We start from the raw sequence: 57,169 nt of genomic DNA, 5'->3' as shown, positions 1-57,169 counted from the left end.
TAATATTTATATTTAAAATAAATATTGTAAAAATATGTGTTATAATTTTATTATTAAAATGGTTAGAAGGAGAGAATAAAAACTTATGATATTATCCTTACTAGTAGGAATAATTGCAATACCGATTTTTTTTATTAATTTTGTTGTCATATTGAAAAGAATTAAAGAAGAAAAACCTATATTTAATAATACGTTTGTATGTTGTATATGTTTAATATATATTTGGGTTTTCAGTATTATGGTATGTTCTAATTAAAATGCAAACAATAAAGAAAATTTCGACAAAATACTTTACAAAAGTATAATTTGTGATAAAATATAATTAAACCAAAGCACAATATTAAATTAGTAATTTTAGATTAATCAAAAGAAAAATATAAAGGATTAATATCTTTTATTAGAGAAGTAAAGATACTTTAATACCATAGAACCTCAAAATATAACTATATTGCACAAAAATAGGAAAGATATTTTTTATCTTTCCTATTTTTACATATAAAAGTATTGAGATTTTAATTAAGGATAAAAGGTTATTGTTTAGTTATTTATATTAAAAGGCTTAAATATTATTGTAATAAAAGATACATTAAAAAATATATTTCAAGTATGTTTTTTAGGATTTTAAGATAATTTATTTTATATTAAGATACTAAAATTAAAAATGTTGTCTTTTTTTGAAAATGTCACTAAAGTGTCATTAACAAGACATATATTTGACACATTAGAGTATTATTATATAAATATAAAGTTAATACCAATAACTAAATAAAAGTTTTTAAATTGAGTCCCCCTTAGTTTAAAAACAAGAAAATCCTTAACTTAGTAGAAAATATATTAAACTTAACATCGCACATGAAAACAAGGTAGTAAATGCTATCTTGTTTTCTATTTTTATAAGAATAAAATAGAAAGCTTAGATAATAATAAGATATGTAAAGAAAATATATAGCTACTAAGGAGGAATTTTTATGTCACCAAAAGAATTATTGTACATTGAAGATACTTTAGGTCATCTAAAATTTATGGAATCAAAATGTAATGAGGCTTCAAATAGCTTACAAGATGCAGAACTTAAAAAATATGCAACAGAATTAGCACAGAAGCATAAGGAACTATTTGATAAAATCTATGGATTATTAAATCAATAGGAGGGACTTTAATAATGAATGATAGAGATTTAATGGAATGTTTATTAATAATATCTAAAGCACAAGCTGGATTGTGTTTGCATGGAACTATAGAATCTGCAACTTCAGATGTACATTCTACATTTAATGATGTATTATGTGAAGTATTAAAAGTACAAAATGAAATATATAATAAAATGTCATCTAAAGGATGGTATCCAACAGAACAAGCTGAACAAGAAAAAATATCAAAAGTAAAACAAAAGTTTTTAGCTCAACAGTAGATTATATTAAGCTGTACTTTAAAAAAAAGTACAGCTTTGAATTTTTTATATAATAATATATACTAATGTATAATGAGAATAAAAGTATGGAAAGGAAGTGAAAATTAGCTTTTTTATAGGGAAATAATTAAAGTTTAAACTTTAGGTTATTCATGTTTTAGTTTAGAAAAAGTATAGAATAATTATTATTGTTATTAAGCAATAAACGTATAAATTAGAAACTTGGTTTGAAACCCTATATAGGCTAAATTTATATGAGTATAAAAAATGTTCATCATGTATGTATTCAAACAGAGTGCTATAAAGAGTCTTTAGAATTTTATACAAAAATATTAGGATTTGAAATAGTTAAGGAAACTAAAAATTTCCATAATAGGGAATATAACACATGGCTTAAACTTGGAGATTTTATGATTGAACTTCAAACTAATAAGTTAGGAGATAAGCTTAATAATTGGAATTCTTTAAATGCAGGAATAGTACATATGTGTTTTATGAGTTCTGATGTAAAAGAAGAATATTTAAGAATAAAAGGAATGGGATATAATAATTTTAAAAATAAAAATGGTGAAGATGTGTACAAAGTAGAGGATGGATACTTATTTAAAGTTAAAGCTCCAGAAGGTACAGAAATTGAAATAAGAGATTTACAAATATAAGTTATTAGATTTTGATTGAAACATGAGCAACTTTGAAATTAACTTTTTAAATATGTGGAAATTCAATACGAAAATTAAATTACTCTTATTTCAAATTAATTAACAACTAAATTTATGATTAATATAAATATTACAATGGGGAATGTGTTCTCAAAATACAACTTTTATGGATAAAAAGTTGTATTGATCTTATTTGAAGTACAAATAAAATGTTGTAGTGGGGATTTCAATCCCCGGTGATATTTAACATTATTATTAATCATTAATTAGTTCAAAATATTATTTTAGGAGTGAAATAAATAATATTAATTATAAATTCATAAATAGTATTGACACATATATCGTAAAAACGTAATATATAAATATAGAGTAAAAATTTTTAAATATTATTTTAAGTTTTAATAAAAATCAAAATAATATTTTTCTTTGGAGGGGTTAATTATGATAAATAAAGTTAATAAAGAAGAATTTACAAATAAAGTTATTGAAAATGAAGGAGTAGTATTAGTCGATTTTTTTGCTACATGGTGTGGACCTTGTAAAATGATTGCGCCAGTATTAGATGAATTAAGTGTTGAGATGAAAGAGAATGTTCATATGGTAAAAGTTGATATAAATGAAAGTATGGAACTTGCAAAAGAATTTAAGGTTATGAGTGTACCAACAATGGCCATATTTAAAAATGGAGAGATGGTTGATAGAATAATTGGTTTTACAGATAAAAGTGATATTAAGAGTAAGTTAGAGTCATATATTTAAGTGAATTATAAACAATTAACAATGAAGGATAAAAGTAAATTTCTATATATTTAATTCTTAAATATTAGTAACAGTATAAGTAATATAACCATCATTGTTAATTGGTTTAAAAAGAAGTTTATATATTGAATGTGAATTTAGGATTATGAATTAATTAGATGTATAAACTAAGAAATGGCTTACAATTCTATAATTTGACAGAAGTTTTGTAAAAATATAATATATATATGATTAAATTTTTAACTAATAAAAATATTATTGTAAAGGAAGAGATTAAAATGTTAAGAGCATCAGAATATCATAAACAAGGATATAATTGTGCAGAATCAATGATAAAAGCATATAATGAAGAACATAATACTAATATACCAGTATCTTTAGGAAGTGGAATGGGTACAGGTCTTGGAGTAGGAAGTCTTTGTGGGGCAGTAAATGCTGCAGCTCTTATAGTGGGATACTTAAGAGGCAGAGAAGATTCAAATGAAGCAAATGAAGCTAGAAAAATAGCAAAAGAGCTGATGCAAGAAATTAATGGTAAGTATGGTACTAGCATATGTAAGGAATTAAAGCAAAATAAAGTTAGCTGTGCTGAAATTATAGATAATTCCTATGAGGCTTTAAATAAAGTTTTAGAGATAAAATAAGGTGGGTAGCAATACCTACCTTATTTTTTTCTAAAATGACTTTAAACTGTAACTTAAAATTAATATAATTATAATATATAACTAATGAATAAAGAAATATATAACTAATGAATAAATTTTTAGAAGCAAAGAGGAAAAAAGAATGAAAAAAAAGATAGGTATTACTTTAATAGTAATTGTAATTTTAATTATTTCAACATTTTTAGGTATTAGACATTTAAAGTTAAAAGACATAAATTTAAATAGCTTTGATGTTATAAATTATGTCAAGTACGTAGATGAAATAGGTGAAGATAAGTTTCAATTAAATTGGAAAAATATAACTAGTATATTGGCAGTTATGAATAATAACAACTTAAGTAATGTAGGAGAAAATGACATAAAGGAAATTGGAAAAAAGTTTATAAATAAAGATACTGAAAAACTTTTCAAAGTAGAACATGTTTTAGAAGAATTAGATTTTAGTAATACTGAAAAGAAAAGATTTTATAATTATATGAATCAGTTAGAATATTATGGAATAGTACCTGAAAGTTTAAGTGAGGGTTCAGAACAAATGAACTTTATAAATGATGTAAAAGAAGGTGCAATAGAGAATTATAAAAAATATGGGATTTTGCCATCTATAACAATAGGACAAGCTATTTTAGAGTCAGAATGGGGAAGATCTAAGTTGGCAACAGATGGAAACAATTTATTTGGAATAAAAGCTTCTGAGAATTATAAAGGAGATGTTATAAATTTAAAAACTAAAGAATTTTATGATGTTACTATAAATGATAACTTTAGAAAATATAAAACTAAGGAAGAGTCAATAATAGATCATGGAGAGTTTTTAAAGAATAATAAAAGATACGAAGAAAATGGAGTTTTCATTGCAAAAACATATATAAATCAGGCAAAAGCTTTAGAGAAGGCTGGATATAGTACAGCTGAAAATGAAAATGGTGAAAAAATATATGCTAAATCATTAATTCAGCTAATAAGAGAATACAACCTTCAACTAATAGATAGTGAACTTCAAACTGAACAATAACATAAAATTTGTATAACAAAATTTAAAATATAAATATAAAGAAAAGGTGGGGGAGTATTATGAAAGTTGTAGCATTTATGGGAAGTCCTAAAAAAGAAGGAAATACAGCTACTTTATTAAATCAGTTTTTAAATGGAGTTAAGGAAAGTGGAGAAAATGTAGATGTAAAAAATATTTATCTTAAGGAAAATAAAATATCTCCATGTATGGCATGTAATTATTGTAAAAGAGAAGGTAAGTGTATACAAAATGATGATATGCAGAATCTTTATGAAGTATTTAAAGAAGCAGATATTTTAGTATTTGCTACACCTATATATTGGTGGAGTATGTCTGCTCAATTAAAGACATTTATTGATAGAACATATGCTTTAAGTGAAGAGGATAGAAAAGGTAAAAAAGCATATTTAATAATGACTTATGGTGGAGAAGCACCTAATTTAGGACCAGAGCTTACTAAAAAAACATTTGAAGAGATATTTGATTATGTAGGTATTGAGTATTTAGGTTCATATGGTGTTTGCACAGATGATTATATGCCAGTAAAAGAAAACACTAAGGCATTAGAAGAAATATATACTATAGGAAAGAATATAATAAAATAAAAATTTATATAAAATTAAATAGTATATATGGATAAAACAGAAAAGCATCAGGATTTCCTGATGCTTTTTTAAAACTTATTAAGTTTTATACCAATTATTAAGCTGTTTTAGAAACTTCTTCAGCATTTAATCCTTCAGCTACAGTGTTTGCTAAATCTACAACTCTAGCAGAGTATCCCCATTCGTTATCATACCAAGAAGCAACTTTAATCATTTTACCATTAACCATAGTTGATAATGCATCAACTATAGAAGATCTGCTATCACCTTTGAAATCAACAGATACAAGTGGTAATTCACAATAACCTAATATTCCTTTTAATTCATTTTCAGAAGCTTCTTTGAAAGCATTATTTATTTCTTCAACAGTAACTTCTTTTTCAATTTCGCAAACAAGGTCAGTTATTGAAACTGCTGCAGTTGGAACTCTAAGAGAAAATCCATTTAATTTTCCTTTTAAATCAGGTAATACCTTAGCAACAGCTTTAGCAGCACCAGTTGTAGTTGGAACTATTGATTGTCCAGCAGCTCTAGCTCTTCTTAAATCTTTATGAGTTTTATCTAATATTTGTTGATCGTTTGTATATGAATGTATAGTAGTCATAAATCCATTTACTATACCAAATTTATCATTTAAAACTTTAGCAACAGGTGCTAAACAATTTGTTGTACATGATGCGTTAGAAATTATTGTATGTTTAGATAAATCTAATTCTTCATCATTTACACCCATAACTATAGTTATATCTTCATCTTTACCAGGAGCTGTTAAAATTACTTTTTTTGCACCAGCATCTACATGTCCCATAAGATCTTCTTTAGTTTTGAACTTTCCAGTAGATTCTATAACTAAATCAACATCAAGTTCTTTCCAAGGAATATCTTTTGGAGTTTGACATCTTGTTATTTTTATTTCGTTACCATTTATTATCATTGAATCTTCAGTTGTTTTTACATTACCTTTGAAAGTTCCGAAACAAGAATCATAAACAAATAAATGTGCTAATGTTTCAACATCTGCTCTAGCATTAATTGAAACTATATTAAAATTATTATCAGGATTCTCACATGCAATCCTTAAAAATGTTCTACCTATTCTTCCAAATCCGTTTATACCTACATTTATCATAAAAAAGTTACCCCCTACTAATCAATAAAAATTATTAATACGCTTTATATTTAAATTCATATTTTAAAATTTCAAATTTTGTTGTTCTCTATATTTAAATAGTACAACATATTAACTAGCAAATCAAATAAAGTATATCACAATAAAATTAAAAATATGATGAATTTCTACTGAATATATATGAAAAACTCGTAAATGCTCTATAATGCTAAAAAATATACTATGCTATATAATATATAGCATAGTATATAAATGTTAATAAATTCAGAAATAATAGAATATTTAACAAAAACGTAACGAAATAATATATAAATATATTATAATAGTGTATCACATTTATATTTTTACATATAAGCGTGAATGAAGAAGCACTGTTTAATATAGATTTTCTATATTAAACAGCAAAATTTTTGAATAATACAATTCTTATTTCATCATAAGATATATTAGTGTTAACTATTTCTTTTATAGGCTTTAAACGTTCTTTACCTACTTTAGATATAGCATCTAAAATTTCTCTTTCATTATCTTCATTATAAAGGTTAGTAAAATCTAATTGTAAATCTTCGCTACCATGTTCTAAAAAATATTTTTTTATGTGATCTAATATAGTATTTAGCTGAAGACCTCTTTCATTAATTACATTCTCTACGGAAGGATTGTCTTTAAGCATATCTATAGTAATATCAATGGTTTTTCCCTTAGTAGATGAAGTTTTGGAAGAATTAGATTTAGGGGATTTTAAGTATGTAAAGTTTCTAGTTACATTGTTAGACTCAACATATTCTTTTATACAACTTAAGAATTCTTCCCCATATTTATTAGCTTTATGTTCTCCAACACCATTTATGTCTAAAAGTTCATTTATAGATATAGGGAACCTTTGACTAAATTCTTTTAAAGTACTGTCTGAGAAAATTATATATGGTGGAATATTTTCTTCTTCGGCTAAAGATTTTCTTAAGGATTTTAAAATTGTAAGTAGTTCATTATTAGTAGAAATAAATTCTTTTGTGTTAATTTCCTTAAATATCACTTTAGCTTCTCGCTTTAAAACAGGAATAGAATTTTCAGTTAATCCAACAACAGGAAAATCACCTTGAATAGATTCTAAATATTTATGAGATATAAGTGTGTTTATAAAGTTTTTTAAATCATCTTTAGAAAAGTTATGCATAATTCCATAAGTATTTAGTTTATCTAATCCAAGTCGTAGGATTTTTTGGTTTTTAGAACCTCTTAAAATGTCTACTATAGTAGTAACACCTAAAGGTCTTTTCATTTCGTATACACAATAAAGGACATTTCTAGCATCTTCAGTTTTATCAACTAGTTCTCCTTCAAAGTGGCAGTTACTACATTTTCCACATTCTTTATCATATTCTTCCCCAAAATAATTTAATATAAATTTCTTTAAACAGTCATTTGAATACACAAAATCTGACATAAGTTGTAGTTTATTATATTCATTGACTTTTCTAAATTCATCATAAGTTCCAATATCAATTAAATATTTTTGAAGATGTATATCGGAAGGAGAAAATAGCATTATACAATCACTTTCTTCACCATCTCTTCCAGCTCTACCTATTTCTTGATAGTAACTTTCTATATTTTTAGGCATATTATTATGTATAACAAATCGAACGTTAGATTTATCTATACCCATACCAAAAGCATTTGTAGCTATAATTACATTGGATTTATCATATATAAAATCTTCTTGATTAGTGGAACGTTCATTATCAGAAAGTCCAGCATGATATTTAAGTGCTTCAATATCATTAGCAATTAAAAGCTCATGGAGATGTTCTACTTCTTTACGTGTAGCACAATATATTATTCCAGAATCTTTGCTATGAGTTTTTAAGTAATTAAGGATAAATGATTTTTTATCTCCACCTTTAATTATTGTAAGATTTAGATTTTCTCTATCAAAACCAGTAATAAAAATTTCAGGTGATTTTAAATTTAGTAGATTAACTATATCTACTTTAACTTCTTCTGTAGCAGTTGCAGTAAAAGCTGCAATAATAGGACGATTATTTAAAAGATTTATAAATTCAGGTATTTTTTTATAACTTGATCTAAAATCATGACCCCATTGAGAAACACAGTGAGCTTCATCTATGGCAAGAAAAGACACTTTTAAAGAGGATATCATCATAATAAAATCCTGTGATAGTAGTCTTTCAGGTGCTACATATAAAATTTTTATAGTATTATTTAAAACTTTATCTTTAATTATTTCATATTCTGTATTACTTAAAGTACTATTTATATAAGCAGCGTTTATGCCTATTGAGTTTATAGAGTCTACTTGATCTTTCATAAGAGATATAAGTGGAGAAACAACAATTGTAATTCCATCGAATAAAACTGAAGGAATTTGATAACAAATAGATTTTCCACCACCAGTAGGCATTATAGCTAAGGTATCATTACCATTTAAAATAGAGTTTATTATGGATTCTTGACCTTTCCTAAAGGAACTATATCCAAAATATTTTTTCAAAACATTAAGAGCATTGTTCATTAAAAATTCACCTCATAAATTATACTATTGACTATTTATAATGATAGACCAAATTAGTAATAAATAAAACATAAATACAATAATTTATTAATATTATAAAAGTAAATACAAAGTTTGAAATATATAGAAAATTATGATAATATGTAAAATAAATATTAACAAATTGTAATATTTATATAAATTGTGGGGAATTTAATGAGAGGGGTTTGGAATATGGAGAGATTTTCAGCGGAGGATTATATTGAATATGTAGTTTCAACTAAAAAGGTAAAATACGATGACATAAAAGTTGGTGAACTTGTTATTCTTACATGGTTTGAAAGTGTTATTGATCACCTGAAAAATAAGTATGCTGCTGTAGAGCCAAAACATAATATTTTTGGAAACAGAAATAAAGTTTATAATGGTAAAGTCAATGGTAAATTAGTTACCTTTGTATATTGTACAATAGGTGCATCAGCAACTGTAGCTATAATGGAAGAACTTAAAGCATTAGGAGCAAAAAAAATAATAGGAGTTGGATTATGTGGAAGTTTAAATGAAAAGCTAAAAATAGGAAATCTATTTATTCCATATAAATGTATTAGAGAAGAAGGAACGTCTTATCACTATTTAGACGCAAATGAAGAGGCTATACCATCAGAAGTTTTAATGAAAAAAATAGAAAAGGCAATGAAAAAAAATAGACATACATATTATATAGGAAATCATTGGACTACAGATGCAATTTATAGAGAAGACATAGAAAAGATTCAAAAGTATAAAAAAGAAGATATTTATGGAGTTGATATGGAAACATCAGCTATGTATGTTTTTGGAATAGTTAAAGATATAGAGGTATGCAACTTGTTGGTAGTAAGTGATGAAATGTGGGACAAGTGGAAGCCAGGTTTTGGAGAAGATAAGATTGAATCAGGATTTTATAGGGCTATGGAAGCTATCGAAGATGTAATAATAGATTGGTTATTTTAGTTTATATAAATAAATTACAAGAAAAAGCCTTAAAACTCAAGCATTTATATTTATTATACGAATATATCTATAGTAAATATAAAAAGAGGGTGTATAAGGGATATGATAAAAATTGGAGAGGTTTTATGTGCAAATAACTATAATGTGTATAAACACTTAAATAATTATAAGAAGAAAAAGAAAAATGAAGATGAGAATGTTAAATCATTTAAAGAACTTACAGAAGAAAAATATAAAAAGATGAGAGATGAAAAAAATAAAAGATGATTAAATTTTAAAAAAGGTACGAATAAATTTAGGTTACTCGTACCTTTTGTTTTATAAACTATTGGTATACATATCTATAATATCTTTTTCTGTCACCTTAAAAGGATGATTTTTAAGTTTTGAAGTATTAATTGCCATTGAATGTGAGAAGTTTAAAATCTCTTCTTTAGATAAAGTTAAGTTTTCATCTAAAAGTAATTTTAAATAATCTCCAAATGCATCTAATGTTCTAAAGTTTAAATAGGAAAGAATTTTGTTAACTTTTTGTTTATCTTCATGAAACTGAAGAAATGATTTTAATAGGAATCCATTTGCTCTTCCATGTGTAATTCCTTTAAAATATGTTAGAGAATATCCCATTCCATGAGGAAGTGAAGTTCCAGATTGAGATATAACCATACCAGCTATAGTTGATGTTAATACAAGTTTTTCTCTTGTATTAAAATCAATAGTATTCTTTTCTAAAGATTCAAGACATTGTCCGAAGTATTCAAGTCCTTTTTCAGCTAAAGAATCACTTAATAAATTTGCATTACTTGAAAGATAACCTTCTATAAGATGTGAAAGAGAATCTATAGAAGTATTAATTGTTACATTTTTAGGAGTTTCCATAAAATAAGTTGCATCTAAAAATGATATTTTAGGAAACACTCTTTGAATAATACCTCTTTTAGTTTTAGAGTTATGATCGGTAACTATTGCATAAGGTGTAGTTTCACTTCCAGTACCAGCTGTAGTTGGAATTGCAACTATAGGTAGTGATAATAAATTACTATCATTAAACAGTGAATCTAAATTGGCACTTTCATTTTTAATAAGCACACCAGCAGCTTTTGAAGAATCAAGAGGTGAACCACCACCAATACCAATGATAAAATCTACATTAGAAGCTTTTCCCAAAGTAGCTATTTTATCTATAGTTTCTAATGAAGGGTTTTCTTCTACATCATCAAATATAACAAAATTTATAGATAAGGAATTTAGTATAAATTTAACATCATTTAAAGAACCATTTTTCTTAGAAGAATGTTTTCCTGTTACTATAAGTGCATTTTTACCTAATCTACTAATTAAATCTTTGTGTTTTTTTAAACAGTCTTTTCCAGACACAATTTTAGTTGGCATGTAAAATAAATCGTTACTCATATTTTCCTCCTACATAGTTAATATTTAATATATTATATTTTCTATAAGTAATAAAAAAAACCTTTATAATAATAAAAAAATCATGTAGAATTGATTTTTCAATAATAAGCTATTATAATTCATAAGAGTTAGTATAGTTATTTAAATTGAAAATGAAATGTATTCATAATTCAATTTTAAATTTAAGATTGTGAAAATATATTATAAATACAAATTTTATATACTGGTAAGATTTTAGTCTTGGCAGATTTTGATAAAGATATAAGTTGAAAACTTATAATATTAAATATGGGATGTGAAAAAGTGGAAGAAAGATTACAAAAATATATGGCTAGATGTGGTGTAGATTCTAGAAGAAAATGTGAAGAAATAATACTAAGTGGAAGAGTTAAAGTTAATGGACAGATAGTTAACGAACTTGGAATAAAAGTAAATGAAGAAAAAGATGTTATAGAAGTGGATGGAAAAAATGTAAGACCAGAAGAAAGAAAGGTTTATATAGCACTTAATAAACCTGAAGGATATGTATCTACGGTTAAGGATGAAAGAGGAAGAAAAACTATAATAGATTTAGTAAGTGTTGATGAAAGAATTTATCCTATAGGTAGATTAGATTATGATACATCAGGGCTTATATTACTTACAAACGATGGAGACGTTTATAATAAAGTAATACATCCAAGAGTTGAAAAAAATAAAGTATATATTGCAACTGTAAAAGGAATACCTAATAAAGAAGAAATAAGAAAAATATGCACTGGCGTAGATATAGGTGGATATATAACAGCTCCTGCAAAGTGCAGAATTTTAAAAGAGAATTCTTTAAATAGAAATAGTGAAACTTGTGAATTGGAAATAATAATACATGAAGGTAAAAATAGACAAGTAAGAAAAATGTGTGATGCTATAAATCATAAAGTTATAAAACTTAAAAGAATAGCTATAGGTAATATAAAACTTGGAGATTTAAAAAAAGGAAATTTTAGATTTTTAAATGATAATGAAGTGAAGTATTTAAAGGGAGAAATTTAACATGTTTAAATATGTAAGTGATGTAAGTGAACTTTCTCAGAATATAATAGATAAATTTGTAGGAAACAAAAATGTTGCTATAGATTGTACTTTAGGAAATGGATATGATACTAAATTTTTGAGTAGTAAATTTAACAAAGTATATAGTTTTGATATTCAAGATGTAGCTATAGAAAATTACAAAAAGAATAGTGATGAGAGAGTCACATTGATAAAAGATTGTCATAGTAAAATTTCAGATTATGTAGAAGAAAATGTAGATGCAGTTATGTATAATTTAGGGTTTTTACCTGGTGGAGATAAAAGTATCACAACTAACTGTGAAAGTAGTTTGAAAAGTATAGAATGTGCATTACAAATATTAAATCCAGGTGGAATAATGACTGTGGCTATTTATGTAGGGCATGAACAAGGTGCAAAAGAAGAAGGCGTACTTATGGAATATTTCATGAAGTTAGATAAAAAGAAATATGGTGTTATGTTACATAAAGTTGTGAATAGAAGTGAGGTTGCACCGAGGCTTGTTGTTATTGAAAAGAAATAGAAAAGGTTTAAAACTTATAAAACATTAAGTTGCAAAAAGAACAAATGGTGAAATTATAAATTCAAATTACGAAAAAATGAAATATTTATTGATATATAGTTCATTAAATGTTAAAATTTTATATAGAACAATTCTATTATTTAATAAATTGAAATTTTGAATGTGTGTCTGTTTCAAAATTCAACTTTACTATATAGTTTTAATTTCAAATAGATATTATATTGTTTAAAATAATAGGGAACTTAAAATAAATAGTATACATTTTAAATATTCGTTGAATGGAGGTTAGCAAATTGGAGAATAGTAGCAAAGATCTTATGAGATTAATTCAAATGAAATTTCCAAGACTTAGTAAAGGTCAAAAGTTAATTGCTGAATATATATTAAAGCATTATGATAAAGCAGCATTTATGACTGCAGCTAAGCTTGGAAATAGTGTTGGTGTAAGTGAATCAACCGTAGTTAGATTTGCAAATCAATTAGGATATGAAGGATACCCAGAGTTACAAAAAGCATTACAAGAACTTATAAAGAATAAACTTACAACAGTTCAAAGAATTGAATTGTCTAATGATTTTATAAGTCATAATAATGCATTAAAAGGTGTATTAAAGTCAGATATTGAAAATATTAGAGTAACATTAGAAAAAATAAATCATACAGCTTTTGATGAAGCTGTAAATCATATTTTTAAAGCTAAAAAAATATATATTATAGGACTTAGAAGTTCTACGGCATTAGCTGATTTTTTAGGTTTCTATTTAAATTTAATATTAGACAATGTAAAAATTGTATCTTATGGAATGAGCGATATTTTTGAACAAATGTTAAATGTTTCAGAAGAAGATTGTGTAATAGGTATAGGATTTCCAAGATACGCTGTTAGAACAATAGAAGCTTTAAATTTTTCAAAGTCTAGAAATGCAACAGTAATTGCAATAACAGACAGTCTTTTATCTCCATTAGCAACGAAGGCGGATTATACACTTGTAGCAGAAAGTAATATGGCATCATTTGTAGATTCACTAGTAGCACCTTTAAGTGTTATAAATGCACTTATAATTGCTGTAGGCCTTAGAGAAAAAGAAAAAATATCACAAACATTTAGTGATTTGGAAAGTATGTGGAAAAATTATCAAGTATACTCTTATAAAAAAGAATAATAAAACGGTATGTTTATAAAATAAGTTCGTGAAATTATATACGAACTTATTTTTGTTATACAAAATAATTAATATTTAATTAAGTTTTTATATAAAAATCTTAACTGATATATATTAGGTTATAAAATAAGTGATGTATTTATAAAAACAAATTGATTTTTAAATAAAATTAATAACTAATAATTAAAACTATGAGTATTTTTTATAAAATTAAATTAATAATATTTAGTATTTATGATAAATATCTTATAGGATCATAAAACTATAACAAATAGCAGGCTAAAAAAGTTTTTGTAGGTATTGGTTCAAAGTTATATAAAGGATTTAACATATATGGAATATATGTATATTGTAAATCATATGTTAATTATCGTAAGACATATAAAGAAATTATTAAATATAATAAGAAATTTATAATTTTGTTATTATATTATCAATAAATAATAAAGACAGTACTTAATTATTTTTGAGTAATTTATAATATTACATTGATTTAAAAAAGGAATATCTATAAAAAAATAATAATGAATGATACTTTACAAAATATTAAAATAGTGTTATAAAACTATATATAGAGAAAAGATTAATAATTTTCAAAATATTTAAATTTAATTATTCAAAATAAATAAGTCTAATTTAAATAAAACACAATGATGTTTACAGAAAGTGAAAAAAATAACAAAAAATAAATTAAAAAGTTATTGATTTCTTAGAAAATATAGATTAATATGTTAATTGAAAGGTATGTAATCGTTTTATGATACTAAAATGATTATTAGTTTTCAGAAAAATATAAAATTAAATGTCAGACGATAAAAAATATTAAGAATCTACAAAACATTCAGAAAAAACTGTATATTTAAAGGGTTTTTGATGAATTTGTAGAATTATAAGAGTGTGGTTATAATAAAGTTAATATTATAAAATATTTATTAATATTAACAAATTTTATAATATATATTAAAAATATTAAATTATTAATTATTAAATTTAAAATATTTAAAATTTATTGGGGGTAGGGAACCATGGATACTAAATCTTATATTGAACAAGTTCTAGAAAATGTAAAGAAAAGAAACAGTGGAGAGCCTGAATTCATTCAAGCTGTTGAGGAAGTTTTACACTCATTAACTCCTGTTTTAGACAAACATCCAGAATACATTGAATCAAATCTTTTAGAAAGATTCTGTGAACCAGAAAGACAAATAATGTTTAAAGTGCCTTGGACAGACGATAATGGCAATGTTCATGTAAATAGAGGTTTCAGAGTACAATTTAATGGATGTATAGGACCTTACAAAGGTGGTTTAAGATTCCATCCATCAGTTTACTTAGGAATAATCAAATTCTTAGGATTTGAACAAATATTAAAGAACTCATTAACAGGTCTTCCAATAGGTGGAGGTAAAGGTGGTTCAGACTTCGACCCAAGAGGTAAATCAAATGCTGAAATAAGAAGATTCTGCGAAAGCTTTATGACTGAATTATACAGACATATAGGACCAGACGTAGACGTTCCAGCTGGAGATATGGGTGTTGGAGCTAGAGAAGTAGCTTACTTATATGGACAATATAGAAGAATAAGAGGAGCTTTTGAAAATGGAGTTATTACTGGTAAAGGATTATCATTTGGTGGTAGCTTAGTAAGACCAGAAGCAACAGGATTTGGTGTAACTTACTTCTGTGAAGAAATGTTACAACATGTAGGAACAACAATAAAAGGAAAAACAGTAGCTATATCAGGATTTGGTCAAGTTGCTTGGGGCGTTTGTAAAAAAGTTGCACAACTTGGTGGTAAAGTTATAACAATATCTGGACCAGACGGATATGTTTATGATAAAGACGGAGTTGTTACTGACGAAAAAATAGATTACTTATTAGAAATGAGAGCTTCAGGAAGAGATAAAGCTCAAGATTATGCAGATAAATTTGGTTGTGAATTCCATGCAGGAGAAAAACCATGGGGAGTTAAAGCTGACGTTATAATTCCAGCAGCAACTCAAAATGATATACGTATAGAACATGCTAAACAAATAGTTGCAAATGGAACTAAATATATTTGTGAAGCAGCTAACATGCCATGTACTAACGAAGCAGTTCAATACTTCTTAGACAATGGTTTAGTAGTAGGACCTGCTAAAGCAGCTAATGCTGGTGGAGTTTCAGTTTCAGCTTTAGAAATGGCTCAAAACAGCATGAGATATTCTTGGACAGCAGAAGAAGTTGATGCAAAACTTCATCAAATAATGAAAGATATCCATAACAATGCTAAAAATGCAGCTGAAACTTATGGATTTGGATATAACTTAGTTGCTGGTGCTAACATAGCTGGTTTCTTAAAAGTAGCTGAAGCTATGTACTTACAAGGAATATACTAATAGAAGTTAAATATACACAAAAGAAACTGATTTTTAAAAGTCAGTTTCTTTTTATGTGTGCATTTACTTTAAAACTCTGAGTTAAACTAAAAAACAATGTATAATAAATAATTTCTATGTATAAACTAAAGAAAAATTCAGAGGTGGTTATTATGAAGAATAAAGATAATAAAAATGCATTTACTAATATAGCAGCTATAGGAAATTTCACTAAAAATGCTGTAGAAAATTTTGAAGAAAATATAGTAAAAGAAAAAGATTATCTTGAAAAAACAGGAGTAAAAAAAAGAGGAAGTTCTAAGTAATCAAAGTTAAATCCTATTAGTATCAAAATCTAATAGGATTTTTTATTATATAATAATTTGAATTCTTTATATAAAAAGATCAAAGAAAAAGTGATGTTTACCATCACTTTTCGCTCTTACTTTTTACTTAGATGCTAATATAGGGTTCCAAGCTGAAAAATGAAATTATTCAAATAATAAATGAGAATAGCAGTATTCCAAGAAACAGTAATTATTTAAAACGTTATTCATAAAAACTTCAAAGAAACTCTAATAAATTTGCCATTTTATTTCCAAGACTAAACGGCTGAATCGACGTCCTGTCTAGGCAGTCGCTGAACCCGTCCTTGGGTTCAGGTCTTGAAAATAAAACACAAATTAATAAGATTTTCTAAATCAATTTTTAAAGAAATACTAATTTAAATAATTCCTGTTCCTTGATGAAAGAAAAAAGTTTTTCAATTGATAAATGTGTTATTTTAAATTTGAACTTGGAACCCTATATAGGAATACAAGTTTAAACTTTAAATTATTCATGTTTTAGTTGAGAATTTTAATTAATTTAATTGAAAATTGAAAGTTGAAAATGAATGTAAAAATTGGAGATTCAATTTTAAAAATGATTTTTTATTAAATCTGCAGAGCAAATTAGTTGAAAACAATATAAAAACGTAGTTTTTAAGCATTTCTATTTTTAGATATTAAAAGCGAAGTGAGTAATACCAACTATAACTTTTCACTTTTCACTCTTAACTTTTACTTGGTTCCAAATATAAAAATAAAAATAAACTGTAAGATTAGTAATATCATTTGAGAAACCTATTATTTAAAATTTTAGATTGGAACTCTATAACAATATTATAGTTTTGATCAATAATTAAGTATGAAGTGATTATTTATAAAAAATAAATTAACTTAGATTAAATTGATAAAAATAATTTAATACTTGTTTGTATATAGAATTTTGGAGTATAATTTATAAGTTGAGTATAAATAAAAACAATGTAAATTAAACATTAAATGAATAAAAAAAGAAGTCTATTTTAAATATTTATAACACTATTAAATTATAAAAATAGATATAACTTATATAATAGGTGGTGAAGCAATGTCAAAGGTTATTGTGATAGGTGGAGGTCCAGCAGGTATGATGGCTGCTATTTCTGCTTCGCAAAATCATGAGGTTTTATTAATAGAAAGAAATGAAAAGTTAGGTAAAAAACTTTTTATAACAGGAAAAGGACGTTGTAATGTTACAAATGGGAAAGATATAGGTGAGTTTATAGAACATATACCTACTAATCCATATTTCTTATATAGTGCATTATATACATTTACAAATGAAGATACTATGAACTTTTTTGAAAGTAGAGGTACTAAGTTGAAAGTTGAAAGAGGAGATAGAGTATTTCCACTTTCCGATAAATCTTCAGATATAATAAAAACATTAGAAAACGAAATAAGAAAATCAAATATAAAAGTAATGACTAATAGCAAAGTTGTAAACTTTACATTAAAAAATGATAAAATTACTGAAGTTATATTAGAAGATGGACGTAAAATAGAAGGCGATCATTTTATAATTTGTGGTGGTGGAGCATCATATCCTCAAACTGGTTCAGATGGTAGTATGCTATCTTTAATGGAAAATATGGGACATAATATTGTAGAATTAAAACCATCACTAGTGCCAATAGAATTAAAGGATGATTTTATTAAAGAACTTCAAGGATTATCATTAAAAAATGTTGAACTTATTATAAGAAATAGTAAAAATAAAGTTGTTTTTAAAGAACTTGGTGAAATGTTATTTACTCATTTCGGAATATCAGGTCCACTAGTTTTAAGTGCTAGTAGTAACATTAAAGGAAATGAGAAATATAAAATATCAATTAATTTTAAACCGGCTTTAAGTATAGATGAATTAGATAAAAGAGTTCAAAAAGATTTTAAAGAAAATATGAATAAAGATTTCAAAAATTCATTGGATAACTTATTTCCTAAAAAGCTTATTCCAGTTATGATAAATTTAAGTGGAATACCAGAAGAAAAGAAAGTTAATGTAATAACAAAAGAAGAGAGAAAAAACTTTATAGATTTAATACATGATTTTAAATTAGAATATAAAGGATTAAGACCAGTTGCAGAAGCTATTGTAACATCTGGTGGTGTGAATACTAAAGATATAGATCCATCCACTATGAAATCAAAAATAATAAACAATTTAAGTTTTGCAGGTGAAATAATAGATGTAGATGCTTATACTGGAGGATATAATGTCCAAATAGCTTTTTCTACAGGACACTTAGCAGGAATGAAATTAGGAGAGTAATTAATATGTTATCTATTAGGGGCGCAATAACAATACAAAAAAATACAGTAGAAGAGATAGAAAATAATACGCTAGAGCTTATTGAAAAATTAATAGAAGAAAATAAATTAGATTTAGATAAAATAAAAGTATTACTGTTCTCATGTACTAATGATATAAATAAGGCATATCCTGGTGCTTTTGTACGCAAGCATTTTGGGCTTGATAAAGTTAGTATTATGCACTTTAATGAAATGGAAGTAGAAAATTCCTTAAATTTATGTATAAGAGTTACTGTTTTAAGTGATGAAGAAGATAGAGATGTAAAATTTATATATTTAAAAGGTGCGTCAAATTTAAGAAAAGATATAAAATAATAAATTATAAAGAAATATGCATATTGAAAGTAGATTTCTTAAATACTATATATATTAGGAAGGAAGATTTATAGATGAGTATGTCAGTTGCCATAGATGGACCAGCAGGAGCAGGAAAAAGTACAATTGCAAAAATTGTAGGAGAAAAATTTAATTTAATGTATATAAATACTGGTTCAATGTATAGAGCAATAACTTATATTGCTATGAATAAAAACATTTCTCCAAGTGATAAACAAGGACTTATGGAAGTTTTAAATAGTGTAGAAATGCATTTTGATGGAGATAATCTTATTTTAAATGGAGAAGATATAACTGAAAAACTTACTATGCCAGTTATAAGCAATAATGTTTCTAATTATGCAAAAATACCAGAAGTTAGAGAAAAACTTGTTAAAATGCAACAAGATATAGCTAAAAAATATGATGTTATAATGGATGGAAGAGATATAGGAACCGTTGTTTTAAAGGATTCTAAGTTCAAATATTATTTAACAGCAACTGCAGAAACAAGAGCTCAAAGAAGATTTGAAGAATTAAAATCTAAAAATATAGAAGTTAATTTTAATGATTTATTAGAAGATATAAAGAAGAGAGATTATATAGATTCTACAAGAGAAAAAGATCCACTAGTAAAAGCAGATGATGCTATAGAAATAGATTCATCTAATTTAGGAATAGATGATGTTGTAGAGGTTATATCTAATAATATTAAAGAGAAAATTTCTAAATAATATTAGTTAATTTTTATATAATATGTTAAAATGATAGTAGGTGCAATATCAAGGTGGTGATTACATGAGACAAATACTTTTAGCAAAGGAAGCAGGATTTTGTTTTGGGGTAAAAAGAGCAGTTGATACAGCTTTAAATAAGAAAAAGGAATATAAAAACAAAATATATACTTTAGGACCTTTAATACATAATAATGATGTTGTAAATTTGCTTGAAGAGAATAATATATATCATATAGATATTAATGGTATAGACAACCTTAAAGAAGGTGATGTAATAATAATAAGATCCCATGGAATATCAAAGAGTATTCTTGAAAAGTTGCATTCTAAAAAGTTAAATGTAGTAGATGCTACATGTCCCTATGTAACAAAAATTCAAATGAAAGTAAAAGAATACTACGACTTAGGATATGGAATTTTAATAGTAGGAGATAAAGATCATCCAGAAGTTATTGGAATTAATGGATGGTGCAATAATACTGCTATAATATCAAAAGGTGATGAGTTATTACAAAATTTGCCTAAAAAAATATTTGTAGTATCACAAACAACTGAAAAACAATGTAACTTTGACAAAGTTTTAGATATGGTTAGTGATAAGTGCTCTGAAGTTGTTGCATTAAACACTATATGTAATGCAACAGAGGTAAGGCAAAAAGCAGCAAATGACTTATCAAAAGAAGTAGATACTATGGTTGTTATAGGTGGATATAATAGCTCAAATACAACTAAACTTTATGAAATATGTAAGAAAAATTGTAAAAATACAATCCATGTAGAGAATGCTGGTGAAATACCGATGGAATTTATACATAAAGCAAATAAGATAGGTATAACAGCAGGAGCATCAACACCAGATTGGATAATTAAGGAGGCTGTGTTAAAAATGAAAAATGAAGTTATGGAAAATGAAATGTTACAATACGAAGCGTATATGAATAATAATATGGAGCTTAGAGTTGGAAAAGTTATAAAAGGTGAGGTTTTCAAAGTTTCTGAAAAGGAAGCATATTTAACAATAACAGGAGCTAAAAATGAAGGGTTACTTCCAATAGCTGAAGTTACTAAAGATGAAAATGCAAAATTAAATGAAATAATAAATGTTGGTGAAATGATAGAAGCCAAAATTATAAGTGTTAAGAATTCTGATGGATATATAGTTGTTTCAAGAATAGAAATTGAAAGAGAAGGAATCCAAAAAGAATTAAAATCTATATTTGAAAACAAAGAAGAGATAGAAGTTAAAATAACAAATGAAGTAAAAGGCGGAGTTATAGCTACATATAAAGGAATAAGAGTATTTATACCTGCATCTCACATTTCACTTGAAAAAGTTAATAATTTATCTGAGTACATGAACAAAACTATAAAAGTAAAAATAATAGAATTTGAAAAACAAAGAAATGGAATGAAAATAGTTGGTTCAAGAAGAGAAATTCTTCAAGGTGAAAAAGATAAAAAAGAAGAGCAAACTTGGAACAATCTTGAAAAAGATACTGTAGTTGAAGGTATAGTAAGAAGAATATCTAGTTTTGGAGCATTCGTAGAAGTTCAAGGAGTAGATGGTTTACTTCATATATCTGAAATGTCATGGAATAAAGTTGTAAGTCCTAAAGAAGTAGTTAAAATAGGTGAAACTATAAAAGTTTACGTATTAGATGTAGATAAAGAAAACAAAAAACTTGCTTTAAGTTTAAAAAAATTACAAGAAAATCCATGGTCAAATGTAAATGAAAAATATCCAGTTGGTAATGTAGTACTTGGAAAAGTAGTTAGATTTGCTGACTTTGGAGCATTTGTTGAATTAGAACCAGGTGTAGATGGATTAGTTCATATTTCTCAAATCAGCGATAAAAAAGTTGATAGACCAAGCTCAGTATTAAAAGTAGGTCAAGAAATAAAAGCTGTTATATTAGAAACAAATGAAGAAACAAAGAGAATTTCTTTAAGCATTAAAGCAGTAGACGAAATGTAATAAAGAATGATTTTAAGATACATGGCAGGTAATTTGTCATGTATCTTATTGATTTATAAGATAAAATAAAAACCCTATAGTTTGTGATATGGAGAGTTATACAAGGAAAATGTACAAATATGAATTTTTAAACCTAAAAAATTTGAAGAATTTAAAGGAATTAATAGCAAAAGATATAATACATAGTCATTTAGAAAAGAAATTTATTGATGAGTATGAGGAGTTATCATTTATATATAAACTTTTTTATAGAAAAAATATCGTACTATTAAAAATGAACAAAGAATATATAGGTTATATGTGGGTAGTAAGATATGAAGAAAATAAATATAAAATAAATAGAATAATGTTAAATGTAGAAAATAATATAGATAGTGTATCATTATACAGGGGGTTTTTTTATAAATTTCCAAAGGATAGATATTTTGAAATAGATGAGATAGATTTAGAAGAGGGTTTAAAAGAGGAAAAAATGCTAATTAAAGTAGGGTTTACTGAAGTAGAATCAGTATGTAATATGAAAAAGTCGGATTTGAAATATTGTGATTTAGATTTAGGTGAAGAACTTAGTTTTAAAAGCTTTGTCAAGGGCGTAGATGAAGAACTAAGATGTAACATTCAAAATGATATTTTTAGAAATAAAAATAGAATAGATTTAGATATTCAAGATATCATACTTGAAGAAAGTCAAGATTATTATTTAGAAGATACTTCATTCTTTTTAATGTTTAACAATGAAGCAATAGGATATGGTCAACTTATTTTAGAAGAAAAGGGCCTTTTTATAGTTAATTTAGGAATAATAGAGAAATTTAGAGGAAATGGATACAGTAAGCTTATAATACAAAAGATGATTAATGTAGCTTTAGATATGGGGCATAGTGAAGTATATTTAAAGTGCAGTGGAAACAATTATCCTGCATTAAAAGTTTATAAAGATTCAGGTTTTGAAGTGATGAAAAATGATAAAAAATTTTCATTTCAAAACAAAAAAAGATAAATTGATGTCAATTTATCTTTTTTTATTAATTTTTAGATTATTTAATCTTTAAGTTTCTATATTTTTCAAGTCCTAATGCTAATATATCCATAGCATCTGCTATAGCATCTACATTTAAGCAGTAAGAAAGTCTAATTTCGTTCTTTCCAAGTCCAGGAGTTGAGTAGAATCCTTCAGCAGGAGCAACCATAACAGTTTTACCTTCATGATTGAAATCACACAACATAAATTTAGCAAAATCTTCGCCATCTTCAATTGGTAATTTAGCCATTATATAAAATGCTCCAGTAGGTTTTTCACATACGATATCTGGAATTTTACATAATTTATCATACATTACATTTCTTCTGTTGTCATATTCTGCTTTTACTTTTTCAAAATATTCTTTAGGTGTATTTATTAAGTTAGCAGCTGCAACTTGCTCTACTGTTGGAACACAAAGTCTTGCTTGACATATTTTTAAGATTTGAGCTATAAGTTCTTTGTTTTTAGATGCAACTAAACCAATTCTAGCACCACATGCACTATAACGTTTAGAAATACTATCTATTAATATAACTCTATCTAATACATCATCCATATATAAAGCAGAAGTGTATTTTAAATCATCATATACGAATTCTCTATAAACTTCGTCAGAAATAAGATAAATATCATGCTCTTTAGCTATATCAGCAAGCATTCTTATTTCTTCTTTTGTGTAAACAACTCCAGTTGGATTTCCTGGGTTAGAAATCATTATGGCTTTAGTTTTATCAGTTATTTTGCTTACAATCTCTTCTTTAGCTGGTAAGTGAAATCCATTTTCAGCTTTTGTTAAGAATGGAACAACATTTACTCCGGCAACTTGAGCAAATCCATTATAGTTAGCATAGAATGGTTCAGGAATTATAATTTCATCACCAACATCTGCAATAGCCATAAATGCTAAAGATATTGCTTCAGAACCACCAGCAGTAACTAATAATTCATCTTTATCAAAGTCTATATTCCATTCTTTGTAATATTTTCTAAAGCTTTCAATAGTATCATCAATACCTTGAGATTGAGCATACTTTAAAACAGATTCATTATAATTTTTGATACCTTCTATAAAAGTTGAAGGTGTTTCAATATCAGGTTGACCGATATTAAGATGATAAACTTTAATTCCTCTCTTTTTAGCTTCATTAGAATAAGGAACTAATTTACGAATTGATGAATAGTTCATTTCTTGAATACGATTTGAAAATTTCATTATTTTTTAATCCTCCATCTGTTAAAACAAATTATTTTGATTTAAGTTATTGTCAATGGAATCATTTACAGTGTCACAAAAGGAATTTGAGCAACACTTAACATCAAACACGGACATGTTTTTGCGCCTACCATTGAAATAACCTCTGTCACCTATACCATTATAAACATTAACAGTTTTATATTCACTATCATTTTTAACATTTCTCATAAAAATCCCTCCTTATATCTATATAATTCCCTATAAAGAGTAATTTTATAAAAAATATTTCAAGTATAACTGTGAAAATAAATAAAACATGTTAAATTTTTATTATAATTATATATATAAATCATACATCAAAATTTAAGTTATGAAAAGTATGATTTGTAAAAAAAGTAAGAAAATAAGTTTATATTTAATGATTAAACTTATTTTAGGCATAAAAAACCAAAAAGGTTCAAACTTTAAAATTTAACTTATTCATATAAATATTGGCAAAATTTTAAGCATAATACATAGTAGTCATAAAATTAAGAAATAAATATATAAGTTAAAATTATAATGTTTGAACCTAGTTGTATAGCGAAACAATAATAATTTTAAAATCAAAAATAAATTAAAATTTAAGTATATTTTCATTTTAAAATATTATTATATGTTTCACTTTAAAAAGTATTTCAGTTTTTAAATAAATAACTTTAGAAATATAATTGTAAATTTATATAAGTTAAAGATTTCATTTACAATTTATTCACATTAAAATAATTTTCCAAAGTAAATTATAAAATTTTAATTATTATCTTTAGCAGCAGCACTTTCTTCTAAAGAACTACAGCAAGAACATTTATAGTATTTATCAAGAACTTTTCCAAGTCTCTTAACACCTTCAACTATTTTATCTTCACTCATGTTTGAATAATTAAGTCTGAAGTAATTTGATTTTTCTCCGTTAGGGAAGAATGATTTACCTGGAACATAAGCTACTTTTTCTTTTAAAGCATCTTGCATTATAACAGCAGCATCTAAATCTTCTCTAAGTTCTACCCAAGTGAATAATCCACCTTCAGGTATAGTGAATTTAACATCTTTAGGGAAATAAAGCTTCATATTTTCAATCATTAAATCTCTACGTTTTCTATAAACTTCAACAATAGAAGCTATATGTTCATCTAAATTATATTTTTCCATGTACCTTGCAGCTATAACTTGACTTAAAGTATTACATTGAAGGTCAGCACCTTGTTTTATCATAATATATTTTTGAAGTATTTCTTTATCTGCTACAATCCAGCCAAGTCTTAGACCAGGACAGAATGTTTTTGAGAAAGTACCAAGGTTTACAACATATCCTTTTTCATCAAAAGATTTAATTGGTGGTAATTTTTCATTGTCATATCTTAACTCACCATATGGACTATCTTCAATTACAGGTATTTCATAGTTTCCTGCAATTTCAGCTAAACGTTTTCTTCTTTCTAATGACATAGTTATTCCACTAGGATTTTGGAAATCAGGAATAGTATATATCATTTTTACATTATCATTTTCTTTTAATGCTTTTTCAAGTTCGCTTATAATCATGCCGTTTTCATCCATAGGTATTTCTATGAATTTAGGACCATAAGCTTTAAAAGCGTTTAAAGCACCAAGGTAACTTGGACTTTCGCAAAGAATTACATCCCCTTCATTTATGAAAAGCTTTGCAGAAAATTCTAAACCTTGTTGAGAACCATTAGTAATCATTATGTTAGAAATATCGCATTTTATTCCAGCTGGAGCTAATCTTTGTTCCACAATTATTTTTCTAAGTGGATTAAAACCTTCAGTAGTAGCATATTGAAGAGCAAAAGCACCTTCATTTGTTAAAACATCCTTTGCAACTTCTGCTAGTTTTTCTTTTGGAAATAATTCTGGAGCAGGTAATCCACCAGCAAATGAAATTATTTCTGGTTCTGCAGTTAATTTTAAAAGCTCTCTAATTTCAGAAGCTTTTATGTTAGACATTCTTTCAGCAAATTTTATATTCATGATTTGCACCCCCATAAAAAGTAAAAAAATTTAACATACCCCAACAATATGAAAATTAGCAAAATTCTAAAAATTCACATTAACTTAATTATACAGTAAATATAAAATTTTTCAATAATACAATAAAAATTAAATATTCAAAAAATAAATTTTGTTGTATAAAATGTAAAAAGGATTATTAATTGAAAATAAATATTATGGCTAGCATTAAAAAACTTTAATTATATATAGAAATTATATATAATATAATGGTTATAGTCTTATTCAAAAATATATTTATTAATGTAATTTTATTTTGAATATGATGTAAATAAATTGATTATAATTTCACAAAGGAGAATGATTAGATGAAAAATAAATTAAAATATTTTATAGAAACTTGGGGTTGTCAATTGAACTAAGTTAGTAGGAATATAAATCAAGTAAAATAGCCATAAAAGCTATTTTTTTTATGTAAAATTTTAATGACTTTAGAATTAAAGTAGATTAATTGAAAAAATATCAGTAGTTATATATAATTAAAATGTGGTAAAATATATTCTTATACATTATTATTAGGTGGTATCAAAAGTATGATATATAAGATGAAGTTATTAGAAAGAGAATTTAATAGAATAATATATGATGATAAGAGATTTGAAGTTAGACTTTGTGATGAAAAAAGAAATAAACTTAAAGTTGGAGATAAAATTAATTTTTATAAACTCCCTGATTTAAATGATTTTATATTAGTTGAAATAATAAAAATATATAAATTTAAAACATTTAGAGATGTATATGATAATTTTCCACAAGAATGTTTTGGATATAAAAATTTAACTAAAGAAAAGATATTAAATAATATATATAATATTTACTCAACCAAGGAAGAAATAGCTTTAGGAGTTATGGTTATAAATTTTAAATTAATTAATTAAAAAAATTGGGGGATTAATAATGGGAGAACAAGATGCAATAAAAAGAAAGAAATTTAATGAAATTGATTTAAATGATGATTTTTTTGAAAGTTTAAAGTCATCTTATCCAGGGTTTGAAGAATGGTTTCAAAGAAAGGGAGAAAAAGGAGAATTTGCTTTTGTATTAGAGGATGATGGAATTCAAGGATTTTTGTACTTAAAAGAGGAAAATGAAAGTGATGATAGTATAGAACCTAAGTTAAATGAAGGTAGAAAATTAAAGGTGGGAACTTTTAAAATTAAAGCACATGGAACTAAATTAGGAGAACGATTTATAAAGATAATAATTGATGAAATGTTTAAAAATGATTTTAAAGAAGCGTATGTAACTATTTTTGAAGAGCATGAAGCATTAATAAATTTATTAGTTAAGTATGGTTTTGTATATCATGGAATGAAGAATAGTAAGGCTGGAAATGAGAATGTGTATGTAAAATCCATAGAAGTAACATATAATGATATATTAAAAGATTATCCTAAAATGAAAATTGAAAATAATAAAAAATTTCTACTGTCTATAATGCCCAAGTTTCATACTAGAATGTTCCCAGATTCAAAATTAAAAACTGAAACAGAACATAATATTGATGATATATCATTTACTAATAGTATAGAAAAGATATATCTTTCAGGAGCAAATTTAAGCAAGTATGGTAGAGGAGATTTAGTTGTCATTTATAGAACAGCTGATTTTGGAAAAAAGGCTGAATATTCATCAGTTGCATCTTCAATATGTGTTGTAGAGGAAATTAAACACATAGACGAGTTTAAAAATTATGATGAATTTTATGATTACTGTAAGAAACATAGTGTTTTTAGTGAAAGCGAATTAGAGGAGTTTTGGAATAAAAAGAAATATAAGTATTTAATAAAAATGTTATATAATATGGCTCTAAATAAAAGACCAATAAGAAAGCAACTTATAGAAGATGTTGAGATGAATAGGTATGATCGTTGGGTTGCTGTACAATTAACAGATGAACAATTTTTAAAAATATTAGAATTAGGTGAGGTAAATGAAAGTTTTATTATCAATTAAACCACAATATGTAGAAAAGATATTTGAAGGTGAAAAAAGGTTTGAATATAGAAGAAGTTTATTTAAAAGACAAGATATTGATACTATAGTTGTTTATGCTACTAAACCAGTTGGTAAGGTTATAGGGGAATTTACAATTGACGAAGTATTGCAGGGGACTCCCCAGTTTATATGGGAAAAGACTAAGCAATATTCTGGAATAGACGAAAAAGATTATGTTGAATACTTTAAAGAAAAAGATAAAGGATTTGCTATAGCTATAAAAAATACATTAATATATCAGCAGCCTTTGGAGTTGTTAGAATTAGATCCTAAAATAAAATGTGCCCCTCAATCATTTAGATATATTTAAAATATAAGGGGAGTGGGGAATGGATAGTAAGATTATATTTATTGCGGGGATTCATGGTGTTGGTAAAACTACACTTTGTAAAAAAATAAGTAATCAAATTTTATTAAAACATTATTCAGCGGGTAGCTTAATAGCTAAAATGAATTCTAAAGAATTAACAAATGATAAAAGTGTTAAAAATATAGAAAACAATCAATATAGCTTAATAGAATCTATAAATGAATATTTAGTAGATGATGAATACTATATATTGGATGGACATTTTTGTTTAATAGATAAAGAGAAAAAGATAGGAAGAATACCTATTGATACATTTATGAAAATTCCTATGGTAGAAATAATTGTTTTGAAGGATTCACCTGAAAATATATGTGAAAAGATAAAAGATAGAGATTTTAAAACGTATAATTTGAATTTTATCAGTGAATTTCAGAAACAAGAAGTAGAATATGCTAAATATATTGCAAGAGAATTAGGAATAAAATGTAGTGTTTTTGATATTTCAGATGAAGAATGTATAGTTAAATATGTAAACAATATTACAACTTAACATGAAATGTATTGAAATAAAAAGCATAAGAAATAAAATCTTATGCTTTTTATTTATGAGTTATATATAAATTTACTTTCTAATCCATTTTTAAATTTTATACTTAAAATCTTTTTATTTTTAACAATTATTGTATCAATTATTTTATTTGCAAATTCTTTAAGGTTTTCTCTACCAGCATCAATTACTAAGTTTTTATAATTTATATCTTCATTTTTAGTCATGTTAGATATTCGATTTGTTAATAGTGCCATATCAGCTAATAAAATAAAGTTTAATTCATCAGATGGAATAATATTCTTTTTTAATTCGGATAGCTTAGAATTGATTTCAGATAGCTTAGAATTGATTTTATTCTTTTTTATTAGATAGTCTTTTTCAGACATAGCTTCATCATCAAATAAATATAAATCTTCCAATCTTTCTAAAGCTCTTTCAAATTTATTCTTTTCCTTTTTAAAATTGTCTAATTCAAAACTATTATTATTGTTTTCACTATCAGTATCATTTACTTTTTTAAACTTATTGGAAGGGGAGAAGCATACAGCATTGTATATATCTTCAATGTTTTCAATTCCAACTACATCTTTAAATGGTAATCCAGTTAGAAGTGATGATTCTAATTTAGCTATAGTTGGTTTTCTTAATGTTTTATAAACAGTAATTAAATTAGAAATATAATTAAAAGTAAAACTTCCTATAATATTTTCATTAACTGTTTTTTGATTGCAGCCTAAATGATTATATCTACCACTACACCAATAGAAGGAAGGGATAAAACCATCCTGATTAGGCTTGTCCTGCTTTGAATAGAAAGAGTGATGACATTCACCACATTCTAATAATCCAGCAAAAACATGAATTTTAACATTTCCCCTAAATCTAGCATTATTTCTTTGTGCATTAACATCCATAATATCGTTACATTTTCCCCAAAGTTCTTTATCAATAATACCTTCATGATTATCTTCTAAAACTATCCATTCATTTTCTTTTTTCTTTTTACCATGGGCAGATTCACGATAATTATATCTATAAGTGCCTATGTAAAAAGGGTTTCTAATTATATCAGATATTGTTTTAGTGGTCCAGGCACCATTTTTCTTAGTTTTAATTCCATTTGAATTTAATAAATTTCTTACAGCAGAAGTTGATTTAGTATCTTTATAATTATTGAATATATATTTAACTGTAAGAGTTTCTTCTAGATCAGGAACAGGGAACTTAATTTCTTTATTCCACTTATAACCTAGAGGAACAGGAGCACCATTCCATAATCCTTTACTAGCTCTATCAAGCATAACAGATGTAACTCTTTCACCAGTTAGTTTTCTTTCAAGTTCAGCAAAGACTAAAATTATTTTAAGCATTGCTTCACCCATAGCAGAAGATGTGTCAAACTGTTCATTTTTGCTTACAAAAGTACAATTATATTTTTTAAGTTCTTCATACATATCACAAAAATCTAGTAAGTTACGAGATATTCTATCAATCTTCCATACAAGAAGATGAGAGAATTCACCATTTCTAATTTTAGTCATCATTTCCTGATATTTAGGTCTGTCTGTGTTTTTAGCAGAATATCCAGCATCCTCAAATATTTCATAATCCTTAGAACCAAGTACATATTCAGAGTAATTAATTAAATCTTGTTTTTGTAATGGTAGAGAGTCTTTATCAATTTGATGATGTGTAGAAACTCTAACATATATTGCTATTTTATTTTTCATAATAAACTCATTCCCTTCAAAACTGTTAAATAAGAAGAAAATGTGATAAAATACAAGTTGCTTACACAGGTATTAATATCACATTTTGGTTGTTATTAATATCAAGAGGATTGATGTATTTAGAAGTGCATCAATCCTTTATTTTTATGAGTGCATTGATAAAAGTACTGCTTTTTATTTAATAACTAGATAGCTAGTTACTCAAGATTTAATGATTTAAAATCAATATCTAGATCATTATAAATATTAACTTTTATCTTATCATCAAAAGTATATTGTTTAGGTTCTCCAAAACGTTGACCATTAAAAGAAAAAATAGATACTACTTTTTCCATTGGATTTACTATCCAATATTCTTTTACACCATATTTTTCATATAAAAATAATTTTTTAACATAATCATGACTAGCATTGCTAGGAGAAACTATTTCAATAATCATATCTGGTGTACCAGTGCAGCCTTTATCAGTTAATTTATTTTTATCACATATAATTGAAATATCAGGTTGAACCACATTTTTACTGCTATTTTCAATTTCACCTTCATTTACAAGAACTACATCAAAAGGAGCAGTATAAACTTCACATGGTCCATTATTAGATTTAATATAATTTCTTATTTCTGATGAAATTTCAATTATTATTTTTTGATGTATTCTGCTAGGAGCTGGATGATTGAATACTTGACCATCTAGTATTTCAAACACATCATCTTTATGAGCTTTTAAATAATCCTCATAAGTGTAAACTTGATTCTTATTTAATTCCATATATTCACATCCTTTTATTTTTCTTTCTTCTGAAATATTCTAGACAAATAACACCTTTGTTATTACAGTCTATTAGATGTTTTATATATATAATTCCTCAGATGTAAAATAAGAGGAATTGTATTTATCAGTAGTTATTGACATTTCATTAGTATATTTTTTCCTCATTATAAAATCTCCCATTTATCCATAGTTTTTTAATCTTTAAGCATGTTCTTTATCAGAAGCAGATTTATCATTTGGTTTGAAATTTAAAATTTTATCTCTAGTGTCTAATTGTTCAGGCTTCTTTCCAAGAACTTTAATTTCATGTTCTCTTTCAGCTTCAGCAATTTGTTCTTCAATGCTCTTTTCATTACTAGATGCATCTTCATATTCACAAGCACAATCTTCATTGTTTAGCGTTTCTTTAAATCTGTTAATAAGATTATTGATAAACTCATCTCTAAATTCTTCAGATACTTCAAAATAACTTTTAACAACAGACTCAACTATATTTTTTTCTAAATCTGTAGCTTTCTTTTGTTTTAAATATTCATCAAGAGAAAAGGTATCTGGCTCAATGAACATTTCACCAATACCGTCAAGAAGCCATTGCTCATTAATGTTAAATTCTTTACTAATTAATTTTATTAGAGAGTTTTTTTGCTCAGGTTTTGCAAGTCTATTTAATTCTATATTTGATATAACAGATCTTGTTACACCTAAATGTTTAGCAAATTCACTTTGGGTTAGTTTATTATCAGTTCTAACCTTTTTTATTCTTTCATACATTTCCATTTTATCACCTCCAGTCATAAGAAAATAATAACATTACAAAATGTGTTAGTCAACGCAAAAGAATAAAAATAAATTACAAATATGTATTGACTGACACTTGGTATAGATATATAATGTATTCATCAACACAAAATATAAAATTTAATTTCACTAAAAATTAATAAAGGAAGTGAAAAAATGGAAATTATTTTAAAAAAAGAAGAAAAGTCCAGAGTTAATAAAATAACTGATTTTGTATTATCTTTAGATATTAAAGACCAAGAAACTTTTGAGTTATTTAAAAGAAGCTTTGACCTAGGATTTGAATGGGGGAAACAATTTGGAAGCAAAAAAGAAGAAACTAAATTAAATTAATATAAGTGAAGGATGTATAAGAGCGAACACTTCTCGATAGGTCGGTGAAATCGTAATGGTGTAAATAATAGCTAAAAATGAGGGTAGCAACCTTAGGAAAAGAAAGTGAGGTTTTAAAGATGAAAAAAGATATTAAAGAGCGACTTAAAGAAATTGAATTTGATGAAATAGGAGCATTAGGTTTTGCGACAATGATATGTGGTGTGATTGTAAAACATAAACTTTCACTAAATCAAGCATATGTAACATTAGATTTAGTGAAAGATATATTGGCTAATGTACCGCTAGATATTAATACTTATAAAAGTGAATAGGAGGAATTGATAATGAATAAAGAGTTAAATGAAAAAAAGGAAATTGTAATAGAAAATTTAGTTGAGTTTATTAAAAGAGCTACAAAAGAAAATGCAACAGTTGCTGAAATTAATGCTTTACCAGGTGTTGCAAAAGCAGTATTAGAATTTCAATATCCATACAACCTTACATTTGGTGTTACAACAAAAAAATAAGAAGTTAAAAAGCGATGGGGGATTAATAAATGAGCAAAGAAAATGAGAGTGCATTAACTACTCTTGAAATGGAGGTTCAAGAGCAGTTAATAAACCAAATAGTAGATAAGAGAATGAAAAAACATACAAGAGTTCAAATGTGGTTAGCTATAGCACAATTATTCATTATTATAATTTATTTTCTTAGAACATGTGAGGTAGAGATATATGGCAATAGATTGATTGAACACTTAATTAATATTGATGGAACCTTAGATAGACTTGATGCAATTCTAAAAAGCATCTTATAGAAAAACCCAGTTAATCTTAATCTTTATCTTTATAAAAAAAAATTTTCAAATAGGAAGGTGTAATAAATTATGATTATAAATTGGGGAACTGTAGCAATAAGCGTAATAATATCAGCAATTATAACTGAGTCAATTATGATTGTTGAGGTGCGAATGATAAATAAATATATTAAACAATTTAGAACAGCAATTTCAGAAAAGTGTCAAGCTGTAATTGATAAAAAATAGAGCTGGATAAAAAGAATCATAGGAGGGATAAAAAATGAACGGTGTAGACATAGGAACTGGAATTATAAGTATTATCTTATCAATAATATCATGCAAAATAATTATAGCTTTTAATAGAAATACAATATTATATAAACTGTCTCTAATGGCTATAATTATGAACACTTCGCTTATAGCATGTGCAACAGAATCACAGATTGTAGATTTTGTTGCACATAAGAATTAGTTAATACAAAGTCAGCAGTATTCATATAAATCAAACCTTTCATATAAAAGTTATTTCAGCTCTGCCAAGCTGATAGTTACATTATGGTTGGAAGAATGTAGAAAATAAAAATATTGCGAATTTGAATATAGAAAGTAGGGGTTAAGATGGAAGAATTAACATTATATGTTACAACTGAAAAAAGAAAAGAAGTAATAGATAATTTAATACAATTTGTAGTAGATGAATTTGAGGGAGTAGAAGTCACAGCAATATTTACTAGGAGACTATTTCAAGAGGCTATCAGTAGAGTAGAGGAACTAAGTTTAGAAACATCATTAAAAAGTTTAATTAAATAGATATTTACGAAAAGGGGATGTAAAAGTGGTAAACAATTTTTTAAAACAATTAAGAGCTGTTACCACAAAAGAAGAGTTTAAAGAAATACTTAAGATTGCAGAACAAGATATCAAATTTAATAGAGTTGGATTTAATAGACTTACAAATCAAGATAATTTTATAAATATATGTAAAATGTCAGAAAGGCTAATTAGAAATTAAATAAAAGTAATTTTAAAAAAGAGGTATAGAAATGAATGAAGGAATACCCACTGTAGAAGTGGCTAGTGATTTAGAACGAATAAATACAACAATAAAGATATTAGAAGCAGCAATAGAAAAAGACACAAGGGATATAGATAGAGAAATACACACACAAGCATTGAAAAATTTAAAATTTCAAAGAAAGACTTTATTGGAAGAGGAAAAACGTCATGGATAAAGATAAAAAACAAAATGTTGCTCTTGAAAAGAATCAAGAGCAACTGAATCAAAAGAAACAATACATTATAAAACACTTAGATGACTTGAAATCAGATTGTAAAGAATTTGAGATGATAGAAACTTGTGATAAGGATGTACAAATTTTAGAGATGACAATAGAAATATTAAAAAATGTAGATGAAAATCAATTTAAATAGGGTGGTGGACATTATTAATACTGATAATACTATGAGTGATGCAGTTAAGGAAAGATGGGAAAAACTTAACAAGATAGGTATATACAACATGAAACAGTTAAAGGACTATTTAGACAATAATTACTTAGATATAGGGGTATTTACTAGCCCATACAAAGAAAATATGAATAAAGTTAATGATGATGCTAAGGTATAAAGAAAATATGAATACGGTTAAAAGTGTACAAGCATTAAATATAATTTCTATAATGGAATTTATTTACAAAATCAAAAGACCTTTAATAATGTGTTAGAGCACAAAATTAAAGGTCTTAAAAAAACCAAAACGATATTCACAGTAAAAACATTATATCATTTTGGTTTAAAAAGTGCAATTGGAAATAAAAAAATCATAGTCCTTCTAGGGCTTGTATGGGGTATTAACATTACAACCATATAAACTAATATATTAGATTTTATATAAAAATATTACATTTTTATATAAAGAAAATATAGAAAAGAAATATATGAGAAAAAGATAAGAGAAGATACCCTATAGATTTTAAAAGAAAGATATGTACAAGAGGGATAAGAAATTGAGTTATGAGGGTAGGAGTTGAAACCAAAATGAGTAGAAATTTTATGAGAGAGAAAAAAATATATTGTGGTAGTGAGTACATGGAGGTTGATATAATCCCTAGAACTCAAAACCAAGAAACATATGTAAAAGGGAAAAGGTCAAAGAAAGTAAGAGAAAGTTTACCAAAGCAAAAAGACTTGAATGATAAAAATTCAAAGAGGCGTTTAGTGCAGATAGGTAATGCCAATTTTGGAATAGGTGATTATCATGTGTCTTTAACATATACAGATGCAAATAGACCTAAAACACCAGAAGAGGCAGAAATAATATTAACTAATTATATTAGACGAATAAAACGTAAGATGAAAAAAGAGGGACTAGGAGAGTTGAAATATATCGTTGTTACAGAATACTATTATTCAAAAAATGAAGAAGAGAATATAAAGATTCATCATCATTTAATTATGAATGGTGGACTAGATAGAAACACAGTAGAAGACTTATGGTGCAAAAGAAGAAAAAAGGGAGAAAAGAAAGGCGAAAGCTTAGGATATGTAAATGCTGATAGACTTCAACCTAATGAAAATGGCATAGAGGCTATGTGTAAATACATAGTGAAAAGACCACAGAACAAAAAAAGTTGGAGTGGTAGTCAAAACCTTATAAGACCTTGTTCAAGAACTAATGATAATAAATATTCTAAAAGAAAAGTAGAAAAATTAGCAAAAGACAATAGCAATAAAAAAGAATTTGAAAAGATTTATCCACAATATGAAATAGTTAGTGTAGTTACAGAATATTACGAAGATACAGGGTGGCATATATACCTAAAAATGTGGAAAAGGAAAGAATGATATTTATAAAAAAATATAAAACAAATTAAAGAGGAGTGAAATTTATGAGAGCCAGTGAATGTAGAGAATATCAAAACATGGTTAATAATGCACAAGGACATCATTTTGAAGCTTATATAACTGCTGGGTGTAATTATTATAAAAGAAAAGGACTAGCAGTTATAGAGAAAACTCCAGAACCATTTAGAGTTATGAAAAAAAGTAATAATGGAACTTTTATGGGGAGATTTACAGCTAATGCACAGCCAGACTTTAAAGGAACGTTAAAGGGTGGTCAAGCAATAGTATTCGAAGCCAAATACACAAGCACATTAAAAATGAGAAGAGCAGCATTAACAGATACACAAATGGAATGCCTAGAGGAACACTAAAGAATGGGTGCTAAAACAGGTGTGTGCATTTGTATAAAAGATGTGTATGCATTTATACCATGGACTATCTGGAAAGACATGAAAAAGATTTATGGGAGACAGTACTTAACTAAAAATGATGTAGAGGAGTACAGAATAGAAATAGGAACTTGTGCAATGTTTTTGAATTATGTAAAAGGGGATGAAATATAGTGAAAATTATTTCAATAATAAACCTTAAAGGTGGAGTTGCAAAGACTATATCAAGTGCAAATATTGGACATATTTTAGCAGCTATATATAACTATCGTGTATTACTAATAGATAATGACAAACAAGGAAATTTATCTAAGCTATTTGATAGACATTCTTATAATCATAAAGGAATTGAAGAAATTATGACAATGAGAAAAGTAAACTTAGATAAAATAATACAAAAAACAAATTATTCTAATCTTGATATCATTACAGCAAATATGAATTTATTAAATGCAAACTTAAGGGTGCTAATGGATCAAGCAAGACCTCAACAAACAAGGTTAAAAATAGCATTAGAACAAGTAAATCATAAATATGATTTTTGCATAATAGATAATGCACCAGATATAAATATATCTACTATAAATGCATTGGTTGCATCACATGATGTACTTATACCATTAAAAATTGATGATTTTGCATTTGATGGGTTAGAAGAGTTAAAAGAACAAATAGAAAACACAAAAGAAGATTTAAATTCTGAATTAACATTTAGAGGATGTTTTGTAACTCAATATTGTAAAAATGAAGTTAATATTCAGGGAGAAGAGTGGCTTGTAAACCAAGATAAGTATCCTTTATTTAAAACTCATATAAGACGTACCTCAAAAGTTGATGAGAGTACATTTGCAAAAATGCCAATAATAGAATATTCAAAGCGTTGTGGTGCATCAAAAGATTATTTAAGTCTAGTAAAAGAATATTTAGAGTTCTATAAATAATGTGTCCAAGTTGGACACAATTTGAGGTGATTAAGTGGCGAAACAAAAATTCAATCTGACAAGCTTATTAAATAACAAGTCTATGGAAATAGATAAAGAACAAGTTGAAGAAATAAAAGAAGATTTTGATATAAAAATGATAGATATTGATGATTTGGAACCGTCAAGAGAAAATTTTTATAACACTGATGAAATTGAAGAAATGAAACAATCAATTGAATTATTGGGTATAGAACAAAACTTAGTAGTGGAAGAGTTGCAAAGTGGAAAATATAAAATAATTGCAGGTCATAGAAGAACATTAGCATCTAAAATGTTAGTCCAAGAAGGAGAAGAACAATATAGAGATATGCCATGTCGTATAAAGAATAAGAAAAATGATATATTAAATAAATTAACAATGATCATGACAAATTCCACTCAAAGGAAGATAACTGATTATGAAAAGATGATGCAAGTAATAGAAATTGAAAAACTTGTTATTGAACTAAAAAGAGAGGCTAATATACCAGGAAGGACCAGGGATTTATTATCAGACATAACTAATACATCTTCATCACAATTAGCTAGATATAAAGCTATAAACAAAAATCTTAATGAGGAATTAGTTAAGGCATTAAAAGATAATAAAATTAGTTTTTCAACAGCATATGAGGCGTCACAACTTTCGGAATCTATGCAAAACAAGGTAAATGATTTATTGAATAGTCAAGATGTGTCATTGCAAGATGTAAAGGAACTAAAAAGACAGGAAGAAGAGTATAAACAAATACCAGGTCAAATTAATGTTTTAGAAAATGAAAACACATTAGAAAAAAATAAAGAACAGATATACCAAGAGGAAGAAAAAGAAGAGGAGATTATAAAAGAAAATATTACAGAAGAAGATGAAGCAGAAGAGATTGATGAAATAGATCATATAGAAAACCAAGAGCAAATAACAGTAGAAGAAAATAATACCAAAGAAAGCATTATTATAGAAAAAACAAAAATAGAACAAAAGAAAGGATGTAGTTTTTGTAGAGGAGAAACTTCAATATCATCGCAGAATGGAAAATTTTCTATATATATTGAGGAAGTTACACATAAGGCAAATATAGTAGACAACAATACAGGCGAAGTAGATGAAATTGTATGTGTATTATGTCCGATATGTGGGACAAGATTATAAAGTTTATTCAAAAATAGATCAATAAAAAGAGAGCTAGACGTCTGGAAAACAATAGCTCTCTTAGAAATAAAAATGATACTTATATTATAAAGTAGGTATCATATAAAAGCAAATGATATAGGGGGAAAAGAATATGCAGTGCAGTTAAAGATTTAAATTGATTCATGATTTGATTATTAAGCGACATAAAAGTAAAAAGTGTTCTTTGAAAATTGAATAATGCGGTATTTACAAAATATGTTACAATTATTAAAAGATAAATAGTAACTTGAAAGGAAGTTTTATTATGGGACAATTATCAGAACTACATAATATCGGAAAAGAAGTTGAAAGGCAGTTGAATAAAGTAGGCATATTTACTTATGATGAATTAAAAAATATTGGTTCAGAGAAAGCATGGCTAAAAATACAAGAAATTGACGCTTCAGCATGTATTAATAGATTGTTAGCAATGGAAGGTGCAATTCAAGGTATTAAGAAAACGGAGCTATCACAGGGACGCAAAACAGAACTAAAAGATTTTTATAATTGGTATAAAAATAAATAGTAAAGGAGCATAATTATGTTTGAATCAAGATGTGGTGTTTGTTGTAATAATTGTGAGAGAAAAGAAAAGGTAAATTGCAGTGGATGTATAGATATGAAGAAGCCATTTTGGGGTGGAGAATGTGGAGTTAAATATTGCTGTGAGGAGAAGAATTATAATCACTGTGGTGAATGTCCCGATTTTCCTTGTGATATACTTTCGAATATGGGAGTTGAAAAAGGATTTGATCCATCTCTTAAGATTGAGCAATGCAAAAAATGGGCTATGAATAAGTAAGATTAAGATGATAAATTTTAATTTAGTGATTTGTATTATAATTAATGATATATTATATGTAAATATAAATAGTATAGTAGAAAGTGGGATCTGGATGATAATAGATATTACACAAACGACTCAAATAGGTAGGGTTTATAGGGGAGGTTCAGAACCTTTAAGAGTTCAAAAAGTTACTCGTTTTTCAAAAGGTGGAAGTGAATATACCACAACTTCTTTTTCATGTGACGTTCACAATATGGGGACTCATATAGATGTAATGGGAGCAGATGTAATGATAGAAAATGAACAATTAATATCAACAGGAATAAAGTTTGATGTTTCACATATAGTAGATAGACCAATTAAGTTGAGTGACTTAGATATTTGCCGTGTCAAAGAAGGTGTTTATGTATTTTTTCAAACTGGTTGGGATAAATATTTTAAAGATGAGGAAAAATATAATAACCATCCTGAAGTGTCTATGGAAGTTATAGAATATTTAGTTGATAAAAAAGTTAATATGATAGGTATAGATACTTTAGGTCTTGGTATTGGAAGAAATCATGGAATTATAGATATTTATTTGGGAAAAAATAAAACTTATGCAATAGAAAATTTGGCTAATCTTGATAGTATACCAGAAGAAAATTTTAAGGTTTATTGTTTACCAATGAAAATAGAAGGATTGGATGCTTACCCAACAAGAATTTTAGTAGAATATTAATATGTATAGAGATTAAATATCGCATTATTCAGAAATGAAATTGCGGTATTTTTTTGTGTCGTAATATGATTAAAATGCGACGTAAGTTTTAAATTTTAGATTACAAACAATGTTCTTTGAGAATTGAATAATATGGTATTAAAAAATAAGTAAGAGTTATTTTAAGTATATTAAAAATAATAGAGATAAATATGATAAACTTTTCTTATGAACGAAGTCATAGTTGTAACTCATTAGGAAGTATGATATTAGCATCATAAAAATAAGAGTTAAACTTTATTTATGAAAGGAATATAAATTTAAATGGATAATAATGTTTTGTGGTATTTAGAAAACCAAATTGAGAGAACTATAAATAATTTAAGGAAACGGAATATGGCAGGTTTTTTTGTTAAGGATGATGCTGAATTAAAAGGACTTTTAAAAGAACTTATAGATGAAAATTCTGTAGTGGGTGTAGGTGATTCAATGACACTTTTTGAAACAGGTGCTATAGATTTTCTACGTAAAGGAAACTATACTTTTTTAGATAAGTATAGAGAAGGTATTACGAGTGAAGAAAAAAAACAAATTTATATACAAAACTTTTCTGCTGATACTTTTCTGTGTAGTACAAATGCATTAACAGAAGATGGAGAACTTTACAATATTGATGGCAATGGAAGTAGAGTTGCACCAATGATTTATGGACCTAAACAGGTTATTTTAGTAACAGGTGTAAATAAAATTGTTAGGAATATAGAAGAAGCAGAAAAAAGAGTTAGAAATTACTGTGCACCAATTGACGCAAAAAGATTAGGTAAAAACACTCCATGTACTACATTAGGTTATTGTGTAGATTGTAAAAATACTAATAGAATATGTAATGATTTCATAACAATTAGAGGACAGTTTATTAAAGATAGGATAAAAGTAATTATTGTAGGAACGCAGTTAGGATATTAACTACTTACTTCTGAATAGTTATTATTTAAAGACTAGACTAGAAAATTAAATAATTTTTATAAATGCCGTATTATTCAGAAATGAAATTGCGGTATTTTTATGTCGTAATACAAATATAAAGTGAAGAAAGGAAGAACGTTAATTGATATTTAAAAAATTATTTAGAGATGGACTATTGTAAATAACGGTAGAAAAGGAGTTCGGCGATGGGTAAAAGTGTTAAAGATAATAAAATTGAGAACATTAATGAGATAAAAGATATTATTAGCAATGCAGCAGAAATGACAGCTATAGAAGTAATAGAAAAGTTACGAAGTAAAAATATGATAAAAAGGGAAATGAGTTTTTATAAGAGAATTGAAATTTTATTATATAGTTATAATTCATTGAAAGAGGCATTAAATCAAAAAGATGAAGATATAAGAAATATCGAACGATATGGATTACCTAAGAAAAGTGGTTCAATCGTTGTATATTCTACATCGGGTGGAATAAGTGAAGAGGATAGATATATGCAACTAATAGAAAAATACAAAAGAGAAAAGGAAGAAACTAAAAGAGATTTAAATAGAATAGATAGAGCATTAGATAAAATAAGGAACGATAAGTATTTTGATATAATATATATTAAATATTTAGAAGGCGAAGAGGAAACTATAACAGATGAATATATAGCAGAGAGGATGGGTAAAGATAGGACAACCATATCAAGAAATAGAAAAAGATTAATGAATAAAATGATAACTATTCTATTTCCTGAAAGTGTTAGAGATATAATATAATGCACATTCAATGCACATTTAGTGCTATTGAACATAAGAAAAATATATAGTAATATAATATTATAAAATTTTATTGATAGATTGCACTTTAAATAAAAGGTGAGTGAAGTACTTATATTTAATTATATGGGTTTTTACTCACCTTTTATTTATACAATTAAATGGAGGGAGACTTGTACATGAAAAGAAGGAATAAGATTAAATTAAACATAAGATTTAGTGGAGATAAAGTGTCATGTGCGAAGTCTCTAGAACTATGCAAAGGATGTAGTAACTATAATACATGCGAATATATGGAGTTGTATTATTATCCATATGATGGAGTAATAGAATGTATGAAACATGATAGTTATAAGAGAGTTAACGGGGCAATAAAACAAAGAGAATAGTAATAGTATTTTGTACTAAGGTACTTCTTAGGGGGATAGGTATATGAGGGTCTAGCGATGCCCATTTTGTATCTTTTTACAACAAAAAAAATTTAGGTACTTCCTTCCTCTTTTTATAAAAAATAATATTAAAAAATTGTACAAAATAAATTGAAAAAATATATGTATATATCGAGGTGATATATGTCTATGAATGTAAATCAGAAAGAACTCGCAAACATATTAGGAATCACATCTAGAAGGGTGAGACAACTAAGAGAAGAAGGGTTCTTTTCTTTTGCTGAAAATGGTAAAAAATATAACTTAGAAAAATGTGTTCAGGAATATATTGATTATAAAGTAAAAGCGGAAACGAATATGGGTACATCTATAGATAGAGAAAAGGAACAGGCAGAGCATGAACAAATTAAAAAGAATATATCTAAATTAAAGCTTAGAAAATTAAAAAAGGAACTTCATGAAGCTTCAGATGTAGAATTGTTTTTAAACGAAATGTTAATTAATTTTAGAAATAGATTATTGTCTATACCTAATAAAGTAGCTGTACAAATTTTAGGGGAAGAGGATATTAATATAATAATTGAAATACTTCTAAAAGAAATTACAGAGTCATTAGAAGAGTTATCAGAATATGATCCAGATAAAATTAATAGAGAAAAAAGTTATTATTTAGATGAAGCATATGAGGAGGATGATGAAGGATAAATAAAATTATATTCATAATAAGGTGATAATATGGGGAATGAAAGGATACGTTCAAGAGAAAAAACAAGTAATTTATTTAGGCGAATATTAAAACGTACGCTTGCAAAGCCTGAACAATTAAATGTAAGTCAATGGGCGGAGAAATATAGAGTGTTGGATGAATCAAGTTCACTTCCAGGTAAATGGTCAAATGACGTTACACCATATTTAGTTGAAATTATGGATAGTTTCAATGATCCTTACATTGAACATATAAATTTTTGTAAACCAACTCAAGTTGGTGGTACAGAGGCACTGTTAAATGCTATTGGTTGGATAGTGACTCAAAATCCAAGTCCAACTATGATTGTTTATCCAACAGATGATCTAGCAAAAGATATATCTAATGATAAATTAAAGCCAGCATTTTTTAAAAGTCCATCATTGAGAGAAAGATTTTTAGAAAATCAATCCAAGGAACTTGCTTTAAAGTTTAGGGGAATGAATTTGTATTTAAGAGGAGCTAATTCACCGAGTAAACTTGCATCAAAAGCAATTAAATATCTGATGTTCGATGAAATAGATAAAATGAATGGAGCTTCAAAAAAAGAAGCTTCACCTTATGATTTAGCTGTAGAACGTACAAAAACATTTAAACATTCTAAAAAGATATATTCATGTTCTACTCCTACATTAAAAAATAATTATGTGTGGAAAATACATGAAGTAGCGGAAGAACAAAGGCATTATTTCGTGCCATGTCCTCATTGTAAAAAGATGATAGAACTAAAATGGAATCAAGTAGTTTTTGAAAAAGATAAAGAAAGCAAATTGACTATTGCACAACGTGCAGCAACAGCTAAATATATATGTCAAGAATGTGGATGTGTAATTGAAGATAAAGAAAAACCTAAGATGTTACGACTTGGAAAATGGAGAAGTATAAATAAAAAATGCATTAGTAAACCAAAGACAATATCTTTTTGGATAAATTCATTATATAGCATATTTGTTACTTGGGAAGATATGGCGAAGAAATTTTTAGAATCAAGAGATGATCCTGAACAATTGCAAAACTTTATTAATTCATGGCTAGCGGAACCATGGGAAGATACTAAATTAAAAACAAATGCAGATTTGTTACTAGAAAGACAAACAAATATAGAACAATTTGTAGTACCTAGTTGGGCAAAGCTACTCACAGGAGGAGTAGATGTTCAAGAAAATTGTTTATATTGGAGCATAAGAGCATGGGGTGATTTTGTTACAAGTCAAAATATATGTCATGGTCAGGCATATTCATTTTCAGAAGTTGAAAAGGTTATGAATTTAGAATATATAAAAGAAGATGGAACCAAAATGATTGTAAATTTAACACTTATGGATTCAGGATATGATTCTGATTCTGTTTATGATTTTGCCGCATCTAATTCAGATTGGTGTTTGCCATGTAAAGGTGCATCTAATCCACAATTATCACATTATAAGTTATCAAAGGTAAATAAAACTGAATCTAAAGCATATGGAATGAATTTAGTTATTGTTGATGGTGGAAAATATAAGGACATGATAGCTGGTCGTATGAAAAAAGAAAACGGCAAAGGTTCGTGGATGGTATATAAGGGATGCGATAGAGAATATGCTGAACAGGTTACATCAGAGCATAAGGTTAATGTTAAAAATGGGAATCTTACAAGACAACAATGGGTTTTAAAAACATCTCATGCAGATAACCATTATTTAGATACCGAAGTTTATGCCATGGCTGCGGCTGATGTTTTAAATGTGAGATTATTACATTTAGAAAATGAAAATGATGAAGTAGAACAATCATATGATAATGAACAGTATGCACCAGAAGAAAATTGGATTAAAAATAATGAGAAATGGATATAAAGAGGTGATAAATGTGGATGAAAATAATCTTTCAGCAAAAGAAATGCTTAGTGAAGTTGATAAAGCAATATATAAGGTTTTAATAGGAGGGCAATCTTATAAAATTGGTTCAAGACAATTAACAAGAGCAGACTTAAAGATGTTAAAAGAAATGAAGGATGATCTTATGGCACAAGTAGCAAGAAATGATAGTGATTTATTAGATGATACGTATGTTGCAATTTTTTCAGGAAGGTAGGTATATAAAGTGAATTGGTTAGATAACTTTATTGGTTTTATATCTCCTGAATGGGGTGTTAAGCGTGAGGCATATAGACAATACTTGGGAGAACTTAGAAACTATGATGCTGGGAGTTATGGGAGAAGTAACTCTAATTGGAAAGCTACCAATCAATCAGCAGAAATGACAGATAGATACAGTAGAGATAATATTAGAGCTAGATGTAGAGACTTAGAAAGAAATTCAGACATAATGAATTCTGTTGTAGGAGCTTATAAAAGAAATGTAATAGGCGGAGGGTATACATTACAAGCTAGGACAACGGATGATGAGCTAAACTCAGAGATTGAAAAAGTATGGAAAATGTGGTGTAAAAAAGATAATTGTGATGTTACAGGTACTCAAAGCTTTAATCAAATGATTAGAATGGCAGTTGAAAGAAAAAAAATTGATGGAGGAATATTATTTTTAAAAAGGTATACAGATGATGGAATTTTACCATTTAAATTGCAAGCTATAGAAGTAGATGAATTAGATAATTCTCAAATTATACCTAAAGATAATAAAAATAAAGTTGTTGGGGGAATAGAATATAATAGGTACAATAAACCAGTTGGATATTGGATTAAGCAATATAGTATTGATGGCTATTCAATAGAAAATCCAGTATATATTGAAGCTAAATATGTTATATTTTATTATTCTAAAAAAAGACCGTCTCAAATAAGAGAAATGTCTGATATGTCTCCAACTATAACAAGAATAAGAGATGCAAATGAATTTATGACAGCTGTATCAGTTAAGGAAAGAATAGCAGCATGCTTATCAGTTTTTATAAAAAAACAAATACCTACAACTGGGATAGGTAGAGGTGGGACAAACTCAACTATGGGGAAACATGATTATGAAGGTAAAACTATTTCGCCAGGTATGATAAAGGAATTAAATGCTGGAGATGAAATTCAAGTTGTAAATCCATCGGGACAAAGTGCTGATGCAACAGGATATATTAAATTACAACAAAGATTAGTTGGAGCAGGTCAAGGGATAAGTTATGAAGCTACATCAAGAGATATGTCAGAAACTAATTATTCATCAGCAAGGCAAGGAAGCATAGAAGATGCTTTAACATATGCAGAAGAGATCGAATTGCTTACAGAAAATGTATTAAATGAAGTTTATGAAACATTTATAATATCAGGATATTTAAGTGGATTATTTGAAATAAAAGATTTTTGGAACAAAAAAGAAGAATATTTTAAACATGATTGGATTCAAGCACCTAAGAAGTGGATTGATCCATTAAAAGAGGCAAATTCAAATAGAATAGCATTACAAACAGGTCAAAAAACATTTAAGCAAATAGCATCAGAAAACGGAAAGGACTGGAAAGAGCAAATAGAGGAAATAAAAGATGTGCTCGATTATGCTAAAGAAAATGGCATAGATATGGGAGGTGTTATTTTTGATAAAGGGAAAGAAGAATTATATGTTAAGGAAGGATAATAATCAAATAGTAAATGTAGATAAAAATGATATGTTTAGAGAATTAACAACAAATTCTATAAGAACAGTTGAAGGTAAAGGTAATGAAAGAAAATTCATATTAAGTTTTTCATCAGAAGAACCTTATGAAAGGTGGTGGGGAACTGAAATATTAGATCATTCAGATGGAGCAGTCGATTTAACTAGATTAAGTGAAATCGGCTGCTTATTATTTAATCATAATAGAGATGAGGTGATTGGGAAAGTAACTAAAGTTTGGGTTGAAAATAATAGAGGAAATGCAGAAGTTGAATTTGATATAGATGATGATTCAGAGAAAATATATCAAAAGGTTAAAAGTGGAACATTAAAAGGTGTATCTGTAGGATATAGGATAGATTCATTTGAAGAAGTAATTTCAAATAAAATATCAGCAGATGGAAGATTTACAGGACCATGTGAAATAGCAAGGAAATGGACACCATATGAAATATCTATAGTTAGTGTGCCAGCTGACCCCACTGTTGGTGTGGGAAGAGAGTTAGAAAAAAGCAATATTAGATTAAAAGAATCTGAAAATACATTTTCATATTATGAAAATCAAATTCAGATAAATAAAAATATATCAAAATACTAGGAGGTAAATAGAATGGGAGCAAAACAAAAAAGACAACAAAAAATGTTAAGACAACAAGAAATACTTACTACAGTAAAACAAGGTAAAAGGGATTTTACTGTGGAGGAGCAATTGGAATTTGATTCCTTGCAAAGAGAAATTGATGAATTGAATTTAGAAATCGAAAATGAAGAGAAAACTAACAATGGGAATGAAAGAGCTATTGAAACTGAAAGAAAACGAATATCAGAAATTACTAATTTATGTAGAGAATTTGATGTTGATTTTACTGATTATATAGAAGATGGAACATCTCTAGATGATGTTAGAAAGGCAATTTTAGATAATATAAGAAGTGAAGCATCACCTATAAAAACTAGAGGAACAGGTGAAGTTCAAGTAATTGCAGATGAACAAGATAAATTTAGAGCTGCCGCTGCTGATGCATTAGTAATGCGTGGTGGAGTTATCATAGAAAAGCCAGTTGATGGAGCAAGAGACTTAATGGGAATGTCACTAAGAGATTTAGCTATAGAAACACTTCAAGGAGGTGAAATATCTAATATTAACAGAAAATCATCAGATGAGATATACAGTATGTTATCAAGAGAGTTTTATAATCCAACATCTGCATTTCCAAGCATAATAGATCAAGCTATTAATAAAGCATATGTAGAAGGGCATAAAACAGCACCGGTTACATTTGATATATGGACCAAAAAGGGAACATTAAAAGATTTTAAAACTGTTGAAAACAAATATTTAGCTGGACCAGCAGGTGAATTTTTAGAAGTGCCAGAAGGAGGAGAATTAAAACATGACTTGCCAACTGATGAAAAGCTTCCAACAAGAAAATTAAAGACTTATGGAAGGCAATTTTCCATGACTAGACAAGCTTTTATTAACGATGACATTGATTTTTTATCAAAAATACCTGCTAAATATGCAGCATCAGCTCGTAAAACTCAAAACAAGCAAGTATATCAAATACTATTAAACAATCCAGCTATTTATGATGGAAAGGCATTATTTAGTCCGAATCATAAAAATTTAATAGCTACAGGAACAGGTATAACAGCACAATCAATACAAAAAATGTTTATGGCATTACAATTACAAACAGATAGCTTTGGAGAAGCAATAATTATAAGGCCAACTTATATAATTGTTCCAGTTGGATATGCGTTTGATATGTATACTATTTTTGATAGTCCAACTATTAATACAGTAGGTAATACACAATCAGCGAATCCACTTTATAGATATAAAAATCAAATTCAAATTGTAGAGGATGCAACAATTAATGTTTTGTGTAAATCAGGAGCTATGCCATGGTTTGTAGTTGGGGATAAAGGAGATACTGATTCTATTCAAGTAGATTATTTAAATGGACAAGAGATTCCAACAATAAGGAGAATGGAGTCAGCAGGTCAACTAGGATTTGTGTGGGATATATATTTAGATTGGGGAATTTCAGTTATGGATTATAGAGGAATAATTAAGAATCCAGGCATTACATCAGTAGATCCATTGTTATAAATATAAGGAGGAAAATATTATGAAGGCGGTATATTGTCAAAAGGGAGAAACTATTGATTATAAAAATGATAAAGAAGAAATAATTGAAGCAGGTGATGTAGTAAACATTATATCTAGAATAGGTATAGCTGGGACAAGCATTAAAGAAAATGAAATAGGAACAGTACATGTTGTTGGTGTTTTTGAATTTAGAAAAGCTCAAAAAGAAAAGATTATAGTTGGAACTAAAGTTTATTATGATGAAGCTAATGATTGTATAACAGCAACAGAAACATCAAATATTCCTGCTGGATATGCAGTTAAAACTGCATCTGAAAATGATGTTAGTGTATATGTAAAACTAATTGGATAGGTGATTAAAGTGGAAGAAAAATTGATAGCAATATATCCGATTTTATTTGAATCACATCAATATAAAATTGGGGATGAATTACCAGCATCTAATCATGATATGGTTAAAATTTGGCTGGAATCTGGTGTAGCTGAATGGAGAAACTCAGAAGAAACACAAGATAATTTTAGTGAAGATGTAGAAAAGATAGAAGAAATTCAAGAAAATATTATTGAAAGTGTAGATAATATAGAAAATGAAAAAGAAGATAAAATAGATGAAAAATTAGCAAAAAATGATAAATCAATTAAAAATCAAATAGGAAGGAAAAATAATAACAATGGAAATGACGTTTAAGAATTTTATAAAAGATGATGTAGAGAATGTATTTCTAAACTCCTTAGAATTTGCTGATGAGCATATCATAGATAGAAAAAAAATTAAAGTTGTAATTGATAATGATACGTTAAAAGAAAGAAATAGAAAAGAGTATGATGGAATTATTCAGGCTGATTTATTGTATTTTGCAAAAAAGGATGATATAAAGAAGCCTATTGTTGGAGAGGTTCAAATGTTCGATGGAATACTTTATAGAGTATTTGATGTAAAAGAAGATGTAAATATGTATGAAGTTATACTTCAATCAAATGAGGATTAAATATGGCAGGAATAGAGCTTAAAATTGATACAAAGGAAATGGAAAAAGCATTAAAAAAACTTAGTATGTTTCCAAAAGAAATGAATAAAGCAACAAGTGCAGCTATAAATAGGACATTATCATTTGCAAATAAACGAATGAAACAAGAAGTTAGAAAAGAATATGCAATAAAATCAGGAGAAATACAAAGTACAATAAATATTAAAAGAGCTAAACCAAGCAATTTAACAGGTATTGTTATAAGTTCAGGAAGTAGATTAACACTAGGTAGATTTTTTAAAAATGCAGGTAATTGGACAAAGAATAAACCTGTAAAAGTAAAAGTTAAAAAAACAGGCACTAAAAAGGTTAATACAGATCCAAAAGCTTTTGTAGCGAATTTAAATGGTAACAATCACATTGTAAAGAGAGTTGATAAAGAAAGATATCCAATAAAAGTTCTTAGAACAGTATCAGTGCCACAAATGCTTTCCAATGAAAAAGTTAATACAAAAGTAATGGATGAAGCACAAGAGAAATTACAGGAAAGAGTTGAACATGAAATAAATTATAGAATGGGAAAGATAGTAAAGTCAGGAGGTTAAGTTAAATGACAGATATAGAAGTATTAGATGCTATTGTTTTATTTTTAAAAGAAAATGTAGCATCTAATATAAAACTTAAAAAGCCACCTGAAGATAATAAAATTGAAGGCAAGTATGAACTTGTGAATCCAGCGATTTTTTCAGGGTGGCTTCCACATAAAAATTATTTAGAGAATTATGAATATGACATACCAGGAATAATTGTAATGATAGATAATGGATCAGATGACTATGACAATAGTCTTTTAAACATAAGATTAAAAATTACAACATATGATCCTGGTAAATTTGATGGTGAAAAATTAACTCCTAATATGGATGGTTATAAAGATTTACTTAATATAATAACAAAAATAAGAAGAGAATTAAGTCAAAATCCTATAATAAAAGAAAAAGTTAGTGTAAATAAACCGATAGATTGGGTTATGGATAAAGAAGTAATTTATCCATATTGGAGTGCTGATTTAAGCTTCACAGTAAATATTAATTCGTTAGAATTTAACTGTGAAAGTTATGAAAAATATTTATAAGAAGGTGATTAAATGGCATATAAACATGGTTTATATGGTTCAATAATTCCAAGTGTAGAGGATATAACAACAGCTAAAAATATACCTGTATATATTGGAACTTGTCCTATGCATAGGGTAGAGAAGGTTAATAGAAGTATTAATAAACCTATATTGATAAAAAATATGCAAGATGCAATAAGGAAAACAGGTTATAGTTCATCAGATAATTTTGAAGAGTTTTCACTTAGTGCTACAATATATGCACATTTTCAAAATAGCATAGAACCTATAGGTCCTATTGTATTAATAAATGTATTAAATACAGAAAAAGCTATAACAGAAAATATAGAAGTTGATGTAATAAAAAATATAGGAATAATCAAGAAACATGTGTTAATTGATTCAATTGAGATACAAGATAAAGTAATAGATGAAGATTATGAATTAGAATATACACAGGAATGTAATTTGAAAATTAAATTTATAGGAAAAGAAACAAAAGAAATTGTAAACGGTAAAATTTCAATTTCATGTAAAGTTTTAGATACAACAATTACTGAAGGTGATATTGTTGGAACATATAATGAAAAAGATGAAACTAGAACAGGTATATTAGCAGTTCAGGATGTTTATGAGGAATTAAATGTAGTTCCAACAATATTAAGTGCACCTGGTTGGAATGAAAAAGTTAAAGTAAGACAGGCTCTTGTTTCAGCTACTAAAAAAATAACTGATAGATGGGAAGCAATAGCTTTTACAGATATACCAATAGAAAATGTTAAAAATATAGATGAAGCTATAAAGTGGAAAAAGGAAAGTGGATACAATTCAAATGAGGAAAAAACATTTTGGCCTAAAGGTATAATGGGTGGCAAGGAAATGTATTTATCAATTTTAGGGATTGTGGCTAAGATGCAAACTGATGTTAAATATGATAATATCCCATATCAAACACCAAGTAATAAAAAGATAGATATTTCAGGATTAACTTTAGGTAAAGGTAACCATATTAAATTTAGTCAGAATAGAGCAAATGAACTTAATGCACATGGAATAACTACAGCAATTTATAATGGTGGTAAATATGTTCTTTGGGGTCCACATATGGCAAACTTTGAAGATGGCGTAACAAGTAAGCCTGAGGAAATATTTGATACAAATATTATGATGCATAAGTATTTACTAAATGATTTTCAAGTAAGAAATACAGGTGTTATAGATAGTTCAATGAATAGACATGATGTTGATTCAATAATGAATTCAGAACAAATGATATTAGATGCACATGTAATTTCAGGACATTTATTATATGGCAAAATAAATTTTATTCAAACTAACAATCCTAATAATGACATAATAAATGGTAATTTTACATTTAATACATTAGTAACAAATACACCTATTGCAAAATCTATAACACAAAATATTCAATACACTTCCTTAGGAATATCAAAAGCTTATGCACCAAAGGAGGATGAAGAATAATGTCAAATATAATATCAAATAAAGTTGTAGCCTATACTGTATATAATAGAGATGGCAATAAGGCAATTAAAGTTGGGGATACTACAGAAGTAACACTTCCAGAAATAGAGGAATTAACAGATACAATTAAAGGTGCTGGCATTTTAGGTGAGATTGATTTACCAACATTAGGACAGATAGGTTCTCTTAGTTTAGAAATAACATTTAGGAGCACCAATAAAGAAACAATTAATTTATTAACTTCCTCACAGATTGAATTAAGATGGGTAACTGATGCAATAGATACTTCAACAGGAAAGGCAATGACAGTTGCAAATAAAGCATTTTTAACTGTCAAAAGAAAAAAATTCTCAGAGGGTAAGTTAGAGTCAGGTTCAGCACAAGATGGAAGTGCTGAATTTGAAGTATTAGCATATAGAAGAATAATGGATGGCAAAGAAATATTAAACATTGATAAATTAAACAATGTTTACAAAATAAATGGAATAGATCAATTAACAGATATAACTAAGAATTTATAAAATAAAAAAAGCTAAGAGATACAAAATATATCTCTTAGCTTTTTAATTTAGGAGGATTTAAAAATGGGAGAAATATTAGAAAATAAAATAGAAACTATAGAGGAAAAAACAGTTTTAAAACTAAGGAAGCCTGTAATGATAGATGGTGAAGAAAAAAAAGAAATAAATTATGATTTTGAAAGTTTAACAGGACAAGATGTAGATAATGCCTTTGCCGCAGCTAGAAAAAATGGATATATGATTAATGGTCCATATGAAATGGACCCAATATTAGGAGGATATTTATTTTGTGAAGCAGCCAATATAGATTATTCTGATTTAAAGAGATTTTCAGCAAGGGATTTTAAAAAGGCAGGTACATTAGGAAGAAATTTTTTTATTACAGACTTGGCGGACCAAGCAGAAGATATATAAAACAGATAGTAGCACAAATAACATTAGAAACTTCAAATAGCAGAAAAGATTGTTATAACATGCCATTATTAGAACTTTTTGAATACTATGATTCTCTCGCAAATGAAGTTGATAGAAGAAATAAAGAGTTTAAAAAATTAAATACTGCGAGGTAGTTAGATGGCTAGTACAGTTAAAACAACGATAAGTATTGGTGGTGTTCTTGAACCTAGTGTTCAAGCAGCATTTAATAAAATAAGTCAGCAATCCAATAATATAGCACAAAAATGTGCAAAAGTAGCTAAAGTAACTGGTGGTGCTGTAGCAGCAGGGGTAGCTTTAGCTACTAAATCTTTTGCAAATTTAGAACAAGCTACAGCAAATGTAAGTGCTACATTAGGAAAAAACTCTACCCCTCAAGTATTAGAAGCATACAATAAAAAAGCTGTTGAACTTTCAGATACCATGAGTAAATCGTCAACAGAAGTTATGGAGGGCTTTAACTATTTAGCATTAGCTGGGTGGTCGGTAGAAGATTCACTCCAAAATGTTGGTGCGATAGTTAAATCTTCTGTTGTTTCAGGTATGGAGCTTGGAAGTTGTTCAGACAAGGTTACAGATTCATTATCTGCATTAGGATTAAGTGCTAAAGATACAGCATCATATACAGATTTATTAGCTTTAGCACAAACTAAAGGAAATGCTACATTTGAGAATTTACTAGATTCACTCTTAGCAAGTGGTGGAACATTTAATAATTTTAAAATTCCACTAAATGAAACTGTTGCTATATTAGATAAATTAGCAGATCAAGGTCTTAAGGGTAGTGAAGCAGGAAATGCTATGAACTCTATTTTTACAAATATGTTAGCAGTTAGTGGTCAAGCTAAAGAAGGTATGACTGCTTTAGGTGTAAGCATGTTTGATGAAGCAGGGAAAACAAGAAATATGGCTACAGTTATTGCAGAATTAAATGAAAAACTCTCAGGATGCACTGAACAGGAAAGAGATACCTATATTGCAATGATTGCAGGTAAAAACCATCTTGATGATTTTAATAAGTTACTTGCTACATCAGGAAATGGACTTGTAGATTTAGCAGAGGATTTGAAAGATACAGAAGGTGCATTAGATAAAGCTGCTATGACAATTGATGATACTATATTAGGAAAGTTTAAGATACTATGGAATACTATTATTAATACTGGAAATGCTATGGTGAAAGAATTTGCACCTAATATAAAAAGTTCTTTAGAAAAAGTACAAGCTAAGATTTTAGAGTTACGTCCTAAGCTTATTGAATTTGCAACAAGTATAAAAAGTACAATAAGTGATTTTATACATTCAAATACTTTTGAAACCATTAAGAGTATGTTAGCTAATACATTTAATTTTATAATTCAAAACGCACCAACAATTATTAGTACAGTGAAAGGATTTATACCACTTATATTAGGAATTGGAAGTGCAATGGCTACTTTAAAAATAGCAAGTAAGGTAAGTGGATTCATGGGCACTATAAGTAAAATTGGAGGTGCTTTTAGTAAAATATCTTTTGCATTTAAAGCTGTTGCTGGAGGAGCTGCTACATTAGGTCAAGCAATGGGATTTTTAATGGGACCTATAGGGTGGATTGCTTTAGCAATAGGGGCAATAGTTGCAATTGTTACAATACTATGGAATAGATGTGAACCTTTTAGAGAAATGGTATGTAGTTTAGTACAACAAGTATCAGGATGGATACAGGGTATATTACTACCAGTAATAGCAAGCATAGGCGAAAAAATAAGCAACTTATGGAATAGTGTGTTAGCACCATTTTTGCAATTTATATCAGGAATATTGCAACCAGCATTTACTATAGCATTTACTGTTATAGGTTCAATCATTTCAACTACATTTGGTACTATTGGACAGGCAATACAATCTACATTACAAGCTTTTGGAGGAATAATAGATTTTATAACAGGAGTCTTTACTGGAAATTGGTCACTAGCATGGCAAGGAATACAAGACATTTTTGGAGGGATTTTTAATGGATTGATTTCATTAGCAAAAGCTCCTTTGAATGCTATTATAGGTCTTGTAAATAAAGCTATTGGTGGTATAAATAGTTTAGGAAGTGTAAAATTGCCTAAAGTTCTAGGTGGTGGAACTGTAGGTATAAATATACCTGAAATACCAATGCTTGCACGAGGTGGAATAACTAATATTCCATCAATTTGTGGTGAAGCAGGTCCAGAAGCAGTTATACCTTTAAAAAGAAATAATCCAAGAAGTTTATCACTACTTGAAAAAACTGCTGGTGCAATTGGTGCAAAAGGAAGGAATAATGAAGGTCATACTTTTGTGTTTGCTCCTAATATATCAGGAAATGTAACAGATGATGAAATTAGAAAAATAAGAGAAGAATATGAGGACTTCAAAGAGTGGGTTTTATCAGTTTTTGATGATGAAAGGAGAACAGATTTTGCATAAATATATAACTAAAGCAGGAGATACTTTTGATAGTATCTCTTTTGATTTTTATGGAACTGAAAAATATTCAAGCGAAATAATTGAAGCAAACTTAAATTATATAGATATAGTAATTTTTGATTCGGAAATTCAATTATCAATTCCCAAAATTGATGTAAAAGTAGAGAATACTTTGCCACCATGGAAAAGGTGATTAAATGAAATTAATTTATGAAGGTGTAGAAATTAATTTAAAAATATTAGAATGTAAAATAACAGATAACATAGGAGATAAAGCAGATAGTATTATTATTTCTTTTGCAGATTCAGAATTAAAATATAGACAATGGAATTTTAAAAAAAATGATTGTATAGAAATTATAGAGGGACTATTTTCTACTGGAAAAATGTATATAGATGACTTTGGATGTTCTAATGGTAAATATACAATTAAAGCATTATCTATTAAGAAAAAAACAAAAACTAAAAATACAAGGGCTTGGGAAAATGTAAGATTTTTAGATTTAGCAAAAGATCTTGTAAAAGAAGAAGGATTAAATTTAAAAACTTATGGTATAGAAAACTATATATATGAAAGAGTAGATAAAGACAAAAGAAATAATATAGATTTTTTAAATTTTAGATGCATGTTAGAAGGTTATAATTTAAAAATATCAAATAATGAAGCATTAATAATTTCAGAGACATTTTTAGAAGAACAAATAGAAGAAATAATAATATGTAAAGAAGATATGATTAATAAATATGATTTTAAAACAACTTCAAATAATATAATTAGTGGATGTGAGATTATTTATAATTCAGATTTTCTTGTTAAAGGTAGATATATAAATAGAAAATTTAATGGTGAAATATTAAAGATAAATGATATACAGACATATAACATAGTAGAAGCTAATAGATTTTCTAAAAATATATTTAAAAAATATAATAAGTATGAAACAATAGGAAAATTTACAATAAAGAAAAACACTAACATTTCAGCGGGAAATACAATAAAAATCTTAGATTTAGAATTATTTAATGGTAAATATATAATAGAAAAAGTAATTCATGATTTGGTAAATAACCAATCAAAAATTAATGTTAGAAAGGTAAATGTATATGAATAGAAAAGGAAAAATTTCAAATATATCCTTAAACTCAGTAAGGGTAATTTTTGAAGATATAAATACTGTTTCATATGAATTAAAAATTGCTAAACATATAAGCTTAATTAATTTGGAAGTAGGACAAGAAGTATTAGTAGCTTT

The 57,169-nt window shown here is 26.9% G+C and carries 72 protein-coding genes (1 of these 72 only partly in view); 63 read left to right on the top strand and 9 right to left on the bottom strand.

Annotated elements, in window-relative coordinates:
• Nucleotides 1–968 precede the first annotated feature (968 nt).
• The 7 genes from AC07E4_RS15345 to AC07E4_RS15315 all read left to right on the top strand — a co-directional run bounded on the left by AC07E4_RS15345 (nt 969) and on the right by AC07E4_RS15315 (nt 5,114).
• On the top strand, nt 969–1,148 hold the full coding sequence (locus tag AC07E4_RS15345) for a hypothetical protein (protein ID WP_040329232.1): 180 nt from the start codon (nt 969–971) through the stop codon (nt 1,146–1,148).
• A gap of 14 nt (nt 1,149–1,162) precedes the next feature.
• Entirely contained in the window at nt 1,163–1,411 is a 249-nt protein-coding gene (locus AC07E4_RS15340) for a spore coat protein (RefSeq protein WP_478216881.1), read from the top strand.
• Between the two features lie 254 nt (nt 1,412–1,665).
• Nucleotides 1,666–2,070 (top strand): VOC family protein, encoded by a 405-nt coding sequence (locus tag AC07E4_RS15335; protein ID WP_430829823.1) that lies wholly within the window; start codon nt 1,666–1,668, stop codon nt 2,068–2,070.
• 441 nt (nt 2,071–2,511) lie between these two features.
• Nucleotides 2,512–2,829 carry a thioredoxin gene (gene trxA, locus AC07E4_RS15330; protein WP_040329228.1) on the top strand — a complete coding sequence of 106 codons (318 nt, stop codon included), beginning with the start codon at nt 2,512–2,514 and terminating at the stop codon, nt 2,827–2,829.
• Nucleotides 2,830–3,107: 278 nt separating this feature from the next.
• Nucleotides 3,108–3,473 carry a C-GCAxxG-C-C family (seleno)protein gene (locus tag AC07E4_RS15325; RefSeq protein ID WP_040329227.1) on the top strand — a complete coding sequence of 122 codons (366 nt, stop codon included), beginning with the start codon at nt 3,108–3,110 and terminating at the stop codon, nt 3,471–3,473.
• Nucleotides 3,474–3,615: 142 nt separating this feature from the next.
• Nucleotides 3,616–4,509 carry a glycoside hydrolase family 73 protein gene (locus AC07E4_RS15320; RefSeq protein WP_040329225.1) on the top strand — a complete coding sequence of 298 codons (894 nt, stop codon included), beginning with the start codon at nt 3,616–3,618 and terminating at the stop codon, nt 4,507–4,509.
• A 59-nt stretch (nt 4,510–4,568) separates the two neighbouring features.
• Nucleotides 4,569–5,114 carry a flavodoxin family protein gene (locus AC07E4_RS15315; RefSeq protein ID WP_040329224.1) on the top strand — a complete coding sequence of 182 codons (546 nt, stop codon included), beginning with the start codon at nt 4,569–4,571 and terminating at the stop codon, nt 5,112–5,114.
• Between the two features lie 97 nt (nt 5,115–5,211).
• On the opposite strand, the gene gap is transcribed toward AC07E4_RS15315, so the two are convergent.
• A complete protein-coding gene (gene gap / locus AC07E4_RS15310; protein ID WP_478216880.1) occupies nt 5,212–6,243 on the bottom strand; it encodes a type I glyceraldehyde-3-phosphate dehydrogenase in 1,032 nt (343 codons plus the stop codon).
• 394 nt (nt 6,244–6,637) lie between these two features.
• Nucleotides 6,638–8,779: a DNA helicase RecQ gene (gene recQ, locus AC07E4_RS15305; RefSeq protein ID WP_478216879.1), complete on the bottom strand. Its 2,142-nt coding sequence runs from the start codon at nt 8,777–8,779 to the stop codon at nt 6,638–6,640.
• A 213-nt stretch (nt 8,780–8,992) separates the two neighbouring features.
• Between recQ and AC07E4_RS15300 the strand changes: the two genes are divergently transcribed.
• Together AC07E4_RS15300 and AC07E4_RS15295 are read left to right on the top strand one after the other, a co-directional pair.
• A complete protein-coding gene (locus AC07E4_RS15300; RefSeq protein ID WP_478216878.1) occupies nt 8,993–9,751 on the top strand; it encodes a nucleoside phosphorylase in 759 nt (252 codons plus the stop codon).
• Between the two features lie 102 nt (nt 9,752–9,853).
• A complete protein-coding gene (locus tag AC07E4_RS15295) occupies nt 9,854–10,018 on the top strand; it encodes a hypothetical protein (RefSeq protein ID WP_158644493.1) in 165 nt (54 codons plus the stop codon).
• A gap of 51 nt (nt 10,019–10,069) precedes the next feature.
• Here the strand turns inward: AC07E4_RS15295 and AC07E4_RS15290 are convergent, their stop codons facing one another.
• Nucleotides 10,070–11,164, bottom strand: a complete 1,095-nt coding sequence (locus tag AC07E4_RS15290) for an iron-containing alcohol dehydrogenase family protein (RefSeq protein ID WP_478216877.1) — start codon at nt 11,162–11,164, stop codon at nt 10,070–10,072.
• 303 nt (nt 11,165–11,467) lie between these two features.
• On the opposite strand from AC07E4_RS15290, the gene AC07E4_RS15285 reads away from it, so the two are divergent.
• From AC07E4_RS15285 to AC07E4_RS15240, 10 genes are all read left to right on the top strand, one after another.
• The gene (locus AC07E4_RS15285) at nt 11,468–12,196 is read left to right on the top strand and encodes a pseudouridine synthase (RefSeq protein WP_040329220.1); all 729 of its coding nucleotides are present in this window, start codon (nt 11,468–11,470) and stop codon (nt 12,194–12,196) included.
• Nucleotide 12,197: 1 nt separating this feature from the next.
• On the top strand, nt 12,198–12,740 hold the full coding sequence (gene mnmM, locus AC07E4_RS15280; protein WP_040329219.1) for a tRNA 5-(aminomethyl)-2-thiouridylate-methyltransferase MnmM: 543 nt from the start codon (nt 12,198–12,200) through the stop codon (nt 12,738–12,740).
• A gap of 278 nt (nt 12,741–13,018) precedes the next feature.
• Nucleotides 13,019–13,903, top strand: a complete 885-nt coding sequence (locus AC07E4_RS15275; RefSeq protein ID WP_423219653.1) for a MurR/RpiR family transcriptional regulator — start codon at nt 13,019–13,021, stop codon at nt 13,901–13,903.
• A 1,025-nt stretch (nt 13,904–14,928) separates the two neighbouring features.
• Nucleotides 14,929–16,281, top strand: a complete 1,353-nt coding sequence (gdhA, locus tag AC07E4_RS15270) for an NADP-specific glutamate dehydrogenase (RefSeq protein WP_040329217.1) — start codon at nt 14,929–14,931, stop codon at nt 16,279–16,281.
• A 152-nt stretch (nt 16,282–16,433) separates the two neighbouring features.
• Nucleotides 16,434–16,586, top strand: coding sequence for a hypothetical protein (locus AC07E4_RS15265; protein WP_187372139.1), 153 nt, complete (start codon nt 16,434–16,436; stop codon nt 16,584–16,586).
• A gap of 1,087 nt (nt 16,587–17,673) precedes the next feature.
• Nucleotides 17,674–18,897, top strand: coding sequence for a BaiN/RdsA family NAD(P)/FAD-dependent oxidoreductase (locus tag AC07E4_RS15260; protein WP_478216876.1), 1,224 nt, complete (start codon nt 17,674–17,676; stop codon nt 18,895–18,897).
• A 5-nt stretch (nt 18,898–18,902) separates the two neighbouring features.
• The gene (gene aroH, locus AC07E4_RS15255; RefSeq protein WP_430829830.1) at nt 18,903–19,253 is read left to right on the top strand and encodes a chorismate mutase; all 351 of its coding nucleotides are present in this window, start codon (nt 18,903–18,905) and stop codon (nt 19,251–19,253) included.
• Between the two features lie 74 nt (nt 19,254–19,327).
• Nucleotides 19,328–19,987 (top strand): (d)CMP kinase, encoded by a 660-nt coding sequence (cmk, locus tag AC07E4_RS15250; RefSeq protein WP_040329822.1) that lies wholly within the window; start codon nt 19,328–19,330, stop codon nt 19,985–19,987.
• A 64-nt stretch (nt 19,988–20,051) separates the two neighbouring features.
• Nucleotides 20,052–21,965 (top strand): bifunctional 4-hydroxy-3-methylbut-2-enyl diphosphate reductase/30S ribosomal protein S1, encoded by a 1,914-nt coding sequence (locus AC07E4_RS15245; protein ID WP_040329821.1) that lies wholly within the window; start codon nt 20,052–20,054, stop codon nt 21,963–21,965.
• Between the two features lie 109 nt (nt 21,966–22,074).
• A complete protein-coding gene (locus AC07E4_RS15240; protein WP_040329820.1) occupies nt 22,075–22,965 on the top strand; it encodes a GNAT family N-acetyltransferase in 891 nt (296 codons plus the stop codon).
• Between the two features lie 37 nt (nt 22,966–23,002).
• Here the strand turns inward: AC07E4_RS15240 and AC07E4_RS15235 are convergent, their stop codons facing one another.
• The 3 genes from AC07E4_RS15235 to AC07E4_RS15225 form a co-directional block, all read right to left on the bottom strand.
• Nucleotides 23,003–24,202 carry a pyridoxal phosphate-dependent aminotransferase gene (locus tag AC07E4_RS15235; protein ID WP_040329819.1) on the bottom strand — a complete coding sequence of 400 codons (1,200 nt, stop codon included), beginning with the start codon at nt 24,200–24,202 and terminating at the stop codon, nt 23,003–23,005.
• Between the two features lie 21 nt (nt 24,203–24,223).
• Nucleotides 24,224–24,412: a hypothetical protein gene (locus tag AC07E4_RS15230; protein ID WP_040329818.1), complete on the bottom strand. Its 189-nt coding sequence runs from the start codon at nt 24,410–24,412 to the stop codon at nt 24,224–24,226.
• 561 nt (nt 24,413–24,973) lie between these two features.
• A complete protein-coding gene (locus AC07E4_RS15225; RefSeq protein ID WP_478216875.1) occupies nt 24,974–26,212 on the bottom strand; it encodes an aminotransferase-like domain-containing protein in 1,239 nt (412 codons plus the stop codon).
• A gap of 572 nt (nt 26,213–26,784) precedes the next feature.
• Here AC07E4_RS15225 and AC07E4_RS15220 point away from each other — a divergent pair.
• Genes AC07E4_RS15220 through AC07E4_RS15205 form a run of 4 tightly spaced genes read left to right on the top strand, consistent with a single transcriptional unit; the run spans nt 26,785 to nt 29,109 of the window.
• Complete coding sequence (locus AC07E4_RS15220) at nt 26,785–27,129, top strand: ASCH domain-containing protein (protein WP_478216874.1); 345 nt, start codon at nt 26,785–26,787, stop codon at nt 27,127–27,129.
• A 19-nt stretch (nt 27,130–27,148) separates the two neighbouring features.
• On the top strand, nt 27,149–28,207 hold the full coding sequence (locus AC07E4_RS15215; protein WP_478216873.1) for a hypothetical protein: 1,059 nt from the start codon (nt 27,149–27,151) through the stop codon (nt 28,205–28,207).
• Nucleotides 28,185–28,559, top strand: a complete 375-nt coding sequence (locus tag AC07E4_RS15210; RefSeq protein WP_478216872.1) for an ASCH domain-containing protein — start codon at nt 28,185–28,187, stop codon at nt 28,557–28,559. Before AC07E4_RS15215 ends, AC07E4_RS15210 begins: the two co-directional genes overlap by 23 nt.
• 19 nt (nt 28,560–28,578) lie before the next feature.
• Nucleotides 28,579–29,109, top strand: coding sequence for an ATP-binding protein (locus tag AC07E4_RS15205; protein ID WP_478216871.1), 531 nt, complete (start codon nt 28,579–28,581; stop codon nt 29,107–29,109).
• Nucleotides 29,110–29,162: 53 nt separating this feature from the next.
• Here the strand turns inward: AC07E4_RS15205 and AC07E4_RS15200 are convergent, their stop codons facing one another.
• From AC07E4_RS15200 to AC07E4_RS15190, 3 genes are all read right to left on the bottom strand, one after another.
• Nucleotides 29,163–30,839: a recombinase family protein gene (locus AC07E4_RS15200; RefSeq protein ID WP_478216870.1), complete on the bottom strand. Its 1,677-nt coding sequence runs from the start codon at nt 30,837–30,839 to the stop codon at nt 29,163–29,165.
• Nucleotides 30,840–31,036: 197 nt separating this feature from the next.
• Nucleotides 31,037–31,609 (bottom strand): Uma2 family endonuclease, encoded by a 573-nt coding sequence (locus AC07E4_RS15195; protein ID WP_478216869.1) that lies wholly within the window; start codon nt 31,607–31,609, stop codon nt 31,037–31,039.
• A 204-nt stretch (nt 31,610–31,813) separates the two neighbouring features.
• A complete protein-coding gene (locus AC07E4_RS15190) occupies nt 31,814–32,389 on the bottom strand; it encodes a helix-turn-helix domain-containing protein (protein WP_478216868.1) in 576 nt (191 codons plus the stop codon).
• A 177-nt stretch (nt 32,390–32,566) separates the two neighbouring features.
• On the opposite strand from AC07E4_RS15190, the gene AC07E4_RS15185 reads away from it, so the two are divergent.
• The 40 genes from AC07E4_RS15185 to AC07E4_RS14990 form a co-directional block, all read left to right on the top strand.
• Nucleotides 32,567–32,743, top strand: a complete 177-nt coding sequence (locus tag AC07E4_RS15185; RefSeq protein WP_478216867.1) for a hypothetical protein — start codon at nt 32,567–32,569, stop codon at nt 32,741–32,743.
• A gap of 119 nt (nt 32,744–32,862) precedes the next feature.
• Nucleotides 32,863–33,057 (top strand): hypothetical protein, encoded by a 195-nt coding sequence (locus AC07E4_RS15180; RefSeq protein ID WP_478216866.1) that lies wholly within the window; start codon nt 32,863–32,865, stop codon nt 33,055–33,057.
• Between the two features lie 12 nt (nt 33,058–33,069).
• Complete coding sequence (locus AC07E4_RS15175; RefSeq protein WP_478216865.1) at nt 33,070–33,252, top strand: hypothetical protein; 183 nt, start codon at nt 33,070–33,072, stop codon at nt 33,250–33,252.
• 29 nt (nt 33,253–33,281) lie between these two features.
• Complete coding sequence (locus AC07E4_RS15170; protein ID WP_478216864.1) at nt 33,282–33,542, top strand: hypothetical protein; 261 nt, start codon at nt 33,282–33,284, stop codon at nt 33,540–33,542.
• 69 nt (nt 33,543–33,611) lie between these two features.
• Nucleotides 33,612–33,770: a hypothetical protein gene (locus AC07E4_RS15165; protein ID WP_478216863.1), complete on the top strand. Its 159-nt coding sequence runs from the start codon at nt 33,612–33,614 to the stop codon at nt 33,768–33,770.
• A gap of 34 nt (nt 33,771–33,804) precedes the next feature.
• A complete protein-coding gene (locus tag AC07E4_RS15160; protein ID WP_478216862.1) occupies nt 33,805–33,996 on the top strand; it encodes a hypothetical protein in 192 nt (63 codons plus the stop codon).
• A 146-nt stretch (nt 33,997–34,142) separates the two neighbouring features.
• Nucleotides 34,143–34,334, top strand: coding sequence for a hypothetical protein (locus AC07E4_RS15155; protein WP_478216861.1), 192 nt, complete (start codon nt 34,143–34,145; stop codon nt 34,332–34,334).
• Between the two features lie 25 nt (nt 34,335–34,359).
• Complete coding sequence (locus AC07E4_RS15150; protein WP_187372145.1) at nt 34,360–34,536, top strand: hypothetical protein; 177 nt, start codon at nt 34,360–34,362, stop codon at nt 34,534–34,536.
• Between the two features lie 31 nt (nt 34,537–34,567).
• A complete protein-coding gene (locus AC07E4_RS15145; protein ID WP_040329811.1) occupies nt 34,568–34,756 on the top strand; it encodes a hypothetical protein in 189 nt (62 codons plus the stop codon).
• Nucleotides 34,749–34,955, top strand: coding sequence for a hypothetical protein (locus AC07E4_RS15140; RefSeq protein WP_478216860.1), 207 nt, complete (start codon nt 34,749–34,751; stop codon nt 34,953–34,955). The genes AC07E4_RS15145 and AC07E4_RS15140 overlap by 8 nt, the downstream gene beginning before the upstream one ends.
• Before the next feature lie 4 nt (nt 34,956–34,959).
• Nucleotides 34,960–35,151 (top strand): hypothetical protein, encoded by a 192-nt coding sequence (locus tag AC07E4_RS15135; protein ID WP_478216859.1) that lies wholly within the window; start codon nt 34,960–34,962, stop codon nt 35,149–35,151.
• A 410-nt stretch (nt 35,152–35,561) separates the two neighbouring features.
• Nucleotides 35,562–36,368, top strand: coding sequence for a rolling circle replication-associated protein (locus AC07E4_RS15130; RefSeq protein WP_478216858.1), 807 nt, complete (start codon nt 35,562–35,564; stop codon nt 36,366–36,368).
• Nucleotides 36,369–36,412: 44 nt separating this feature from the next.
• Nucleotides 36,413–36,739 carry a Holliday junction resolvase RecU gene (locus tag AC07E4_RS15125; protein WP_478216857.1) on the top strand — a complete coding sequence of 109 codons (327 nt, stop codon included), beginning with the start codon at nt 36,413–36,415 and terminating at the stop codon, nt 36,737–36,739.
• A 3-nt stretch (nt 36,740–36,742) separates the two neighbouring features.
• The gene (locus tag AC07E4_RS15120; protein WP_478216856.1) at nt 36,743–36,931 is read left to right on the top strand and encodes a hypothetical protein; all 189 of its coding nucleotides are present in this window, start codon (nt 36,743–36,745) and stop codon (nt 36,929–36,931) included.
• Nucleotides 36,931–37,698, top strand: a complete 768-nt coding sequence (locus AC07E4_RS15115) for a ParA family protein (RefSeq protein ID WP_478216855.1) — start codon at nt 36,931–36,933, stop codon at nt 37,696–37,698. Before AC07E4_RS15120 ends, AC07E4_RS15115 begins: the two co-directional genes overlap by 1 nt.
• Before the next feature lie 34 nt (nt 37,699–37,732).
• Nucleotides 37,733–38,869, top strand: coding sequence for a ParB/RepB/Spo0J family partition protein (locus tag AC07E4_RS15110; RefSeq protein WP_478216854.1), 1,137 nt, complete (start codon nt 37,733–37,735; stop codon nt 38,867–38,869).
• A 286-nt stretch (nt 38,870–39,155) separates the two neighbouring features.
• Complete coding sequence (locus AC07E4_RS15105; protein ID WP_478216853.1) at nt 39,156–39,416, top strand: TfoX/Sxy family protein; 261 nt, start codon at nt 39,156–39,158, stop codon at nt 39,414–39,416.
• 15 nt (nt 39,417–39,431) lie between these two features.
• Complete coding sequence (locus AC07E4_RS15100; protein ID WP_478216852.1) at nt 39,432–39,692, top strand: DUF3795 domain-containing protein; 261 nt, start codon at nt 39,432–39,434, stop codon at nt 39,690–39,692.
• A 94-nt stretch (nt 39,693–39,786) separates the two neighbouring features.
• Entirely contained in the window at nt 39,787–40,398 is a 612-nt protein-coding gene (locus AC07E4_RS15095) for a cyclase family protein (protein WP_478216851.1), read from the top strand.
• Between the two features lie 303 nt (nt 40,399–40,701).
• Nucleotides 40,702–41,343: a lactate utilization protein gene (locus tag AC07E4_RS15090; RefSeq protein WP_478216850.1), complete on the top strand. Its 642-nt coding sequence runs from the start codon at nt 40,702–40,704 to the stop codon at nt 41,341–41,343.
• 206 nt (nt 41,344–41,549) lie between these two features.
• Entirely contained in the window at nt 41,550–42,125 is a 576-nt protein-coding gene (locus AC07E4_RS15085) for a hypothetical protein (RefSeq protein ID WP_478216849.1), read from the top strand.
• A 179-nt stretch (nt 42,126–42,304) separates the two neighbouring features.
• The gene (locus tag AC07E4_RS15080) at nt 42,305–42,514 is read left to right on the top strand and encodes a hypothetical protein (protein ID WP_478216848.1); all 210 of its coding nucleotides are present in this window, start codon (nt 42,305–42,307) and stop codon (nt 42,512–42,514) included.
• 189 nt (nt 42,515–42,703) lie between these two features.
• A complete protein-coding gene (locus tag AC07E4_RS15075; RefSeq protein ID WP_478216847.1) occupies nt 42,704–43,219 on the top strand; it encodes a hypothetical protein in 516 nt (171 codons plus the stop codon).
• 30 nt (nt 43,220–43,249) lie between these two features.
• Complete coding sequence (locus tag AC07E4_RS15070; RefSeq protein ID WP_478216846.1) at nt 43,250–45,094, top strand: terminase gpA endonuclease subunit; 1,845 nt, start codon at nt 43,250–43,252, stop codon at nt 45,092–45,094.
• A 13-nt stretch (nt 45,095–45,107) separates the two neighbouring features.
• A complete protein-coding gene (locus AC07E4_RS15065) occupies nt 45,108–45,332 on the top strand; it encodes a peptidylprolyl isomerase (RefSeq protein WP_478216845.1) in 225 nt (74 codons plus the stop codon).
• 9 nt (nt 45,333–45,341) lie between these two features.
• Nucleotides 45,342–46,820, top strand: a complete 1,479-nt coding sequence (locus tag AC07E4_RS15060; protein ID WP_478216844.1) for a phage portal protein — start codon at nt 45,342–45,344, stop codon at nt 46,818–46,820.
• On the top strand, nt 46,780–47,436 hold the full coding sequence (locus AC07E4_RS15055; RefSeq protein WP_242838385.1) for an HK97 family phage prohead protease: 657 nt from the start codon (nt 46,780–46,782) through the stop codon (nt 47,434–47,436). The genes AC07E4_RS15060 and AC07E4_RS15055 overlap by 41 nt, the downstream gene beginning before the upstream one ends.
• Before the next feature lie 12 nt (nt 47,437–47,448).
• Complete coding sequence (locus AC07E4_RS15050) at nt 47,449–48,954, top strand: phage major capsid protein (RefSeq protein WP_478216843.1); 1,506 nt, start codon at nt 47,449–47,451, stop codon at nt 48,952–48,954.
• Between the two features lie 19 nt (nt 48,955–48,973).
• Nucleotides 48,974–49,306 carry a DUF2190 family protein gene (locus AC07E4_RS15045; RefSeq protein ID WP_051539962.1) on the top strand — a complete coding sequence of 111 codons (333 nt, stop codon included), beginning with the start codon at nt 48,974–48,976 and terminating at the stop codon, nt 49,304–49,306.
• 9 nt (nt 49,307–49,315) lie between these two features.
• The gene (locus AC07E4_RS15040; RefSeq protein ID WP_478216842.1) at nt 49,316–49,642 is read left to right on the top strand and encodes a hypothetical protein; all 327 of its coding nucleotides are present in this window, start codon (nt 49,316–49,318) and stop codon (nt 49,640–49,642) included.
• Nucleotides 49,626–49,943, top strand: coding sequence for a hypothetical protein (locus tag AC07E4_RS15035; protein ID WP_242838384.1), 318 nt, complete (start codon nt 49,626–49,628; stop codon nt 49,941–49,943). The genes AC07E4_RS15040 and AC07E4_RS15035 overlap by 17 nt, the downstream gene beginning before the upstream one ends.
• 2 nt (nt 49,944–49,945) lie before the next feature.
• Nucleotides 49,946–50,527 (top strand): phage tail protein, encoded by a 582-nt coding sequence (locus AC07E4_RS15030; protein ID WP_478216841.1) that lies wholly within the window; start codon nt 49,946–49,948, stop codon nt 50,525–50,527.
• Nucleotides 50,528–50,532: 5 nt separating this feature from the next.
• Nucleotides 50,533–51,057 carry a hypothetical protein gene (locus AC07E4_RS15025; RefSeq protein ID WP_478216840.1) on the top strand — a complete coding sequence of 175 codons (525 nt, stop codon included), beginning with the start codon at nt 50,533–50,535 and terminating at the stop codon, nt 51,055–51,057.
• A 12-nt stretch (nt 51,058–51,069) separates the two neighbouring features.
• Nucleotides 51,070–52,524 (top strand): hypothetical protein, encoded by a 1,455-nt coding sequence (locus AC07E4_RS15020; RefSeq protein WP_478216839.1) that lies wholly within the window; start codon nt 51,070–51,072, stop codon nt 52,522–52,524.
• Nucleotides 52,524–53,045 (top strand): phage major tail tube protein, encoded by a 522-nt coding sequence (locus AC07E4_RS15015; RefSeq protein WP_034439430.1) that lies wholly within the window; start codon nt 52,524–52,526, stop codon nt 53,043–53,045. The genes AC07E4_RS15020 and AC07E4_RS15015 overlap by 1 nt, the downstream gene beginning before the upstream one ends.
• A 63-nt stretch (nt 53,046–53,108) precedes the next feature.
• Nucleotides 53,109–53,459: a phage tail assembly protein gene (locus AC07E4_RS15010; RefSeq protein WP_478216838.1), complete on the top strand. Its 351-nt coding sequence runs from the start codon at nt 53,109–53,111 to the stop codon at nt 53,457–53,459.
• Between the two features lie 159 nt (nt 53,460–53,618).
• Nucleotides 53,619–55,916, top strand: a complete 2,298-nt coding sequence (locus AC07E4_RS15005) for a phage tail tape measure protein (protein ID WP_478216837.1) — start codon at nt 53,619–53,621, stop codon at nt 55,914–55,916.
• Nucleotides 55,909–56,109 carry a tail protein X gene (locus AC07E4_RS15000; RefSeq protein ID WP_242838383.1) on the top strand — a complete coding sequence of 67 codons (201 nt, stop codon included), beginning with the start codon at nt 55,909–55,911 and terminating at the stop codon, nt 56,107–56,109. The genes AC07E4_RS15005 and AC07E4_RS15000 overlap by 8 nt, the downstream gene beginning before the upstream one ends.
• A gap of 4 nt (nt 56,110–56,113) precedes the next feature.
• Entirely contained in the window at nt 56,114–57,028 is a 915-nt protein-coding gene (locus AC07E4_RS14995; RefSeq protein ID WP_478216836.1) for a hypothetical protein, read from the top strand.
• A protein-coding gene (locus AC07E4_RS14990) for a hypothetical protein (RefSeq protein ID WP_148361073.1) crosses the window boundary here: on the top strand, nt 57,021–57,169 show its 5' portion. The gene runs 46 nt beyond the window's last position; 149 of the gene's 195 nt are visible here — the first part of the coding sequence; it begins with the start codon at nt 57,021–57,023; its stop codon lies off the right edge, out of view. Before AC07E4_RS14995 ends, AC07E4_RS14990 begins: the two co-directional genes overlap by 8 nt.

Source organism: Clostridium amazonense (genome assembly GCF_056431285.1).
Note: the sequence above shows the minus strand (reverse complement) of the source record. Positions and strands in the feature narration are given on the sequence as shown.

What these genes read in the sequence shown, in the direction of transcription:
- AC07E4_RS15345 (WP_040329232.1), top strand. Translation starts at nt 969, where the DNA reads ATGTCACCAAAAGAATTATTGTACATTGAAGATACTTTAGGTCATCTA.
- AC07E4_RS15340 (WP_478216881.1), top strand. Translation starts at nt 1,163, where the DNA reads ATGAATGATAGAGATTTAATGGAATGTTTATTAATAATATCTAAAGCA.
- AC07E4_RS15335 (WP_430829823.1), top strand. Translation starts at nt 1,666, where the DNA reads ATGAGTATAAAAAATGTTCATCATGTATGTATTCAAACAGAGTGCTAT.
- trxA (WP_040329228.1), top strand. Translation starts at nt 2,512, where the DNA reads ATGATAAATAAAGTTAATAAAGAAGAATTTACAAATAAAGTTATTGAA.
- AC07E4_RS15325 (WP_040329227.1), top strand. Translation starts at nt 3,108, where the DNA reads ATGTTAAGAGCATCAGAATATCATAAACAAGGATATAATTGTGCAGAA.
- AC07E4_RS15320 (WP_040329225.1), top strand. Translation starts at nt 3,616, where the DNA reads ATGAAAAAAAAGATAGGTATTACTTTAATAGTAATTGTAATTTTAATT.
- AC07E4_RS15315 (WP_040329224.1), top strand. Translation starts at nt 4,569, where the DNA reads ATGAAAGTTGTAGCATTTATGGGAAGTCCTAAAAAAGAAGGAAATACA.
- gap (WP_478216880.1), bottom strand. Translation starts at nt 6,243, where the DNA reads ATGATAAATGTAGGTATAAACGGATTTGGAAGAATAGGTAGAACATTT.
- recQ (WP_478216879.1), bottom strand. Translation starts at nt 8,779, where the DNA reads ATGAACAATGCTCTTAATGTTTTGAAAAAATATTTTGGATATAGTTCC.
- AC07E4_RS15300 (WP_478216878.1), top strand. Translation starts at nt 8,993, where the DNA reads ATGGAGAGATTTTCAGCGGAGGATTATATTGAATATGTAGTTTCAACT.
- AC07E4_RS15295 (WP_158644493.1), top strand. Translation starts at nt 9,854, where the DNA reads ATGATAAAAATTGGAGAGGTTTTATGTGCAAATAACTATAATGTGTAT.
- AC07E4_RS15290 (WP_478216877.1), bottom strand. Translation starts at nt 11,164, where the DNA reads ATGAGTAACGATTTATTTTACATGCCAACTAAAATTGTGTCTGGAAAA.
- mnmM (WP_040329219.1), top strand. Translation starts at nt 12,198, where the DNA reads ATGTTTAAATATGTAAGTGATGTAAGTGAACTTTCTCAGAATATAATA.
- AC07E4_RS15275 (WP_423219653.1), top strand. Translation starts at nt 13,019, where the DNA reads ATGGAGGTTAGCAAATTGGAGAATAGTAGCAAAGATCTTATGAGATTA.
- gdhA (WP_040329217.1), top strand. Translation starts at nt 14,929, where the DNA reads ATGGATACTAAATCTTATATTGAACAAGTTCTAGAAAATGTAAAGAAA.
- AC07E4_RS15265 (WP_187372139.1), top strand. Translation starts at nt 16,434, where the DNA reads ATGAAGAATAAAGATAATAAAAATGCATTTACTAATATAGCAGCTATA.
- AC07E4_RS15260 (WP_478216876.1), top strand. Translation starts at nt 17,674, where the DNA reads ATGTCAAAGGTTATTGTGATAGGTGGAGGTCCAGCAGGTATGATGGCT.
- aroH (WP_430829830.1), top strand. Translation starts at nt 18,903, where the DNA reads ATGTTATCTATTAGGGGCGCAATAACAATACAAAAAAATACAGTAGAA.
- cmk (WP_040329822.1), top strand. Translation starts at nt 19,328, where the DNA reads ATGAGTATGTCAGTTGCCATAGATGGACCAGCAGGAGCAGGAAAAAGT.
- AC07E4_RS15245 (WP_040329821.1), top strand. Translation starts at nt 20,052, where the DNA reads ATGAGACAAATACTTTTAGCAAAGGAAGCAGGATTTTGTTTTGGGGTA.
- AC07E4_RS15240 (WP_040329820.1), top strand. Translation starts at nt 22,075, where the DNA reads ATGTACAAATATGAATTTTTAAACCTAAAAAATTTGAAGAATTTAAAG.
- AC07E4_RS15235 (WP_040329819.1), bottom strand. Translation starts at nt 24,202, where the DNA reads ATGAAATTTTCAAATCGTATTCAAGAAATGAACTATTCATCAATTCGT.
- AC07E4_RS15230 (WP_040329818.1), bottom strand. Translation starts at nt 24,412, where the DNA reads ATGAGAAATGTTAAAAATGATAGTGAATATAAAACTGTTAATGTTTAT.
- AC07E4_RS15225 (WP_478216875.1), bottom strand. Translation starts at nt 26,212, where the DNA reads ATGAATATAAAATTTGCTGAAAGAATGTCTAACATAAAAGCTTCTGAA.
- AC07E4_RS15220 (WP_478216874.1), top strand. Translation starts at nt 26,785, where the DNA reads ATGATATATAAGATGAAGTTATTAGAAAGAGAATTTAATAGAATAATA.
- AC07E4_RS15215 (WP_478216873.1), top strand. Translation starts at nt 27,149, where the DNA reads ATGGGAGAACAAGATGCAATAAAAAGAAAGAAATTTAATGAAATTGAT.
- AC07E4_RS15210 (WP_478216872.1), top strand. Translation starts at nt 28,185, where the DNA reads ATGAAAGTTTTATTATCAATTAAACCACAATATGTAGAAAAGATATTT.
- AC07E4_RS15205 (WP_478216871.1), top strand. Translation starts at nt 28,579, where the DNA reads ATGGATAGTAAGATTATATTTATTGCGGGGATTCATGGTGTTGGTAAA.
- AC07E4_RS15200 (WP_478216870.1), bottom strand. Translation starts at nt 30,839, where the DNA reads ATGAAAAATAAAATAGCAATATATGTTAGAGTTTCTACACATCATCAA.
- AC07E4_RS15195 (WP_478216869.1), bottom strand. Translation starts at nt 31,609, where the DNA reads ATGGAATTAAATAAGAATCAAGTTTACACTTATGAGGATTATTTAAAA.
- AC07E4_RS15190 (WP_478216868.1), bottom strand. Translation starts at nt 32,389, where the DNA reads ATGGAAATGTATGAAAGAATAAAAAAGGTTAGAACTGATAATAAACTA.
- AC07E4_RS15185 (WP_478216867.1), top strand. Translation starts at nt 32,567, where the DNA reads ATGGAAATTATTTTAAAAAAAGAAGAAAAGTCCAGAGTTAATAAAATA.
- AC07E4_RS15180 (WP_478216866.1), top strand. Translation starts at nt 32,863, where the DNA reads ATGAAAAAAGATATTAAAGAGCGACTTAAAGAAATTGAATTTGATGAA.
- AC07E4_RS15175 (WP_478216865.1), top strand. Translation starts at nt 33,070, where the DNA reads ATGAATAAAGAGTTAAATGAAAAAAAGGAAATTGTAATAGAAAATTTA.
- AC07E4_RS15170 (WP_478216864.1), top strand. Translation starts at nt 33,282, where the DNA reads ATGAGCAAAGAAAATGAGAGTGCATTAACTACTCTTGAAATGGAGGTT.
- AC07E4_RS15165 (WP_478216863.1), top strand. Translation starts at nt 33,612, where the DNA reads ATGATTATAAATTGGGGAACTGTAGCAATAAGCGTAATAATATCAGCA.
- AC07E4_RS15160 (WP_478216862.1), top strand. Translation starts at nt 33,805, where the DNA reads ATGAACGGTGTAGACATAGGAACTGGAATTATAAGTATTATCTTATCA.
- AC07E4_RS15155 (WP_478216861.1), top strand. Translation starts at nt 34,143, where the DNA reads ATGGAAGAATTAACATTATATGTTACAACTGAAAAAAGAAAAGAAGTA.
- AC07E4_RS15145 (WP_040329811.1), top strand. Translation starts at nt 34,568, where the DNA reads ATGAATGAAGGAATACCCACTGTAGAAGTGGCTAGTGATTTAGAACGA.
- AC07E4_RS15140 (WP_478216860.1), top strand. Translation starts at nt 34,749, where the DNA reads ATGGATAAAGATAAAAAACAAAATGTTGCTCTTGAAAAGAATCAAGAG.
- AC07E4_RS15130 (WP_478216858.1), top strand. Translation starts at nt 35,562, where the DNA reads ATGAGTAGAAATTTTATGAGAGAGAAAAAAATATATTGTGGTAGTGAG.
- AC07E4_RS15125 (WP_478216857.1), top strand. Translation starts at nt 36,413, where the DNA reads ATGAGAGCCAGTGAATGTAGAGAATATCAAAACATGGTTAATAATGCA.
- AC07E4_RS15120 (WP_478216856.1), top strand. Translation starts at nt 36,743, where the DNA reads ATGGGTGCTAAAACAGGTGTGTGCATTTGTATAAAAGATGTGTATGCA.
- AC07E4_RS15105 (WP_478216853.1), top strand. Translation starts at nt 39,156, where the DNA reads ATGGGACAATTATCAGAACTACATAATATCGGAAAAGAAGTTGAAAGG.
- AC07E4_RS15100 (WP_478216852.1), top strand. Translation starts at nt 39,432, where the DNA reads ATGTTTGAATCAAGATGTGGTGTTTGTTGTAATAATTGTGAGAGAAAA.
- AC07E4_RS15095 (WP_478216851.1), top strand. Translation starts at nt 39,787, where the DNA reads ATGATAATAGATATTACACAAACGACTCAAATAGGTAGGGTTTATAGG.
- AC07E4_RS15090 (WP_478216850.1), top strand. Translation starts at nt 40,702, where the DNA reads ATGGATAATAATGTTTTGTGGTATTTAGAAAACCAAATTGAGAGAACT.
- AC07E4_RS15085 (WP_478216849.1), top strand. Translation starts at nt 41,550, where the DNA reads ATGGGTAAAAGTGTTAAAGATAATAAAATTGAGAACATTAATGAGATA.
- AC07E4_RS15080 (WP_478216848.1), top strand. Translation starts at nt 42,305, where the DNA reads ATGAAAAGAAGGAATAAGATTAAATTAAACATAAGATTTAGTGGAGAT.
- AC07E4_RS15075 (WP_478216847.1), top strand. Translation starts at nt 42,704, where the DNA reads ATGAATGTAAATCAGAAAGAACTCGCAAACATATTAGGAATCACATCT.
- AC07E4_RS15070 (WP_478216846.1), top strand. Translation starts at nt 43,250, where the DNA reads ATGGGGAATGAAAGGATACGTTCAAGAGAAAAAACAAGTAATTTATTT.
- AC07E4_RS15050 (WP_478216843.1), top strand. Translation starts at nt 47,449, where the DNA reads ATGGGAGCAAAACAAAAAAGACAACAAAAAATGTTAAGACAACAAGAA.
- AC07E4_RS15045 (WP_051539962.1), top strand. Translation starts at nt 48,974, where the DNA reads ATGAAGGCGGTATATTGTCAAAAGGGAGAAACTATTGATTATAAAAAT.
- AC07E4_RS15035 (WP_242838384.1), top strand. Translation starts at nt 49,626, where the DNA reads ATGGAAATGACGTTTAAGAATTTTATAAAAGATGATGTAGAGAATGTA.
- AC07E4_RS15030 (WP_478216841.1), top strand. Translation starts at nt 49,946, where the DNA reads ATGGCAGGAATAGAGCTTAAAATTGATACAAAGGAAATGGAAAAAGCA.
- AC07E4_RS15025 (WP_478216840.1), top strand. Translation starts at nt 50,533, where the DNA reads ATGACAGATATAGAAGTATTAGATGCTATTGTTTTATTTTTAAAAGAA.
- AC07E4_RS15020 (WP_478216839.1), top strand. Translation starts at nt 51,070, where the DNA reads ATGGCATATAAACATGGTTTATATGGTTCAATAATTCCAAGTGTAGAG.
- AC07E4_RS15015 (WP_034439430.1), top strand. Translation starts at nt 52,524, where the DNA reads ATGTCAAATATAATATCAAATAAAGTTGTAGCCTATACTGTATATAAT.
- AC07E4_RS15010 (WP_478216838.1), top strand. Translation starts at nt 53,109, where the DNA reads ATGGGAGAAATATTAGAAAATAAAATAGAAACTATAGAGGAAAAAACA.
- AC07E4_RS15005 (WP_478216837.1), top strand. Translation starts at nt 53,619, where the DNA reads ATGGCTAGTACAGTTAAAACAACGATAAGTATTGGTGGTGTTCTTGAA.
- AC07E4_RS14995 (WP_478216836.1), top strand. Translation starts at nt 56,114, where the DNA reads ATGAAATTAATTTATGAAGGTGTAGAAATTAATTTAAAAATATTAGAA.